This is a genomic window from Pseudoalteromonas sp. C12FD-1, from assembly GCF_037414265.1.
Taxonomy (GTDB): Bacteria; Pseudomonadota; Gammaproteobacteria; order Enterobacterales; family Alteromonadaceae; genus Pseudoalteromonas.
The window spans coordinates 113,887-171,557 of record NZ_JBBEVD010000072.1; the positions used below are offsets into that span (position 1 = coordinate 113,887).

Consider the following 57,671-nt stretch of genomic DNA (forward strand, 5'->3'; position numbering starts at 1 on the left):
TTAAAGCCCTGTCCTGCAATGGGGTGAATAGCATGAGCAGCGTTACCAATTACTACCGTGCGATGCGCCGTTAATGATTCTGCTTGGCCATAAACAAGCGGGTAGCTTGTGCGTGTGCCCACTTTTGTAAATTGCCCTGCTCGGTAACCAAATGCACTTTGTAGTGCGTTTAAAAAATCGCTTTCATTTAGGGCGGTATACTGCTCAACTTGCTGCTGTGTCATGCACCACACCAATGAGTAACGACTATTGCTCATTGGTAAAAGCGCCATAGGCCCGTGCTCAGTAAAACGCTCATAAGCATGATTGTTATGCCCGCCTGCTACTTCAACATTGGCAATTATAGCGCCTTGCTCGTAGGGCTGAGTATTAAAACCTAAACCAAGTAAGTTACGGGTTGGAGATTGTGCGCCATCGGCAATAACAAGTAGCTTAGTATTTAATTGCTCGCCGCTTTGTAAAGTAAGCTCATTACTGTTTAGGCTTTGCTTAATAGCGCTTACGCTATCGGGGCAATAAAGTCTGATGCTTACTTGCGTTAAGCGCTGGTAAAGCGCTCGGCCAAATGGGTTTACCTCAACGACGTAACCTAATGAGGGCTTAGCAAAGTCGTCGCAATTAATATGCGCTTTACCAAAGTGACCCCGATCTGACACGCTGACTTTTTTTATAGCTGCTGTGTATGGCGCACTTTGCTCAAATAAGTGTAACTGCTGTAAATACTCAACCGATTGCTGTGCAAGGGCAATACTTCTGTCGTCAAAACTTGGGTGGTAATCGTCTGTTACTTGGTTTGCTTCTACTACCGCAATAGTCAGTGATGGATTTGTTTTAGCAATGCTTAGCGCGCAACTCGCCCCTGCAAGCCCGCCTCCAATAACTACAACGTCAAACTGCTTAGCCACTTTACTCTCCAAGCTTATGCGTTTTTTGCACTTTGCATAAGTGCTTCTATATCGTTTATGGTTTTAGGCACACTAAGAGTGAGATTTTCATGCCCTGACTCAGTAATAAGTAAATTATCTTCGATACGAATACCAATGCCTTTATATTGCTGTGGTGCGTTTGAGTCTTCACTAATGTAAAGCCCTGGCTCTATGGTTAAAACCATGCCTGGCTCAAATGCACGCTCAACGTTATTTTGTTTGTAATCACCTACATCGTGAACATCAAGGCCTAACCAGTGGCCAAGGCCATGCATGTAGTATTCTTTACAAGCACCTTTTGCCATTAGCTCATCAAAGTCGCCAGTTAAAATACCTAAATCAAGTAACCCTTGGGTCATCACTTGCATTGCACGCTTATTGGCGTGCGACATAAACCCGCCGGGTTTAATTTCTTCAAAAGCCACTTCTTGTGCTTTAAGTACAATGTTATAAAGCGCGGCTTGCGCCTCGTTAAACTTGCCATTTACCGGAAAAGTGCGAGTTATATCGGCAGCGTAACCTTGTAACTCACAACCTGAATCAATTAATACTAGGTCGCCATCTTTTAACACATCGCTATTTTGCGTGTAATGCAAAATATTAGCGTTATCGCCACTGCCAACAATAGTACCGTATGCTGGGTGGCGGGCACCATGCATTGCATAATGATGATGCAGCTCTGCCTCTAGCTGAAACTCAGTAGCACCGGGGTGGGAATAACGCATTGCGCGCATGTGCCCGCGAGCACTTAGCTCGCAACCTTCACGCATAATGTTTACTTCGCTTGGCGATTTAAACAAACGCACTTCATGAATCAAGCCACGTATCTCTTTTATGGTACTTGGTGCTTTTAGGCCTTTTCTCGAGCCACTTCTAAGTGTACTTAACAAGGTAAATACTTTGCTATCAAAGCTTGGGTAAGCGCCTTGTGCATAAAATAAAATCTGCTGACCGTTAACCAAATCTAATAATTGTTCAGTTAGCTCACTTAATGCGTAAGTTTCGTCGAATAAGTACTCACTTTTAGCTTTTTCGAAGCCAATTCTACGGCCATGCCAAATTTCGGCTTGCTTATCTTTATCAAGGCAAAATAAGGTACTGGGTGTATCACTGTTATTACACAACACTAAAACAGCATCGGGTTCGTTAAAGCCGGTTAAGTAAAAAAAGTCGCTGTCTTGTCTAAAGGCATATTCGGTGTCGCGGCTGCGAGTAACTTCACTGGCAGCAGGAATGATGGCCACACTGTTTGCATCCATTTGTGCAAGTAAGCGCTCACGGCGAGCTTTAAATTCTGACTTTTGTATTTCAACCATGCTTTAACAACCCGTTATATTTTAAATTAATGTAGTGTTTTTTTAGGTGCTTTTTCTTTGCCAAGTTCGGCAAAACAAAGCAATGCCGACACACGTACATATTCAATTACTTCATGAAGGGCTTGGCTGTCTTCTTCGGTTTCGTCAAACATGGTATCTAGGCGTGTAATTTCGCTAAAATCGCTAATAACTTCTTTTACATCTGCCGATAACTTACCGTAATCTTTTTGTTTTAAACCAAAACCAAGCATAAAACCTGCAACCCATGATACGAGGCCATTAGCTTGATCGATGAGTGTTTCATCATCGCTTGGTAAAAATAAGTCGAACGCAAAAGCTTCATCGTTAAAGCTTGCCACTACTTGCTTGTAAATGGTGCCAAAAAACTGCTTTAGGTCATTGCTAAACGCTTGGCCGTCATTAAATACATCGCTTAATAGGCCTAAGTATTCTTTGTCATCAATACTTAAACCACACGCCAGTAATCCACTAATTACGCCGTGCGCTTCTGCCGGTGATACAAAAATTTCGTTTTTTTCTAAAAGCAGCTGGGCTTTTTGGTAGTCAGGTAAGTCGCTCATGTTTATATCTTCGCTTTGCTAGTTAAGGCAATGCTACCACTCGATAAAAAGCAACTCCAATTAATTGTATGATCCTGCTCAAAAAGTAGCATGATAAGTAAATAGTGAGTTACCAGCGGGCAAAAACTGCTCGAACAGTTCAATTTTTTGCGTTTAGGGTTTAAGGAATGGATTATGTCTTATATACTGAACTTGTTCCCTGGGGTGCCGGAGTTTGGTTAAGTCCCTGAGCCGATAAATTTTATACCAGGATTTCTGTTCGTCTACTATTGTGCAAGCTCGGCATGTACCGAGAAGCCTACGGTAGACCGCAGCTTTCCGCCCTGAAACCTTCTGGTTTCAGGACTGACGCCGGACACCGCACGCTTGGGGAACACTTTTCTTATTTTTCTGTTTTGCATTTTTGGCTACCTCCTTGTTTTAAAATATCCTTTATTACTTTTATAAATTTTTAGCAAAAAAAAGCTGCAATTGATATTAATCAACCACAGCTAGTCCTAGAACACATTTCGGTATTTATCTAAACCAACTTTGAAAGCGCTCCATCAGCATATAGTTTACTGGCACCAATATAAGTGTAATAAACGTTGCAAACACAATACCAAACCCTAGGCTTACCGCCATTGGAATTAAAAACTGTGCCTGAGTGGCTTTTTCAAATAATAACGGCATTAAACCAATAAAGGTGGTTAAACTTGTGAGCATTACTGGGCGAAAACGTGCAGCCCCTGCAAGTTTTACAGCATCAATAATCTTGCCGCCTTCGCTGCGTTTTTTATTAATAAAGTCGACCAACACAAGTGAATCGTTAACCACTACACCAATAAGTGCCAACATACCAAGCAAGCTCATAATGGTTAAATCCATACCCATAACCCAGTGCCCTACTACGGCGCCTATCATGCCAAACGGTATTACGCTCATTACAATTAATGGCTGCATGTACGATTTAAGCGGTATAGCTAATAGTGAATAAATAATAAAAAATACAAATAATAATGCCCAAGCCAGTGAGCCAAACGACTCCCTTTGCTCTTTAGCTTCACCTTCTAGCTTGTAGTCAACACCTGGGTATTGTTGTATTAGCTCATCTAAATACGCAGTTAAATCGCCTTGCAGCGCGGTCATGTTAGTATTGCTTTTTTCAATATCGGCGGTCACGTTAAGTGTGCGGTAACGGTCGATGCGGTTTATGGTCGAAGGGCTTTGCCCTGCTATTAACGTAGCAACATGCGATAGCGGTACTGAGCCACCTGTCGGCGTAGTGATGAGTATGTTTTGTAAGTCGGCTACAGAGCGACGTTCCTCAATTGGTAAGCGCACCATTACACGTACATCGTCACGCCCACGTTGAATACGCTGAACTTGCGAGCCAAAAAATGAGTTACGTACTTGGTTAGCTACATCAACACGGTTTAAGCCTAAAGCAAAGCCTTGTTCTGTAAGCTCTATTTGCAACTCTTCTTTACCATCCGACATGCTATCGGCAATATCAAATACAGTTGGGTACGTACTTAAACGTGTTTTAACGCTCTGCGCTACTTTTTGTAAGGTACTTAATGAAGTACCACTTAATTGCACATCTATAGGATCTGAACTGCGTCCAATTTCAGCTCTAAAAGTTAAGCTTTCGGCCCCTGGAATAATACCGATTAAATCACGCCACTCACTCACCAACTCGCGCGAACCAATGTCTGAATCGCGGCTCTCTGCAGGGGTAATCTCAAAGCGAACGCTGCCAGAATTAGACACGCCGCCGCGCCCACCTGTGGAGGCGAGTATATTTAATATTACGCTTTCACCGGTGTCTTCATCGCGGTATTTGTCTTGCAATAGCTGCGCTTTTTGCGACATGTCCATGACATACTTATTAGTCACTTCAAATGGTGTACCTGTTGGCAAGGTTAAAGTAACCCGTACAGTTTCGCTTGGAATACGCGGAAAAAACACAAACTTAGTCCAACCACTAGTGATTAAAGTTAAAATTATAAAAAATACACCTACAAACAAACTTACGGTGGCTAATTTATAACGTAAACCAATTGATAAAATAGGTTGGTAGTACTTTAAAATAGCGTTTTCAAATCCGTCTGCAAAACGCTGTTGGAGCACTTCAAGCTTTGATGATTTTGTTTTTTGGTTTCGTAACTTTATATATTTTAAATGAGCTGGTAGTACAAACTTAGACTCAATTAACGAGAACAGTAATACCGGAATAACCACCACCGGAATTTGTGCAAACAAGGCACCCCGTGCGCCTTCAATAAACGCTAAAGGTAAAAAGGCGGCTACGGTTGTTAGTACGCCAAAGGTAACCGGCGTTGCTACTTCTTGCGTGCCTAAAATGGCAGCTTGTTCGCCCGATTCAGCAGTTTTTAAATGAGTATAAACGTTTTCCCCCGTTACTATGGCGTCGTCCACTACAATACCTAACACTAAAATAAAGCCAAATAAGCTCATTATATTTAGAGTTACACCAAAAATAGGCATCGCAATAAATGCGCCCATAAACGAAACCGGAATACCAATAAACACCCAAAATGCGATGGCTGGGCGTAAAAATAAAGTAAGTAGTGCTAACACTAAAATGCCCCCTTGTAACGCACTACTGGTTAAGGTGGCTATACGGCTTTTTACTACTTGTGAGTCGTCATCCCAGTAACTTAGTGCAAAACCTTGCGGGAGCGAGCTTTGGTGCTCCTCTATGTAATTTTTAACATCGTCTGCTACGTCAATCGCGCTTTGTGGGCCTATGCGGTATACATCAATAAAGGCGGCTTGTTTACCGTTAAAACGTGTGCGAACAGGGGTTTCTTCAAAGTCATCATTAATGCTTGCTATATCACCTAAGCGTATTACTGTACCGTCGCTTTGGTTTTTAACCACAATATTGGCAAATTCATCTTTGCGGTAAGCTTGGCCTTTTGAGCTGATAAGAACATCGCCACCTTCGGTTTTTAAATTACCGGCCGATATATCAGAGCTCGACTTAGCAACAGCAGTGGATATTTGCGCTAGGGTTAAATTATATTGGCGTAAGGTGTCTTGGCTTACTTCTATGGCAAGTTCGTAATCGCGTACACCACTTAGTTCAACCTGCGTTACATTAGGTAGGCGTAAAATATCATCGCGTACTTGCTCAGCATACTCTAACGTTTCTTTTTCACCGTAATCGCTCGATACGGTAACGGCTATTACTTCGCGTTTTCGCTCGGCAAGTGCCACTATGGGCTTTTCAGCATCGGCTGGGAAAGTGTTTATAGCATCTACACGGCTTTTTATATCGGCTAGTAATTCGCGCGGGTCGTAACCACTTTCAACTTCTATGGTCACCGACGCAGAGCCTTCAGATGAGCGGCTAGATATTTGCTCTATCCCCTCAAGGTCTTGCACAGCTTCCTCTATTCGAATGGTTACCCCTTGCTCTACATCCTCTGGGGTTGAGCCACGCAAAGTAACGCTTACACTTATGCGGTCAGTTTCAAACGATGGAAACACCTCAAGCGGTATTTGAGTCGATAAACTAAATAAACCCGATAACAGTAAAGTGACGAGTAATAAGTTTGCCGCTACGTGGTTTTTTGTAAACCAAGCGATCATGACTTATCTCCTTTTGCAGCGCGGCGTTTTTGTATTAGCTCTTCAACACTAATCCCCATTTCTTGTGCTTTTTTCTCAAGTTGCTCACGCGATGGGCGCTTACCTTTACCTGCGCCATTTGGGCCTTTTGCTCGCGTATTTTGCGTATCGGTTTCGCCTAAAATACTTACTGCTGTGCCTGAGCTTACTTGCCCAAGCGGTGTAATAACTAGCTTATCGCCTGCATTAAGGCCTGTTTTGATCATAGCTTGAGTGGCATTTTGCCAAGCAAGTGTAATGTTTTTGCGTTTTAATAACCCCTCTTCAACCACATACACGTAACTGCCTTGGTAAATAGTACTATTAGGGATTATTAGCGCATTTGGCACTGTTTTACCGCTAATTTGCGCAGTAATGTATTGGCCAATTTTAATTGGGTATTGGTTATTTGCTGTGGCTTTGTAAGGGTCATTTATTTGCGCAACAATATACAATTGCTGTGCACCTTCATCAATGGCGCCTTCAGTGCGTATTATTTGCCCCTGCCATGTTTGCTCGCCAACCAGGTCAGATTTAAACTTAACGAGTGAGCCAGCTTGGTTTTTACTGCCATCTCTGTATTGCTCTGGCAAATTAATATATGAAAGGTCTTTATTTTTAATTGGTAAGCGCACTTCCACGCTGTCTATGGCATAAATAGTTGCAAGTTCTGTGTTTTCGCTTACCACTTGGCCAAGGTCTACATTACGGCTAAGTACACGCCCCGCGTAAGGTGCGGTAATTTTTGTGCGCTCTAAATCAAGCTGTGCTTTTTCAAGTGCGGCTTGTGCTGAAAGTACTTGTGCTTGTGCAGCCGCTAGTTGGGGCTCGCGAAGTACTAAGCTGCTCGCTTGCGATGAGCCGCCTAAACGCTTCCAATCAGTAATTGCTTGTTGGCCGCGGGCTTTTTCTTCTAACAAACTTTGCTCTGCAGTCAGTAATGCTGCTTGCGCCGATTTAACCTCAGCTTGATGATCTCTATCATCTAGCTGTAGCAGTACATCGCCTTTTTCAAAAAAACCACCCTCTCTAAAGTCATCACTCACTTTATTAATTTGCCCAGATGCTTGAGCAACTAACAAACTTTGAGTACGCGGCTTTACCGTGCCATAGCTATCAATAAAAATTAAGTAATCTTGTGGCTCAATCTTTTTTACCGACACGCTCACCGTGGCTTTAGGCGGTGAGCCAAAACGTTTTGCTTCAGGCGGGTTACCCTTAATAAACATAACAATTAAAATGGTGGCCACCACCACTACGGCTGGGATTAAAAGTTTTGCTGATTTAGTTTTCATCGTTATTGCTCTTAGGTTCGCTTGTTGGGGCGTTAAAATCGCCGCCAAGGGCAACGTATAGGTTTATTCGGTTAGCAATTAGCTGGTTTTTTGTTTCAATGAGTGAGCTTTGCGCATCAAAAGAGCGCGACTGGGCATCCAGCACTGTAGTGTATGTTACTAAGCCGCTTTGGTATTGCTCAAACGACAGTTGCTCCGCTGCAAGGGCGTTTTCTTGCGCCTCTAATGTGCTTTTATAACTGGCTTGCAAAGATTGCTGCTGAGTAATTGCGTTTTCAACATCGCTAAATGCATCGTATAAGGTATCTAAATATGCTTGCTCTTGTTTTTGTGCATTTAAGCGTGCTATTTCTTCATTTGCTTTTAGCTGGCCACCATTAAATATTGGCGCAGAAATATTGCCTAATAAGGACCACGCTAAGCTTGATGGCGAAAATAAATCGCTCACTCTATCGGTGCTATCACTCACGCTTGCTGATAAATTTAAACTAGGGAAACGCTGTTTATGCGCATAGGCTAGGCCTGCATCGCTCGCTAATAACTGATACCAGCTTGCACGCAGTTGAGGCTTGCGGGTTATAAGCTCTGAGGGAATACCAGTATTAATTGGCGCAAGAAAAACAGGCAGTTCAACCTCTGCTGATATATCGCCCTTGGGGTAGCCGCCTAATAAGCGCTCTAAAGAACGCGATGCGCTTACAAGCGTGGCTTGTTGATTGGCAATACGCGTACGCTCGTTATTAAGCTCATTACGGGCTAAATATACATCGAGTGCTTCATTAATACCTTGGCGGTAGCCCGATTCAATAATATCTAAGTTTTGCTGCGCGTTTTCTTCTCGGCGTTTATATAAATCAAGTAGCTGCTGGGCGGTTACTAAGTCAAACCAGCCGGTGACAACATCGGCCACCAATTGCTGCTTAGCTTGCTCAAAACTAGCTTGTTGCGCTAAGTAGTTTAGGTTGGCTTGGCGTTTAGCATCAGATAACTTGCCCCACACATCTACTTCATAGCTTAGCTCTAGAGTGACAGAGCTGGCATTATCATAACTTACAGGTCGATTGTCTTTGCTGCGCCTAGTCTGCGCAGATAAATCAAGATCAGGCCAAAGCGCAGAGCCTGAGACTATTAATTGCTGCTTTTGTATTTGTACATCGTAGGCACTTTGCAACAAAGCCTGATTATTATTAAGTGCCTTATTAACAAGGTTTTCAATGTAAGGGTTTTCTAACGTTTGCAGCCATTGCTGATCTACTGCAAGTGTGTTTTGTGCTAAACCATGTTGCCATGTCGTTGCAATGTCGCTGGGTGCTTGCTCGCGCTGCTGAGGGTTTAGCGTACCCGCACAGCCGCCCAATAATACAAAGCTAAGAGCCAATACAGTTGGCTTAGTTTGCCAAATCATAGTTAACCTAAATTACTGCCATTTATGAATGTAATTCAAGCACTTTGGCAAATTTTGCTCAACTTACTTTACATAACATTACATACGTTGCGATGAATTAACATAATAGTCAGTTATTATAAAAACCGGCAGGGAGTTTGGAGAGGGTTTATACAAAAAAGCAAATAGCGTGTAATACACTATTTGCTAAACGAGATAAGCTATATTGTTAAACACAAACCTTTAAATTTCTTTAACGAAGCTCATGTATTGCTGCATATCGCCAACAACTGCTTGTGCTAGTAATTCGCTTGTTTCGACTGCGTACGGCTGCTTAAAGTGAATATCCCACAACGCAGATTCACTGCGCCAATGTTCATAAACAACTAATGTATCGTCGTTATTTTCAATACTATATAAATCAAACACTAAGTTACCCGGCTCTTGGCTGCGCGTTTGCTCTACATGCGTTGCAAAACGTTCTATTACTTTATTTTTAAAGCTTGGCTTAATCTTAAAAATAAAAAACACAATACATATATCGTCTTCAGGGTTAATAACTTTTGTATTACGCTCATGCAGCGGAGCTGGCACTGTATTTTCAAGCAGCATGACCTCTGGCGCCGATTGACTAATTTCAGGCAGCGCATTTAATAACGTTTGTGTGTAATCTTGTGCGCCATGGTAATCAACCGCATTTTGATCTTCAAAACGCTCATAAGCAAAAAAGACGCCTGGCTCGTTTTTATCTTGATATAAACGCATCTCTAACAACCCAGACTCAGATTTAGCGCCTTGCTTATCTACTTCTAGAAGGGCTTTAAATTGTGCGATGTGCTCGTCTTTAATATCAAACTTAACAATTTGCGTGATCATAATTAGCTCCAGCTTTAAATTACTTATACCAATACGCTTAATTAAGTGATCTATTTTGCGGATTAGTATTATTTAGGCTAAAAGTGCCCTGCATTTTATTACTAAAATCAATCATATTGATGAGTAAATAAATGGAGTGAGTAATAACAGCACCCAACCTTTTGATGAGGTAATTATGCGCATGCAATCAAGGGAGAAAAAGAGAGGATATACCCAATTAATATGGACTTTTTTGTCCATAATAAATTTTAAGCAAAAAAAAAGCCCTGCATGTGTATGCAGGGCTTTAATATAAATGGTGCCTCGACCCGGAATCGAACCAGGGACACGAGGATTTTCAATCCTCTGCTCTACCAACTGAGCTATCGAGGCACTTAAGCAGTGCCAGCTAAAGGCTATATATTCAAACCTTTAACTAAAATAAATGGTGCCGACTAACCGAGTCGAACGGTTGACCTACTGATTACAAGTCAGTTGCTCTACCAGCTGAGCTAAGTCGGCACACTAAAGCGTGTGCTAAGGCACGTTCAATTTTAAAGATTGAGAACTTAAAGTAAATGGTGCCTCGACCCGGAATCGAACCAGGGACACGAGGATTTTCAATCCTCTGCTCTACCAACTGAGCTATCGAGGCACTTAAACTGTGCGATTAAATGTTTAAAACATTTAATTTAAATAAATGGTGCCGACTAACCGAGTCGACGGGTAACTTGAACAGACTACTGATTACAGTTCCCTTTTCAAATTACTAAAATAAATGGTGCCGACTAACCGAGTCGAACGGTTGACCTACTGATTACAAGTCAGTTGCTCTACCAGCTGAGCTAAGTCGGCACACTAAACTGTGTGCTAAGGCACGCGTAATAACGTTTAAACTATTAATTAAACACTACTACTTTAATAAATGGTGCCTCGACCCGGAATCGAACCAGGGACACGAGGATTTTCAATCCTCTGCTCTACCAACTGAGCTATCGAGGCACTTAAACAGTGCTAATTAAAAGTCTTTAAAGACTTTTAATGCAATTCCCACTCATCCGTTTGGGCTGAGCTATCTGGGCGTGCGGCGTATTAAACGAGTTTTGCCCTTACAAGTCAACTTTTTTTTTACTCTTTATAACTGTTTGAACGGTTTTCAAACAACAAAGCGTACTTTTATATATTAATGTTTATTTATCCAACAAAATTTTACGAAAAAACTTAATTTAATCAATTAAACCAGACTAAAAACGTAGTGAATTATTTTACGTAAATGGTACGATTACTATGAAAATACGGTAAGGGCTTATCGTAATAACAAATACCAACGGGAACAATCAATGCAGAGTAAATTCTCTTCGCCGGTAAAAGGCTTACTGCCGCTTTTTTTAATTATTAATATTGCAGTAACAGCGCTTGCTATTGTTGCCTTCGCGTTTTATTCGCAAAATACACAACCTGCACCAGCAGCCAAACAAAAAGTAAGTATTACACAGCTTGCCCAACAGCTTGATTTACCAATGGTAGATGCACTTACTATGTATGGGCAAGGTAAAGTTCGCCAACTACTTGAGTTAACCTCAGTGTTAGATGATGAGTTTGAATATACGCTCTATCGCTTTAATGCTACCTCAGAAACCCAACTTGTATATAGCAGCACTAAACCCGCTATTGAGTCTAAAAAAATAAATGAGCATTTAACTGAGCAAGGCGTATTACACCATATATTGCTATTAAACGATCAACCTATTGGCGAACTAATCATAAAACAGCAATTACCAGCACCGCCATTAACGCAGCAAGACTCACAAGTAATAGCCTATATTATTGCAATTGTAAGCGTATTTGCCTTGTTTGCATTAGCCCTACTATTTAATACCTATATTAATACTCGCTTGCGTAAAAGTAGCCATTTATTAAATGAAGAACTTCAAGCGATTACCGAAAATGGTAATTACGAGAGTAAAGTAAGTGAAAAACTGGACTTAGGTTTATCGGGCGTGGCTAAAAACATTAATCTGCTGCTTAATAAAGTTAACTCAGTAATGTCTGAAAAAGAGTCTGCGCAAAAAGAACTTCAAAAATTACAAACAGGCCTTGAAAATGAAGTACAACAAAGAACTGTTGCATTAGAGCAAGCTACGTTAAAAGCGCAGCGCGCTAGCGAAACTAAAACGACCTTTTTAGCCACCATGAGCCATGAGATCCGCACGCCTATGAACGGCGTTATTGGCACTATAGATTTACTAAGACAAACCGAGCTTGATGGGGCTCAGCACCGCTTAAGTACCATTATCCGTGAGTCAGCGTTTTCATTATTGAGTATTTTGGATGATATTTTAGACTTTTCAAAAATTGAAGCGGGTAAGCTAAATATTGACCCGACACCTTTTTCGGTCACAGATACGATTGAAGAGGTCGCTCGCGTGCTTTCATCTGTTGCTAAAAAGCGCCAATTAGACTTAGAGCTTTCTATTGCACCCGATATTCCAACTAATCTAACCGGTGACACAATACGAGTTCGCCAAGTACTGTATAACCTTTGCAGTAATGCAATTAAGTTCACTAGTACTGATGACAAACGCCAAGGACACGTAAAAATATCGGTAGAAGTAGCCCATAATACGGCGGATCATTTTACCTTACGTTTTTGCGTAACCGATAACGGCAAGGGTATGACCCAAGCGCAACTGCGAGAAATATTTAACCCGTTTGTACAAGCCGAAAACTCAATTACCCGTGAATACGGCGGTACTGGTTTAGGGCTTTCTATTTGTAAAAGTTTAACAGAGCTGATGCTTGGTACGATTAATGTAACTAGCCATGCAGGCATTGGAAGTGAGTTTACCGTTGAGCTGCCATTTGGGACCTCAGGAAAAATTAAATACGCACATAAAAATGCGCTCAATGGCAAACATGTAGTGGTAGTGAGCAATCATTTAGAGCGCGAAAAAGCAATGTACCGCTATTTATCGTTTATGGGCGCTAAAATTACCTACGTGCACAACCAGCAAGAAATAGAAGCTCAACAAGAGCAGCACGACATTATATGGGTTGTCGATGGCATAGATGATATGGAAAAAGTTAACTCTTTACTACGTCGTCTAATTTACTCACTTGAAGATAATAATCAACAAGTCGTGGTACTAAGTAAGCTTGATGAAGCCGCAATAAACCATAAAAATGTGTTTTATATTAATGCCTCACCGCTTTGTAAATCTAACTTTATGATGTCGATATTGGTAGCTGCAGGTTTGCATCAACCTAAGCAAATTAAAAAAACTAAAACATTAAACAATTATTTAAATGTTGAACAAGCTCGCGATGCGAATAAACTGATTTTATTAGTAGAAGATAACCTACTCAACCAGCAAGTTTTAACTGATCAGCTGCATATATTAGGTTATGGCGTTGAAGTAGCCAATAATGGTGAGGAAGGGTTAGATATGTGGCGTAAAAACAATTACTCGCTAATATTAACCGACTTGCACATGCCTAAAATGTCAGGCTACGACATGGTTGAAAAAATTCGTGATGAAGCCGAATTATTAGATTCTATAGACGCACAACCTTATATTATTGCGGTTACAGCCAATGCGCTCAAAGGTGAAAAAGAGCGTTGCTTGGCTGTAGGTATTAACGACTTTATCACTAAGCCTATAGAACTAAATGCATTAGAAGATACCTTAAAGCGTTGGTACAACAAGCACAATAAAGACCAAGCCGTTGTCATTCATCAAAAGCCTGCCATGCCCATTAATATGGATGCGGTATCAACTTATGTAAACGGCGATGAAGCCAAGCAAATACGCTTTTTCAAAATGTTTTTAGAGCAAAGCCAAAGCCTTATAAAAAGTATCAATTCCGGCGTTATGGTTAATGACAGAGATGAGATCAGTGATGCCTGCCATCAGCTTAAGTCAATTTCTAAAACAATTGGTGCAGAAGCCGTTGCGCAATGTGCAGAAGAGTTTGAGGAAAAGTGTAAAAACGCAGAGCTCGATACTGATGAGTTAATCGCACAAAGAGATGCGCTTGAAATTGAATACTCTAAAGCCGCACAGTTTTTAAAAGAGCAAGTGCGCTCAGCAAGCACTGATGAAGAAACGCTATAAAATATAGCTATAAAAAAAGGGCTATACAGCCCTTTTTTTATATTTGCAGTTTTATTTTTCTGGAGGTCGATAACCTTCAATTTCTACGTCTTTGCCTTCAAACAAAAAACCAACCATCTGCTCTTCTAAAAACGTACGGTGCTCTGGGTCCATCATGTTTAAATGCTTTTCGTTAATTAGCATAGTTTGCTTATGCTGCCACAGGCCCCATGCTTCTTTAGAAATATTATTAAAAATTTTCTCGCCTAGTTCACCAGGGTATAACTGAAATCCAAGCCCTTCGGCTTCTTTTTGTAACTTTTGACAAAATACTGTACGTGCCATAATTGACTCTCTTAAGCGCTAAATGCTAATAGTTTAACCTATTGGGCTCATTTGTTTAACCAACTTTTTAGTCGGTGCGGCTAAACCCACCTCTATAGATTGATCAAGTGGGTACCAGATAAGTTGTTTATCATTTACTACATCCGGTATGGCGTTAATATTAAGCACATGTGGATTTATTGTTAGCTCAAAATGCGAAAACACATGAGTAAAAGGCGTTAACTCTTCCAGCTCGGCTTTTAGACCTTGCTGATTTAAAAATAACACCATTTCGCTGTATTCGTTAAACTCAAAAAAGCCAAACAGACCGCCCCAAATACCGCTACTTGGGCGTTTTTCCATTAACACTTTCTCGTCATGTTGAATAATCAACTGATGACAACTTTTTTTAGGCACCGATTTTTTAGGTTTCGAATGTGGAAACTCTTTTACCTTTCCAGCATTAAACGCACCGCAATCGCTATTAAGTGGGCACGCTTGGCAGTCAAAGCGACTGCGCGAGCAAACGCTGGCTCCCAAATCCATCATGGCTTGGTTAAATTCAGTCACATTGTTTTTAGGGGTTAACTGGGTAGATAAATGCCAAAGTTGGTTTTCTACTTTTTTTACCCCATACCACCCTTCAACCATAAAATAACGAGCAAGCACTCGCTTAACATTACCATCTAAAATAGGGTGGTGCTGACCAAGCGACAGTGATAATACAGCACCTGCTGTAGAGCGCCCTATGCCGGGTAAACCCATGACTTCTTCAAGTGTCGTGGGAAATTCGCCTTGGTACTTATCTCGCACTATTTTAGCTGTTTTATGTAAGTTACGTGCTCGAGCGTAATAACCTAAGCCGGTCCAATGGTGCAGTACTAAATCTTCATCTGCATTTGCTAAAGCAATAATATCTGGGAAACTTGCCATAAACTTTTCAAAGTATGGAATAACCGTAACAACTTGCGTTTGTTGTAACATTACTTCCGACACCCACACTTTATAAGGTGTTTTAGCTAACTGCCAAGGAAGGGTTTTACGCCCATGCAGGTGATACCAGTCAACTACTTGGTTAGCAAATTTGTCTGACTGGGGTTTATTTAAATCCAACATATACTACTTTTACTCATGCTCAATAGCGGCTCAGTCTATTGCAGTTAATAAAAAGATCAAGCGATGAAGGCGCTATAACACGCTAATACTTGTGATTAGCTGCCTGGTCAGGGATAATACGCAACCATTTTTAAACACATTGTTTTTGTCAGGCCAATAATATGAGTGAATCAAGTAACAACAACCTTGAGCAAGCTAAGCAAGAAGGTAAGTATATCCGCACAATTCGCAGTTTTGTAAAACGCGAAGGCCGCTTAACTAAAGGCCAAGCTGCCGCTATCGAAAAATGCTGGCCAACTATGGGGCTTGAGCATAAAAACGGCCTGCTCGACTTAGCCCAAGTATTTGGCAATAACAATGATGTAGTATTAGAAATTGGTTTTGGTATGGGCAAGTCATTAGTTGAAATGGCAAAAAATGCACCGCACCTAAACTTTATTGGTATTGAAGTACATCGCCCAGGCGTTGGCGCATGTTTAATGGATGCAGATGAAGCTGGTGTGACTAACTTACGTGTATTTGAACACGATGCAGTAGAAGTACTCGCTGACTGCCTTGCTGATGAAAGCTTAACTACGCTGCAATTGTTCTTCCCTGATCCGTGGCATAAAAAGCGCCATCATAAACGCCGTATAGTGCAAACAGAATTTGCTGAGAAACTGCGTAGTAAATTAAAAATTGGCGGTGTTTTTCATATGGCCACTGATTGGGAAAACTACGCCGAGCACATGCTAGAAGTTATGCAAGCAGCGCCTGGCTATAAAAACCAGTCATCTACTAACGACTATGTACCTCGCCCTGATTCGCGCCCGCTAACTAAGTTTGAACAGCGCGGCCACCGTTTAGGCCACGGTGTGTGGGACTTAATGTTTGAGCGCACAAAATAATTACACCAATTTACTAATCAATAATTTGTAAGGCAAAGCCATTTATGAGCGTATTAACCAACCCAAGTTTACTGTTACTTCGTAATAGCGAAGAACTAGTGGGAAAATCTATCTTGGTGGTCAACTTTGTTCAAGATGGCTTTTTAGCAGAGCTAAAGCAGCTAAATCCTCAAAGTGCCATCACCGCATTTAGTTATAACCATGCTAATGGGGAGTTTGCTAAAAAAATAAATGGCATAAACGTGTGTGTTAACCATGAAATGGCCGCCAACGATTACGATTTAGTTATTCTATACTACCCAAAATCAAAGCCTGAAGTATTAATGGCACTTGATAATATTCGCGCCGTTATTAACAAAAAAGCACAGCTACTTGTCGTGGGCGAAAATAAAAGTGGTGTTAAATCGATAGAAAAACAGCTAGCAGGCAAAGCACAATACAGTAATAAAATTGACTCTGCTAAGCATTGTATTTTGTTCTCATTTGAGCAGCTAGAGTCCAACCCAACCTTTGATATTAGCCGTTACCATAAAACGTTTACCGTAAGTGTAGCTGGGATAGAGTTTGATGCTATCAGTGTTCCGGGAGTCTTTAACCACGGCGCTTTAGATGCTGGTACAAAAATGTTATTAGAAAATGCCCCTACGACTAAACAAGGTAATGTACTGGATTTTGGCTGTGGTGCAGGCTTAATAGCCACTTTTTTAGGTCTTAAAAACCCAGCACTGACTTTTACTTGCAGCGATGTGAGCGCACTTGCAACTTATGCTACTGAGCAAACATTAAAGCTTAATAATATTAAAGGCAGCACTATTTTAAGTGATGGCTTAAAAAATATTAGCGGCAAGTTTGATTTAATAGTTAGTAACCCGCCCTTTCATACTGGCATAGCAACCGACTACACAATTGCAGAAGCATTTTTATCAAATGCTAAGCAACACTTAACTAAGTTAGGTAAGCTCAGCATAGTGGCTAATAGCTTTTTAAAATACCCGCCAATTTTAGAAGCGCAGTTTGGTAGCTTCCATACTGTGTACAAAAATAATAAATTTGCTGTTTACAGTAGCTAACTAATTACACTTATTAGGCTAAGTGTAATTAATACTTAGCCTAACTTTCGAATAAATATCAGAATTAATTTCACTATTTCCCTTCACTTTCTATGGTTTTTGCTAAACTAAAGGTCTAAATATAAATATTCATACTTAGGCGACGCAGCAATAATGCCAAAAAAAGTACATCAAAAAAGTATTCGAAAAGCGCTGATCAACACCATCATGATTATCACCGCTATTTGTTTAACTTTATCGGTTTCAATTTCTACCTATATGAGTGTAAATGAACAAAAGAAACTGATCATAAACAAACTCGTGATCCTCTCTGATATTGTTGCGTTTGATGCATCAGGCTCATTGGTTAAAGACGACAGAAAAACAGAAGAAAAGCGCCTAAAGTCATTTGATAAAATCCCTCTTGTTAAAAATATTCATATTTACGCCATAGAAAAATCATCGAGCAAACCTGTATTTTTTATTAGCTTTAATGCTAAAAAAACCCCGCCAGTTCCTTTGCGCGTAGACAGTATTAAAGAGCTTAGCGAGCCAAGAGTTACCAATAACTACATTGAACTAATAACACCTGTGCTTAATAACGAACAAGTGGTTGGCTACGTTTATATGCGTGGCAGCTTAGAAAGCCTAGATGAATTTATAAAACAAAAAATAATTATAGATATTTTCCTTACCCTATTTATTTTGTTTTTTGTGTACTTTATAGCGATAAAAACCCAAAAGAGTATCGCTAACCCTATTGAGCACTTAAGTGTATTACTGCAAGACGTATCAAAAAACCATAACTATGACGTACGCGCTCCAAGCACAAGTGTAAAAGAGGTTACAGCCTTATCAAATAGCTTAAATATCATGCTTGCTCGTACCCGTAAGCAAATAGAACGTCATGAAAAAGATAAACTTGAAATAAAACAACTTAACCAAAGCTTAGAAGAAAAGGTAAACCAAAGAACAATAGCCCTGCGAGAAGCAAACCAAGAGCTACTTTCTACTCTTGAGCGAATGCACCAATACCAAGAGCAAATAGTAGAAAACGAAAAAATGGCATCATTAGGACAAATGGTAGCCGGCGTAGCCCATGAGGTTAACACCCCAATTGGCCTGGGTATTACAGGCTCAACCTTGCTGCGCGACAAACTTGCCGATATTCAGCTTAGTTTTGATAATAAGTCTCTCACTTCTAACCAATTAAAACGCTTTATTGATGAAGGTATCGAAAACCTTGATTTAATTTATAGAAACCTAAATCGAGCAGCCGACCTGATCTCTAACTTTAAAAAGGTAGCTGTAATTCAAGATGACGGGGTTAAAACCCATGTAAATATCCATAAATTAATATCTGACGTGTTAATGTCGATTCAATCAGAGTTAATAACTTCCAAACCTAACGTGATGATTAACTGCCCGAGTGATTTAACAATTGAGAGTAAATCAGAGCCACTACAACAAATATTCCAACAGCTCATTTTAAACTCAGCCATACATGGTTTTACCAACAGCGAAAATAACGATATTCAGTTTGATATAGAAATAACAGGCCCACAAATAAAAATAATCTACACAGATAACGGACAAGGCGTTGATAAAAATGTCAAAAATAGGATATTTGACCCATTTGTAACCTCTAAGCGAGGCCAAGGGGCCAGTGGTTTAGGCATGCATTTAGTCTACAACTTGGTAACCCAAGCGCTCGGCGGGCATATACTGTATGACCAAGATGCTAAACCCGGTGTGCGCTTTGTTATTACAATCCCATAAAAAATGTTTAAAAAAGAATATTTATTTACGCTTTTTACTTGAATTACCATTTAATGACCTTATAGAGAGAGCATGTGATATTTCATGTTTAATTATTAAACTTGATATAATAATTAGGCGATACAATTTCTGAACTTTATTGCTTTTGCAGTATCACATACATTGATGAAAGGTTATAAAATGATATAATTCTGTTTTGAATTTGCGCGATTATTTTTTAGTACCTTTAAGCAATTGGTGGATGTATCAATTATTAAAGGAAATGGCTTCGTTTTCATAATTCAAAAAGCTGCATCCGTTATATATCATTAAACAGTAGTTTTTGCACAATGCCTTTTGGTTAGTTTGGAACACCCCTACTGTTTTATTTTTATCCAACTTGTTTTTTCTTGTTAACATTTGGGTATAATCCTATAATCTCTAGTAATCGAATTATTTAGTTAATATTCGATTTTTTGTAAATAAAATATTCCAAAAAGGTTAATTAATAATGCAAACGCCAGTCATTCTAATCGTAGAGGATGAAGACGTAACTCGACTAAACCTCGTTAGTTTATTTGAAGCTGAAGGTTACAAAGTTATTGAAGCCATTGATGGCGATGATATGCATGACAAGCTTACAAATAATGATGACGTCAATCTTGTAGTTATGGACATCAACCTACCGGGTAAAAACGGGCTGATTTTAGCACGTGAATTACGCCAAAAACGTAAAGTCGGTTTAATCTTTTTAACCGGCCGTGATAACGATGTTGACCGTATTTTAGGTTTAGAAATTGGTGCTGATGATTACATCACTAAACCTTTTAATCCTCGTGAATTGACTATACGCGCTCGCAACTTAATTACTCGTACAGCGCTAGGTGGCGAAGAGTCAGTGCTAGAAACCAACGGCGTAATTACATTTAACGGTTGGGAACTTGATGAAAACAGCCGTTGTTTAACGTCACCAAATGGTGATGCTAAGCGCCTACCTAAAGGTGAATACCGCGCGCTGCGTTTAATGCTTGATTCTCCTGGCCGTATTTTTAGCCGTGAGCAACTTATTAAGCATATGACTGGCCGTGAGCTTCGTGCTAATGACCGTACAGTAGATGTAACGATTCGTCGTATTCGTAAGCACTTTGAAAGTGATAATTCTACTTCTGAGCTAATCAGCACCATCCATGGTGAAGGTTACCGCTTTATTGGTAAAATCGACGCTTAATTAGAGTAAATCGCTTACTCTAATAATTGTAAAAAAGAATGAAGGGCACTTTGTCCTTCATTTATTTTATCTGCCAATATATCTAACCATTCTTTTAGTACCTCATCTGATTCATCAAGCGCACCGTGCTCCATCTTTTTAGCATGTAACTGTACGTCGTTTAACCCTACAGATCCCGCCGCACCTTTAAGCTTATGTGCCACCGATTTGTACTCTTCCCTATCGTTTTCGTTTAACGCGCTTTGTAGCTCTTGCTGATATTGCGGGTTTAGCTTTTCAAACAAACCACTGCTGCGCTTAAATACTTCAAGCCCCATAGAGTTTACAAAGTCTTCAATAGTTTCAACATCAAGCACACTTGCATTAATGCTCTCAAGCGCTTCTTTACTTACCGTTAGCAGTGGCTTGTCTGATTCACTTTGTTGAATATCAAACAAATCAGCGAGCATCTTATCAAGCTTTATTGTATTAATGGGTTTAGCAAGCGCCCCTTGCACCGAAATACCTTCTAGGTCTTCTTCGGCGCTACGTACATTCGCTGTAAGCGCAACAATAGGTAATTTATCAAAGTGGCTATCGGCACGTATTTGTCTTGCCACTTCATCACCATTTATATCGGGCAGTTGCATATCAAGTAGTACTAAATCAAGCTCGTCTTCGGTTTCTACAAACGAAAGTGCATCTTCACCGGTTTCGGCCCAAATCACCTCATGGCCACGCTGCTCTAACAAATTAGTCGCAATTTCGGCATTTAATGGCACATCCTCTACAAGTAAAATATATAAACCTCTACCTGCATAGCTTTGTTCAGTAGGCGCTACACATAAGCTAAGCGGTATATTTACTGTAAAGCAACTGCCTTCACCTTCTGTGCTGGTTACAGAAATAGTACCTTTCATTGCATTGACTAACGCTTTGGTAACGGCTAAACCAATGCCTGAGCCAATCGCATTTTTACCGCTTAGATCTGGAGCTTTATAATACATATCAAAAATACGCGAGAGTTGATCCTCTGGGATCCCCTGCCCGGTATCTGATATTTTAAGTTCAAGCCAAGGGCCATCGCTTCGCTCTTCACGGCTACAGGTGAGTTTTACCTCTCCTTGCTGGGTAAACTTAACGGCATTATTAATTAAATTCCATACCACTTGGCGTAGACGCGTTGGGTCTAGTAACGCATAAACGTCTAATATGCCATTTCGCTCAATTGAAAACTCAAGCTCTTTTTGCTCAGCAATTAAACCGGCAAAGTTAACTACATCATTAATAAAGTCGGAAACGTTAATAGAGTCGGTTGCTATATCTAACTGCTCTCGGTCTATTTTGTCTAAGTCTATAATATCGTTAAAAATATTACCTAAGGTTTCAGCGCTCGAAAACACCGTATTACACCAACTGCGTTGCTGCTTATTAAGCTCTGTATCAAGTAGCATTCGGGTTAAACCTACAATGCCATTTAATGGCGTGCGCAGCTCATGGCTAAGCGTTGCTATAAACTTACCTTTATCTTTATAGGCTGTTTCAAGCGCTTGTGCTGCTTCTTTACGGCTGGTTATATCACGGCCAAATGCAAGCAATCCTATGTAGTCACCTTGATCGTTTATAAACGGTAATTTACGCAGCTCAAACCAACGGTTTTCACCATTTACCATGTATTCAACATCAATTGTCAGCGCTTGATGCGTTTGCTCTACTTGTTTATCGGTTCTGAGTACCTCTGCTAAAAAGTAGCTTGGGAAAATCTGCTCCACTGTTTTACCAATTAGTTCAGCGCTGGTTTTACCCATAACCTCTTCAAACATTTTATTACAGCCGGCAAACACGCCGTTGTTATCTCGGTAATAAAATAAATCGGGGGAAGAGTCGACAATAGAGCGAAGGAGCATGCCTTGCTGAGCAAGTTCTTGTTGTGTTTTTTTACGCTCTGCTATTTCGCGGCGCAGCTCTTCAATGGCGCGATGCTTGGCATGAAACGCCATTTTTCGCTCATCTATTTCAATGTTGAGGCGGTTGATATTATCTTTTAATGTTTGGTTTAAAAGCTTTTCTTGTTTTGTTGCACTGTCTAAATAAGCATATGAGGCATCTAATTGTCTAATCGAGTTGAGTAAAATACTGATCATAAACGGAGATACAACCGCAGTAAAAAATACCACTGCTAAAATATCAACTAAATTAACCTCACCGAGTGCCACATAATAAAACATACTCGACAATATAAGCGACACGCCTAATAAAAGCGCGTAGCACATTGCCGCGGTTTTTAACTCACCAAAGCGAGTTATTAAACTAGAAAGTACTCGAGCCCAAGGGCTCAAAGAAGAATCGGTCATAGGTCAGTGTATCTCGTTACTAGGCATAAATAAAAAGTGCCTATTAATAGTCAAACGCATTTTGCAGCAGATCTTAGCATTTTTCTATTAGCTATATTCATCTTGTGCGACAAAAACAGAAAATTTTCATGTTTACTTTTGCCTACTTGTTAAACTCATCATTTCAGCAATAAATTATTTAGTGTAAAATGCTGCGCTTTATTATGACCAATAACGAGTAGCGCACATGCAAACCAATATGCCCGATATAGCTGATACGGCTCCCGCCTTACAAACAGGTAAGTTAGACTGGGTTGGTATGGGCGAAATAGAACTGCCATTTATTTTTGAATCGAAAGATTTAGCTCCCGTTACCGTTAATGCAAAAGCGCGTGCCTTTGTTAATTTGCATAAAGAAGACGCTAAAGGCATTCATATGTCGCGTCTATTTTTGGCGCTTGATTTACTCTCAACAGAGCAACAAGTTAACCCACACACTTTAGCTCAAGCACTCGATACTTTTATTACCAGCCATAAAGGGTTAAGTGACAAAGCCCAAATAGAATTTAAATTTGAGTTACCACTGCGTCGTAAGTCGTTATTAAGTGGTAAAGCAGGTTGGAAAAGCTACCCAATTACCCTAACCAGCACAATTGAAAATAGCGTAATTAGCTACGAGCTAAGTGTTGATGTAACTTATTCATCTACTTGCCCGTGCTCTGCAGCACTTGCTCGCCAACTCATTCAAAATGCGTTTAGCGAAAAATTTACCCAAGAAACACTTAATCAAAAAGACGTTTTAGCATGGCTAGGGACAACGCAGGGTATAGTGGCAACGCCTCACTCACAGCGTTCAATTGCCAACGTTAAAGTAAAGCTAGATAACACGATTAGTGAATTTGATGTAGTCAATTTAATTGATACATTAGAAGCTGAGCTAAAAACACCAGTACAAGCGGCAGTAAAACGTGAAGATGAGCAAGAATTTGCCCGCCTTAACGGTCAAAATTTGATGTTTTGTGAAGATGCAGCACGTAAAATTAAAGCAGTTCTTGAAAACGATAACTTTAGTGATTACTGGCTACAAATCAATCATTACGAGTCATTGCATGCTCACGATGCTGTTGCTATTGCCGTCAAAGGTATTGAGGGTGGCTACAAAGCCTAACAGCCGCATTACATTAATACTAAACATATACGGTAATTAACGCATAACACAAACCTTTTAGGCACGTAAATTGCTTTACATGAGCAGTGTCAATTTGTTGTTATGGAGTTACCGTATGGAATTCGCTTTATTATCAATTTTAGTATTAGTGGTTGGGGCCTCTGTGGTTGCGTCAAAATTTAGTGATAATGGCGGCAATCCCTATCCTTTTACCCGCAAACAAACCGTATTTACACAGGTTGAGGGTGCATTTTTAAATCTTTTAGAGCGTGCGGTAGGCGATCAATATAAAATTGTGAGCCGCGTCAAACTCATCGATGTAATCGACTGTAAGCAAGGGCTCTCTGCTAAATCAAAACGTGCTGCTTTAGCTAAAGCTAAAAATAAGCAACTCGATTTTGTGCTGGTTGATAAAGAAAGAATGACGATAGTGGCTGCAGTCGATTTAGTTAACAACGCAAATAAAGATGGTCACAAAGCGCAGCGCGACTGGTTTGTAAACGGTGCTTTAGAGTCAGCTGGCATTCCACATATTCGTATGAAAGTAAAATCAGGCTACCGCCCTTCTGAGGTACGCGATGCAATTATGTTTAAAATAGGCAAGCCTGCCGTGCAGTCTCCTCGCCCTACTCGTAATCGCGTAAGTAAACCTGCGGTATTGTCACCTTCTCAAGCTAAAGCACAAACCACTGCGTTAGCCGAAATTTAAAATAGAATTAAATACTCTCCTAAAAGTATTTAAAGCGAGCCGTAAAACAGCTCGCTTTTTTGTTTTTTATTGCTAACTTCACGTATAATCTACGTATTCAAACTCAGGAATCAAACACTATGAATGTTGGTATTATTGGCGCAATGGAGCCAGAAGTTAAAATTTTACGTGAAGCAATGCAAAACCCACAAGTGCTAACTAAAGCAGGGTTTACTTTTTACACCGGCGAATTAGCAGGTAATACTGTAACGCTTGTACAATCGGGTATTGGTAAAGTGGCATCAACTATTGCAACTACGTTATTAATTGATAACTTTAATCCTGATTGCGTTATTAACACAGGCTCTGCCGGTGGTTTTGATCCCTCATTGAGTGTTGGCGATGTGGTTATTTCTTCAGAAGTACGTCATCACGATGTAGATGTAACTGCTTTTGGTTACGAAATTGGCCAAGTTCCACAAATGCCTGCAGGCTTTGCCGCACACCCAAAACTTGTTGAAGCTGCCGAGCAAACTATTGCCCAAATCAGCGAAGTAAAAACCTTAGTCGGTTTAATTTGTACGGGTGATTCATTTATGTGTGACCCAGTACGTATAGATAAAGCACGCAGTGACTTCCCTACAATGCTTGCGGTAGAGATGGAAGGCGCATCTATTGCACAAACGTGTTATGCACTAAATACCCCATTTGTGGTTATTCGTTCTATGTCTGATATTGCCGGTAAAGAGTCACCGCAATCATTTGAAGAATACCTAGAAACGGCATCAATCAACTCATCAAAGATGGTTGTAGCATTATTGGAAAAACTAACAAAAGTTACGCTGTAAATGCTAAGCAATATTGTTCAAAACCATTTGGACTTTATTGCCTTTTTTGTAGCGCTCATTGCTGAGCGCTTTTTTCCGTTAAAAAACTGGTATCACCCAAATACAGTATTAACCGCTGTTTTTAGTGCGATAGGAAAACGGGTTTATAAACCAAGTGAACCTAAAAGCTACCTTTATTTAGCCGCCACTCTTGCCAGTTCGCTAGTTTTAAGCGTTATTCTTATTATTATTGTGTTACTGCTTGAATTTGCCTTTTATCCTGAGCTGCTCGCAGGTCTTATTTTATATTTGTGCCTTGAAAGCACAGCAATTGAAAAAAAAGCACTACGTGTTGCAAAGTTAGTAAAACAAAACCAAAAATCTACCGCGCGAGAGCTCGTAAAGCCATTGCTTGCCAGAGAAGTAAACAAGCTCTCAGCGCCAGGTATAATTAAAGCCTTAATTGAAAGCTTAATTTTACGAACTGCTCGCAATTACTTTACCGTTATATTTATATTTTTATTACTTGGGCCAATTGCCGCCTTAGCGTATCGGCTACTCACTTTAATGCAGCAAGCGTGGCGCGCCGATATCTCACCTAATAGCCACTTTTTGAAACCGCTGAAAATACTTTTATTTGTAATCGAATTTATCCCCGTACGCTTACTTGCATTAACCATTGCCGCAAGTAAAGCCAGTAAACAAAGCATGCATTACATAAAGCACTATGGCAGACACTTTTATCAAACAAATACCGGGTGGGTTTTAAGTACGTGCTCGGCATCTCTTGGCGTACAACTGGGCGGCCCTGCAGTTTATTTTGGTAAGCGTTTTAATAAAATGCGTATTGGGGCCGAGAGACTGCCCAAACCCGAAGACCTCCCTGTGATCATAAATAGATTAAATCAAGCACGTGCATTTTGGCTATTAGTTATTATCAGTATTGAGATATTAAAGCTGATTTAGCAGCCAAAATACAGGCACAAAAAAACCAGCCTAAGCTGGTTTTTGTCGTTTTAACTGCGCTTACGCTACAGTAATGTTGGCAAACTTACGTTTACCTACTTGGTAAATAGCCGTTGTGCCTTTTGCTACTTCAAGTTTTGTATCAGTGATTTTATCTTCACCGTTAAGTTTTACTGCACCTTGCTTAATCATGCGCATTGCTTCAGAGGTACTGGCTACTAAATTAGCTTCTTTAAGTAAGTTAGCAATTAAAATACCCTCATCTGCAATGGTGATTGTCAGCTCAGGGATTTCATCTGGCAGCGCTTTTTTCTGAAAACGTTTGATAAAATCGTCATGTGCAGCTTGTGCATCTTCTTCACTGTGAAAACGTGCAATTAACTCTTTCGCCAGTTCAATTTTAATATCACGCGGGTTAGTGCCCTGCTCTACCCGTTGCTTTTGCGCTGCAATTTCTTCGATTGATAAGCTGCTTAGTAAATCGTAGTAGCGCCACATAAGTACATCGCTAATCGACATTACTTTACCAAACATATCGTTTGGCGCATCAGTAATACCAATGTAATTACCTAGCGACTTAGACATTTTTTGAACGCCGTCAGTGCCTTCAAGTAATGGCATCATGAGTACTGTTTGCGGTTTTTGGCCTTCTACTTTTTGAAGCTCGCGACCCATTAACAGGTTAAAACGTTGATCGGTTCCACCAAGCTCTACGTCTGACTCAAGTGCTACCGAATCCCAACCTTGTACTAGTGGGTATAAAAATTCGTGAATGGCAATTGGCTGACCACTGCCGTAACGCTTTTTAAAGTCGTCACGCTCTAGCATACGCGCTACAGTTTGATTAGCTGCAAGTTTGATCATACCTGCGGCGCCGAGGTTTTCCATCCACTGAGAGTTAAAGGCAACCGTTGTTTTAGCTGGGTCTAAAATCTTAAAAACTTGCTCTTTATAAGTCTCAGCATTAGCAAGTACATCTTCACGAGTCAGTGGTTTACGCGTTACATTTTTGCCTGTTGGGTCACCAATCATGCCGGTAAAGTCACCAATTAAGAAAATTACCTCATGACCTAAATCTTGAAAGGTTTTCATTTTGTTAATTAGTACAGTGTGGCCTAAATGTAAATCTGGCGCGGTAGGATCGAAACCCGCTTTAATTTTTAGCTTTTTGCCCGACTTTAGTTTTTCAACTAATTCATCTTCAATTAATATCTCTTCTGCACCGCGTTTTATCTCTGCTAGAGCGGTTTGTAAATCCACTGTGTATTACTCCAAAATTCTGCCAACGAAGGGGCAACTAGATGACTTGCTACATAAGGGTTTAAAACAGATTTAAACCAAAAGCACTTATGTTGCTAACATAACAAATTTCTACCTAATTAAAACAATTTTTTATGCGAATAATGCAACTAAACTCAATAAGTTTAGTCTCACTGTGTTAGGCAATTAGAAATGGTGTTTAAAAGCCGATTTTAGCGCACTTTAAAAGCAGTTTAAATCGATAAACTGAAACGACTATAAATTGCCATTTTACTAACATTTGCGGGGCTTTTAGCTTTATTTACTAGTATTCGTACCTTATTACGTATATCCTGCATTAATATCCATTTTATTTTCACGACAGCAGAAAAGGCACGTTATGGTTCACGTGGTTAACACGCTTCCCAAAAAACACAAATTGCTTATTCTAGGTTTGGTTTCTGCTATTGTTGGCTTAGCCTTTCTTCCTTCAGAAAAAGCGACTGCATCCAAAGACAATAGTGCAAATGCACTAGAAATTGGTAAGCGTTACGAGTTACAAGTTAAAGTTGAAGACAACGAAAAATTAACTGAATTAAATTCACCAGAAGCAGCAGAAAAGCTGCCAGAATACGACTTAGTCGATCATCAAGTTAAAAACGGTGATAATTTAGCAATTATCTTCAAGCGTGCTGGTTTTTCAGCGCAAACACTTCACAAGCTAATAAACACCAATGCTGAAACACGCAAACTAACTAAAATTCACCCAGGTGAAATACTCAGTTTTGCAACAGCAGAGAACGGTGACTTAGCGCAGCTTCGTTATGTTATTTCAAAAACAGATACTTTGTTTGTTACCTTAAATGACGAAGGTAATTACGACACCTCAATAGATAGCAAAGAAATTGAAACATTGAGCAAAACAGCCGGTGGTGAAATTTCTAGCAGCTTTTGGACCTCAGCAATTGCTGCAGGTTTAAGCGAGCGTCAAATAATGAACTTTGCTGATATATTTGGTTGGGATGTAGATTTTGCCAATGATATTCGCAAGGGCGATCAATTTGGACTAATTTATGAGTCGCATTATGTTGATGGCGAATTTATTGGCACAGGTAAAATTATTGCTGCAGAATTTATAAACCAAGGCCAGCGTTATGCAGCTATTCGCCATACCGACGGAAATTTTTATACGCCTGAAGGGCGCAGCATGAAAAAAGCATTTTTACGTGCGCCGGTAAACTTTAAATATATTAGTTCTAGCTTTAACCCTCGTCGCTTACACCCAGTTACAGGGCAAGTAAAAGCGCACCGAGGTATTGATTACGCAGCACGTACAGGCACACCTGTTGTAGCCTCGGGTAACGGTAAAGTAATTAAAGCAGGTTACAGTAAGTACAATGGTAACTACGTATTTATTAGCCATGGCACGCAGTATGTAACTAAGTACTTACACCTTAACAAGAAGCTGGTTAAAACAGGCCAAAAAGTTAAACAAGGTGACAAAATTGGTACCGTGGGCTCTACTGGTCGTGTAACAGGCGCACATTTACACTACGAATTTTTAGTAAATGGTGTACACCGTAATCCTAAAACCGTTAAGTTACCTAAGTCTGAGCCATTACCACGCTCTGAACTTGCTAAGTTTAAACCTATAGCTGAAAACTTTATTGCACAGCTTGAACGCAATCGCGAACTACAGCTAGCACTTAAGTAATGTATAAGTTATAGATAATATAAAAGCCTTTGCAGGTTTACCCTGCAAAGGCTTTTTTGTATACGCTATAAACCATTAATACATCAGTACATAAATAAGCTGTACGACTAAAGAAACCATAACCAGCGGCCAAATATATTTGCTGTATTTAGTTGCGCCATCCAACCCCATTTTACCTTGGTATTTTTCAAGCAAGGGTATAAGCACCGCTAGAGCGATAAACAAGCTAATTAAAATAACAAATATATTCATTCCTAAACCTTATTTATGGTAACTCATGGCCTTTGGCACTTACATACAATGCATACCAATGCTCGCGACTCAACTGCACGTTTAGGGCATCGCATGAGGCTGTAATACGCTCAACGTTCGTTGTGCCAATAATAGGCTGTATCATTGCAGGGTGGCGTAGTAACCAAGCTAAAACAATTGCCTCTGGCGTGGTATCGTAAAGTGCAGCAAGCTTATTGACTAGTATGCTGGTGTTAATATCAGCTTGCGATGCATTTGTTAAATTGCCACCTGTATATAGCCCTTGGCATAAACTTCCCCAGCTTTGTATTTGAATATCAAAGTGGCGGCAATACTCAATACTACCCGGTGTAAAGTTAAGGTCTTTTCCGTCTGCATTACCGGCATACACGCCTTCATCAACAAATTGGTGTTTTTGTAAACTTGCTTCAATTTGGTTAGCCACAATAGGCATATCTAGGGCATGTTGTAAAAAGTTCATTTGATGCTGCTGCATGTTTGATACCGCAAAATTACGTACTTTGCCGCTTTCTTGTAGGCAGCTAAACACTTGTGCTATTTCTTCTACTTCCATTAGCGGATCAGGGCGATGTAGCATAAGCACATCGAGGTAATCGGTGTTTAAACGCTTAAGTGAGCCTTCAACTGACTCTTCAATCCATTTAGCCGAAAAGTCATAACGCTTAGGGCCTTTATCATCTTCGAAGCGTATACCGCATTTAGATTGAATATACATGTGCTCACGCAGCTCTGGTCGCTCACCAAGTGCTTGGCCAAATACCTGCTCGGCTTTGCCAAAGGTATAAATATCGGCGTGATCAAAAAAATTAATACCGCCGGCTATGGCTGCATCAATACACTCGTGAGTTTGTTTTAAATGCTCTTTAGTTATGGCGTCTTTATTCCAACCGCCGCCTAGGCCCATACAGCCAAAAACGAGTCTACTAACATGAGGTAAATATTTTGCCAAAGGGGTGTTAAGCATGGTGACTATCCTTATTAGTGTGCATAGCCCTCACTGTAAACAAAAACACGGTTGCAAACAAACTTTAATATGCACTGTTTTATAGGCATAAAAAAAGCGCAGTAAACTGCGCTAATCGGTTGGATTAAATCCTAAATACTAGCCAACAAGCGCCAGTAATATACCCGCGGCTACGGCACTCCCTAGTACCCCAGCTACGTTTGGCCCCATAGCATGCATAAGTAAAAAGTTATGTGGGTTATTCTCAAGCCCAACTTTGTTAACTACACGCGCCGCCATCGGTACTGCCGATACACCCGCAGCACCAATTAAAGGGTTAATAGGTGTTTTAGAAAGCTTGTTAAGGCCTTTTGCCATAAACACACCCGATGCTGTACCAATAGCAAAAGCCAGCGCGCCCAGTACTAAAATACCAATAGTTTCTACTGTTAAAAAGTCATCTGCAGCAAGCTTAGAGCCAACCGCCAACCCTAAAAATATAGTCGTTATATTAATAATTTCGTTTTGAGCACTGTTACTCAGCCTATCTACAACACCCGACTCACGCATTAAATTACCCAAACAAAACATACCTACTAGCGGTATTGCTGCGGGTAAAAACATTGCTGTTGCAGTAAGCACCATAAGTGGAAAAATAATTTTTTCCTTTTTAGACACTTTACGCAGCTCTGGCATTTTAATTTGGCGCTCTTCTGGCGTTGTGAGAGCACGCATAATTGGCGGCTGAATAATTGGCACAAGTGCCATATATGAATATGCAGCCACGGCTATTGCACCTAGCAAATCAGGGGCAAGCTTTGATGCTAAAAATATCGCCGTTGGACCATCAGCACCACCAATAATCGCAATAGCCGATGCATCTTGAAGCGTAAACTCAAAACCCGGAATAAAGTTAAGTAAAATTGCGCCAAATAAGGTCGCAAAAATACCAAACTGAGCTGCCGCCCCTAGTAACAACATGCGAGGATTTGCTATTAGCGCACTAAAGTCAGTCAGCGCGCCAACCCCCATAAATATTAATAGCGGAAAAATACCGGTATCAATACCCACATAGTAAACTGAGTACAAAAGCCCACCAGGCTCTGAGAGCCCTGCAACAGGAATATTAGTTAATATCGCGCCAAAGCCAATTGGCAATAAAAGCAGTGGCTCAAAGTTTTTAGATATTGCTAAAAACAATAATAAACAGCCTACAGCAATCATTATCAAGCCAGGAAACGTAAAGTTAGCAATGCCGGTAGCATGCCAAAGGTTTAAAAGACCTTCCATTAAAGCTACTCCTACGCCATCGCTATAATTGCGTCGCCCGTTGTCACAGCATCACCTTCAGATACTAAAACTTCGGCAACAGTGCCTGAGTGCATTGCACGAACTTCGGTCTCCATTTTCATCGCTTCCATAATCACAACCACATCGCCTTCATTTACGGCTTGGCCTGCTTTTACTTTGACTTTAAAAATATTACCTGCCAGTGGTGCATTTAGTGTTTCACCTGAGGCAACCGATGCTGATTGCGGTAAATGCTCAGAATCTTTAAGCACAACCTCTTTAAGCTCACCACCTTGCGCAACCACAACATCGTAAACTTTTCCGTCAACTTTAACGCTGTATTGCTCAGCGCTAACCCCTTTGTTACTTGCAGGTTTGGCAGCTGGCTTGGCGTTTGAGTCATCAGCGCTTGGCACGGCTTCAAAGGCATCGGGGTTGTTACGGTTTTTAATAAATTTAAGGCCAACTTGTGGGAATAACGCATAAGTAAGCACGTCATCTATTTGTTCATCAGCAAGTGTTAAACCTTGCTCTTGCGCTTCTTTTTGTAGCTCAGCTTCAAGCGACGCAAGCTCTGGGGCTATCTTATCTGCAGGGCGACACGTAATTACATCCTGACCATCAAGCACTCGCTCTTGCAGCTCTTTGTTCATAGGTGCGGGTGTTAAACCATACTCGCCTTTTAAAACACCGGCGGTTTCTTTGGTAATTGTTTTATAACGCTCACCCGTAAGCACATTTAATACCGCTTGTGTGCCTACAATTTGCGATGTTGGAGTAACTAGCGGGATAAAACCTAAATCTTCACGCACGCGCGGAATTTCAAGTAATACTTCATTTAGCTTATCTGCTGCGCCTTGCTCTTTAAGTTGGTTTTCCATGTTGGTTAACATGCCACCTGGCACCTGCGCGAGTAAAATACGACCATCAACACCTTTAAGGCTCCCCTCAAAGGCAGCGTACTTTTTACGTACATCTCTAAAATAAGCGGCTATTTCTTCTAGCTGATTTAAATCAAGTTCGGTATCGCGAGCCGTGCCTTCAACAATCGCTACAATGGTTTCTGTAGCTGAATGACCGTAAGTCATACTCATTGAAGAGATAGCTGTATCAAGCATATCAATACCTGCATCTATGGCTTTTTGATATGTCGCTGTACTTAAGCCAGTGGTTGCATGACACTGCATAGCAATAGGGATAGAGACGGTTTCTTTTAGGCCTTTAATAAGTTGCTCTGCATCGTATGGTTTTAATAAGCCTGCCATATCTTTAATACAAATTGAGTGACAACCTAAATCTTCAAGCTGTTTAGCAAGAGTTAACCACATCTCAAGGGTGTGCACGGGGCTTACCGTATAAGAAATAGTGCCTTGCGCGTGGGCACCTACTTTTACAGCCGCTTTAATTGCAGTTTCTAAATTACGTACATCATTCATGGCATCAAAAATACGAAATACATCTACACCATTTTTATGGGCACGCTCTACAAACTTTTCTACCACGTCATCGGCATAGTGACGGTAACCCAATAAATTTTGCCCGCGTAATAGCATTTGCTGTTTAGTATTGGGCATTGCTTTTTTAAGGGCACGAATACGCTCCCAAGGGTCTTCACCTAAATAACGAATACACGAGTCAAACGTAGCGCCGCCCCACGACTCAATAGACCAATAACCGGCATCATCAAGTTTGCTAGCAATAGGTAGCATGTCATCTAAGCGCATACGGGTTGCAAGTAGTGACTGATGAGCATCGCGTAAAACAAGTTCTGTTAATTTTAATTTAGCCATGTGTGCCTCTTATTTATTATTTGATTTGTACTGAGCAATGGCAGCACTAATAGCAGCGATGTGCTCGTTAGGCACACCTTGAGATTTTAAAGATGGTGATTTAACCGGTATTGCAACTTCAGCCTCGTCAAAACGAGCAACCAAGTTAGACATGAGTGACACAGCACCAATCAATATTGAAAGAAATACAAACACGCCCACCATGCCCGTAAGCATCAAGCTACCTGCGGTTGTGAGTACAGCTCCTATATCCATTTTTCTCCCCCTGCACTATATAGCGGTATAAAAAACCGCTTTATTTAAATAATTATTCACCGAATGATAACAAAACTTTTAACTTTGTCTACCATCTGTCAATTGGTAAAACCAATTAAAATTAAACTAACATACAGTCACAATAGTTAACATAGCTAATACAGGGTTAAATTGGCTTAGATATAGATGATAAAAATAACCGTTATAGGCAAAGGTTATATGGTTAAACTCAAAAAAACTTAAAAACCATAAAAAATAGTAAGTTAAACGGCAGGTAAAAAATCAGTTTGGGCTAAAATGTAAATTGGTCTTACCAAGACTGGTAAAGAAGTGCACAAAAAATATTTATTTTTTTACTGTGTTTACAAGAGTGTGAATAAGTTACATCGTTAAACGTAAAACTTACCAATTCTAAATTTACAACTTCCGCTCAAAAAACCATAACATATTGAAAATTAATAAAATTAAACTCTGGCACGCAACTAGCATTATTACTTTCGAACGAATTTAATAACCAAGGAGAAAACAATGTTACGCTGGACAATTACATTTTTAGTTATTGCTTTAATCGCTGCAGTGTTAGGTTTTGGTGGTATCGCAGGTGCCGCAGCTGGTATAGCAAAAATTATATTCTTTATCTTTTTAGTACTTTTAGTGATTTCTTTAGTTTCAGGTGCGCTGCGCGGTAAATCGCCTAGGTAGCTACTAACATACTTAAAACACTAAACAATCAACATATACAAGGAATTACATTATGAACTCAACAACTTTAAAAGCAGCACTAATCGCCGTATTTGCAGGTTTCTTTATGATGGGTTGTGAAGACAACCATGCAGAAGAAGCAGGTGAGCGTATTGATGAAGCAGTAACTGACGTGCAAAACTCTGTTGAAGATGCATGTGAAAACGTAAAAGAAGGCGTTAACGCAGAAGAAACTAACTGTTAATCTGTTTGGTAACGTAAAAACGGCTTTTAATAAGCCGTTTTTTTGTGTGCTAATAAAAAAGTGGCCTCTAACGCTTATAATGCATAGCCTACATTTACGGGTGTGATTTTTACGCTAGCTTGTTAAAATAACGAAAACCATTACTTATTAGCAATTATGGCACTCACCACCACTTACACACTTGATAAACCCTACTACTACGAATGCTTTGACGAGTCCCACTCTTACAGTAAAGCAGCAAAGCCAAAATACTTTTTGCTGGCATTACTGGTGTGCTTAGGTTTAATTAGTATTTACGCTATTGACGATCATTACCTAGGTACATTTTTAATAATGCTGGGTGTATTAGAATGCGTTGCCTTTTATTACCGCAGGCCTTGGTGGGTTACGCGCCAAATGCTTAGCCGTGCTTCGGGATCAACGGTTACTCTTTCGTTTACCGATGACGCTATTAGCACCGAGAACCACTATAAAAGCCATACATTTAAGTGGGCAGAAATAACCCATATTATAAAAACCAACCGTGGCTACTTAGTGCACCATAATAAAGGTATGCAATATATTTCTAGCAGTGTATTAACCGAAGAGATGCGCAACTTTATAAACAAAAAAGCCACTCTGTGAGTGGCTTTTGGTATAGCTAAGTGCATTACTCAGCTAAGTATACGTGTTGATTAAGCATTGCCCGGATTAGGGTTAGACTTTTCAGCTTGTATACGCATGTAAATCTCTTCACGATGCACTGAAACGTCTTTAGGTGCGTTAACACCAATTCGAACTTGATTTCCTTTAACACCTAATACAGTAACAGTTACTTCGTCACCAATCATTAGGGTTTCACCTACTCTACGAGTTAGTATTAGCATTCTCTTGCTCCCATGTTCCAATAAATTATAAGATTCCGCTTGACCATTTTAATGAAAAATTGATTGAAAAGTAAGTAAAAACTCCCAAACTATCCATTTTCTGTTAAAAATTCTGAGTGTAACGCTCTTACTGCTAGTTCTAAATACTTCTCGTCTATTAAAACCGATACCTTGATTTCAGACGTCGATACTAAAACTATGTGTATGCCTTCTTGCGCCAATGCATCAAAAAATTGATGCGCTACACCGCTGTGAGACTTCATTCCTATACCAACAGCCGACACTTTTGCAACGGTTGTATCACTAGAAATGCTATCAGCCTGCAGATTTACCTGTTGTTGAGTGAGTAAATCGTGTGCTTGCAAATAGTCATTTGAATGCACAGTAAAAGCATAGTCTATTTTTTCAAAGTTATGATTAACTTGACTAATCATATCTATTTCGATGCCATTTTCTGCAAAAAGTTTCAAAATTTTTGTAATAGAATGAACACAGTATGGTACGCCATGTACCTTTATCAAGCATTCGTCACGATTAAACGCAATCCCCGACACAACCTTAGTTGGCATATCGCTCTCCTCAAAACTTATTAGCGTTCCTTCATCGGGCTTAAAACTCGAAAGCACCCTTAGCGGCATTTTATGCCTGCCTGCCGACTCAACAGCACGAATATGCAATACTTTTGCGCCTAAGCTTGCCAGCTCTAGCATTTCGCAAAACGTTACATGGCGCATTCGCTGTGCGTTTGGTTCTACACGAGGATCAGTAGTGTATACGCCATCAACGTCGGTATAGATCTGACATTCGTCGGCTTTTATCGCCGCGGCAATTTCTACCGCAGAGGTATCGGTGCCACCGCGTCCAAGGGTTGTAATATTGCCCTCTACATCGCGCCCCTGAAAACCGGCAATAATCGCAATCCGATTATGCTCAAGCTCATGCTTTAAACGCGTCGCAGCAACCTCTTCAATACGGGCTTTACCAAACATGTTATCGGTTTGAATATTAACCTGATCGGCTAGTAGGCTTACAGCTGAATGGCCACGCTTTATAATAGCCATAGCAAGGAGCGAAACAGAAACCTGTTCTCCTGTGCTAATAAGTACGTCTAATTCTCGGCTACTCGGGCGAGTATCTATTTGTTTCGCGAGGTTAATTAAGCGGTTGGTTTCTCCCGACATGGCCGAAAGAACCACAACCACTTGATGCCCTTGCTGCTTAGTTTTAACAACAAGGTCGGCGACCGCTTCTATTCGCTCAATAGAGCCAACCGAAGTGCCGCCAAACTTTTGGACAATAAGTGCCACGTAAGCTTAAACTTTCTCTGTTACCCAAGCTGTTACGCTATCAAGCGCGGCGTTTAAGTTTTCAGGCTGTGAACCACCCGCTTGCGCCATATCAGGACGACCGCCCCCTTTACCGCCTACTTGAGAAGCCATGTGGTTCACAAGCTCACCGGCTTTAACTTTACCGGTTAAATCTTTCGTTACACCGGCAATTAAGCTCACTTTCTCTCCACTGGCAACGCCAAGTGCAATAACACCTGAGCCAATCTTGTTTTTAAGGTCATCAACCATGCCACGAAGCGCTTTAGATTCAGTTCCTTCAACGTTTGCCACTAATAGCTTAACGCCATTAATTTCAACAATCGAATCAAGTAAAGACGCACCCGCTGCACTGGCTAGTTTATCGTTAAGCTGTGCAATTTGCTTTTCCAGACCTTTAGACTTTTCAAGAAGCGCTGTTACTTTTTCAAGTACCGATGCGCTATCACCTTTTACCAGCGCCGCTACATCGTTAAGTTGTTTTTCTTGCTCGCTCACATAAGCTACTGCATCTGCCCCGGTTACCGCTTCAATACGGCGAACGCCTGCAGCAATACCGCTTTCAGATACAATTTTGAATAAACCAATATCGCCTGCGCGCTCTACGTGCGTACCACCACACAGCTCAATTGAGTAATCGCCAATGGTTACTACGCGTACTTCATCGTCGTACTTTTCGCCAAACAGCGCCATAGCCCCTTTTGCCTTAGCATCATCAATCGCCATAAGCTCAGTGTTCAGGGCAAAGTTACGACGAATTTCATCGTTAACTACACGCTCAATTTCACGTAGCTCATCTTTAGTAACAGCTTCAAAGTGCGAGAAGTCAAAACGTAAACGTTCAGGTTCAACCAGCGAGCCTTTTTGGCTTACGTGTTCACCTAATAATTGGCGCAGTGCTTCGTGTAAAATATGCGTAGCTGTGTGATTTTTCTTAATGCGTTCACGGCGTGCATCATCAATAGTTGCATCTACTTTATCGTTAACTGCAATGCGCCCTTGTACAGTACCGTGGTGTGCAAACGCATTACCCAGTTTAGTAGTGTTAGTCACACTAAACTCGCCACCTGCAACAGTAATGGTACCAGTATCGCCTGTTTGACCGCCCGATTCAGCGTAAAATGGCGTATGGTTAAGTACAACAATGCCTTGTTGGCCGTCTTCTAAAATAGAAACCGACTCACCATTTGTAAACACTTCTACCACTGTCGCGCTGTGATGTGTGCTGTCGTAGCCTTTAAACTCAGTGTGTTTTTCTGATTTTAATTGCTCGTTGTAATCTGCACCAAACTTACCCGCTTTTTGCGCTGTTTTACGCTGTACAGCCATGCACTCTTCAAAGCCTGCATGGTCTATTGTCATTTGGCGCTCACGGGCTACATCGGCTGTTAAGTCAGCCGGGAAACCATAGGTGTCGTATAGCTTAAATACTAAGTCACCAGGAATAACATCGCCTTTAAGCTCGCTTAGGCTTTCTTCTAAAATAGCTAAGCCACGCTCAAGTGTTTTACCAAATTGCTCTTCTTCGATGCGTAGTACTTTTTCGATAATCTCTTGCTGCTTTGCAAGCTCTGGATAGGCTTGGCCCATTTGTTCAATAAGCGCAGCTACTAATTTGTAGAAAAATGCGCCTTGTGCACCAAGCTTGTTACCATGGCGAACAGCACGGCGAATAATACGACGAAGTACATAACCACGGCCTTCGTTTGATGGCATAACACCATCAGAAATTAAAAACGCACACGAACGAATATGATCAGCCACTACGCGAAGTGACTTATCGTTCATGTCTTGTGCGTTAGTTACGCTTGCCGCAGCTGCAATTAAGCCTTGGAACAAGTCGATTTCGTAGTTTGAATGCACACCTTGTAAAATGGCAGCAATACGCTCAAGGCCCATACCTGTATCAACAGATTGTTTAGGCAGTGGCTCCATAGTACCGTCGCTTTGACGGTTGTACTGCATAAATACTAGGTTCCAAATTTCGATAAAGCGGTCGCCATCTTCTTCAGGCGAGCCCGGAGGACCACCCCAAATGTGCTCACCGTGATCGTAAAATATTTCAGAACATGGGCCACACGGGCCAGTATCACCCATTGACCAAAAGTTATCTGAGGTAGCAATACGAATAATACGATCTTCGCTTAGGCCAATATCGTTGTGCCAAAAGCCAAATGCATCTTCATCGTCGTGGTAAATAGTAACAAGTAGTTTTTCTTGTGGTAATTTAACAACCTCAGTTAAAAACTCCCACGCAAACTTAATAGCGTCTTGTTTAAAGTAATCGCCAAAACTAAAGTTACCTAGCATTTCAAAAAATGTATGGTGACGCGCTGTGTAACCTACGTTTTCTAAATCGTTATGTTTACCACCAGCACGCACACAACGCTGTGCACTTGTAGCACGCGTGTAAGGGCGAGTCTCTGCGCCTAAAAACACATCCTTAAAAGGAACCATACCCGCATTGTTAAATAACAAGGTGGCATCGTTACCCGGAATAAGTGAAGCCGATTGGACAATTTGGTGCTGTTTGCTGGCAAAAAAGTCTAAAAACTGTTGCCTAAGTTGTGCCGTAGTCATGTGCTGCATGTGAAAATCTCACCTGTATTTACTGTGCTTGCATTGCAAAATCAATTTCATCGTAGCTAAATCCTCGGTACATTAAGTAGCGCACGCGCTTGGCTTTATCTTTGTACTCGAGGTTTGCCGGTGTAGTGGAATACTTTTTGTTGTACGCTTCCTGCGCAAGCTCAAACCAGTCTATTTCAAGCTCTTCAACCACTCTTTCAAGTAGTGAACGGTCAATCCCTTTGCCTATGGCTTCGCTTTGAATGCGCTTTAAGCCATGGCCTTTAAAGATGTGTTTTCTGACAAACCCTTCGCAATAGCGTTGCTCGTTAATAAAATTGTGCTCTTCGCACCAATTAAGCAGGGTTTCTATAAACTCATCGCTGGCTTCTTTTTGTTGAAGCTTAAAGGTTAACTCGCGGCGCGAATACTCTTGGCGCCCAAGTAACCACAGTACATAGTTTTTAAGTTTTTGTTTTAACTTATCATCCATTAAGCGTCAAAGCGCCCGCTTTGTTCACTGCTAAGAGGTTTAACATTACTATCGTCACTTGGCGGTACAACTGGCATAAAAATAGCCTGATAAGATACAAAGAAACTAATGTAGCAAATTGGCATTAAAATCAACAGCGGTAAGAACGATAAGAACATAGAAAGCGCCATAAATAACGCACAAATAATACCAAAAACACTCAATGCGAACAGGTTATGATAAAAAACCAGTAACGAATTTTTAAGCGCCGTTAAAATGCGTTTTTCTTTACTAAAATAAATCAGCGGTACCGCGTAAGCAAACGCCATTAAATACACCGCCATTGCCACTAAAAATAGCACTACACTTGCGCTCGAAATACTATTTAAGGTTTGCTCAAGCGCAATGTTAGGATCAAGCCCCTCTTGGCTCATAATAGCCACGGCATCAGCAAATAAGCTATTGGCTAACAAGGCCATTAAAATACCCGCTCCCATTTGGTAAAGCGCTAAACGTAGCAGCCCTAAACGGTTACCTTTTGCGCTAAAAGGTTTAAGTATGTCGGCCAGCATAATTTTACCGCCTTGCTGTTTGCTAAGTACCGCTTGATAAAAACCAGCGGTTAAAAAAGGCGTAGCAAGAGCTGCAACAACTTGCAGTAAAGGTAAAAATAACGACAGTAAGCCCACTATGCCTATTAATAAATGCATCACTACAAAGGTAAATGGCTGGGTTTTAAAAATATGCCAACCGGCTTTAAACCACTTTAGCCCGGCATCGGCTTTAAAAATTCGTAACTCGTTAGACATACTGGCTCTTAGATTAAACAAAACACGCCAAGTATAACTTGGCGTGAGGGGGGATTAACAGACACTACATGATTAAATAGTTAAGGTTTTTTAATTTTTTTAATATCTAACATATGCGCGCCATGTTTTATTTTGGTCTCTAGGTACGCTTTGTTACCTGTAAGCCCTGCTTTAATGTGCGCATGGGTGCCAATAACCGTGTCTACTTCAATGCCCGCATCTTTTAATGCATTAAGCTTTTTAGGGTTATTGGTCATTAATTTAACGTGGTTTAAATTAAGAGCGTTAAGCATTAATACCGCATCCGAAAAATCACGTAAGTCATCAGCAAAGCCTAAGTGATTGTTAGCCTCGTAGGTGTTCATACCTTGTGATTGCAGCACGTAAGCGTCAATTTTATTATATAAACCAATGCCACGGCCTTCTTGGCGTAAATACAATAACACGCCGCCTTGTTCGTGCATCATTTCAATACATTCGTTTAGCTGCTCGCCGCAATCGCAACGCGATGAATGAAACACATCACCGGTTAAACACTCAGAGTGCATGCGAATAAGCGGCACATTTTGATTTACATCAGCATTATTAAATACAAACGCAACGTGTTCTTGGCCGTCTTTTAAGCCACTAAAAGACACTATCTCTGCGGGAATATCACTATTTTTGCCAACATTTAGCTGGGCTCTTGCTCTTACTTGCGCCACGACAAATCCAAATAATTAAATAACTACGACACCATGAGGTGATAATATCACAAACGTTTAAATTTAGATCGTAGTACAACATAGTTTATGGCAAATATATGGCGACGGCAGCCACTGTTTTCAATATTTACTCGTAATAAAAATACCGCTTTGAACAGCCACTGCACTTACCTAAAAAGGTGACAACCACACTCTGCTTTGCTATTTTAAATTTACTTCACAATTGTGTTTTGAGCTTATTAATGTAAAAGCAAAGCGCATAAACAATAATGACTACTATTCTCACTTGTGGTATTTTGTTTCTAGATTGAACACTAATAGGGATTATTATGAAAGCACAACACCTCGCCTTAGTAATAGGATTAACCTTTACGGCTTTTGTAAGCCAGACCAAAGCAAGCCAAGTAAACGATGAAAAAGCTGCCTTTTCTGATGCATACCAAAGTTATTTAACGGCTGTAAAAAAAGATGAAAACATAGAGCAAGCTGCCAAACTAGCCTACACTACGGGGCTTTCTTTTTATGGTGACAAAAGTGATAACACCGCAAGCCTTGCTATTAATTATGCCAAAGCAATTACAGCGCCACGCACAATAAGCAGCAAAAAAAATGTAACCGAAATGCGTTACGAGCTGTACTCGCAAGCCTATTCAATACTGGCAAGCAACCACGGTGAAAATGCAATAGAAACAATCGATGCGCTAATTGGCAAAGCAGAAAACACTGACTCAGCCTATCAAGCCGATAACGACTACGACCGTGTAATTAAAATAGCTAAAACACAAAACAACCCTAAATTTGTTGCCGACATGCAGTTTGAAGCAGCCTCATTGCTAGCCAAAAAATTTGCCCATAAAAAATACCATAAAGCTAAAACACTGCTTAACCAAGCCGATGACTACTACCGTAATAACCTAGACGACAACACCGTAGAGCGCATTAAAGCCGACTTTTTAATGGCATCATTTGCTCAAGGTAAGAAAAAATACAATGAAGCCATTGAACGACTAAACCATGTTGTATCGGTATTTGATAACAACTTAAGCTTTGATCACAACGCTGAGCTTACTGCGCACTCAAAGCTAGTTAACCTTTACGAAAAAACAGGCCAAAGCGAGCAAGCCACTAAGCATTGTTTAGCAATTGCTAAAATGGTGCCGTGGAAAGAAACACAAGAGCAAACACCTATATACCGTGAAAACCCTGAGTACCCACAAAACAAAGCGCGCCAAATGCGAGACGGCATAGTGGTTGTTGAATTTGATGTAGATACCGCAGGCTTTGTTAAAAACCCAGAGGTAGTTAGCTCACAAGGTGGTAAAGAGTTTGAAAGGTCAGCACTTACAGCACTTAAAAAATGGCGTTATGCACCAAAATTTGAAAACGGCCAGCCCGTTGTTGCAAGTACGCAAGTACAGCTCGACTTTAAAATAGCCAGATAACACGCAAGGTGTTAAATCGCGTCTTTTTTGTTTAGGTAACTTTATTCAAAGCTTTGCGAGTATTTTATCGCTAGCGGCTTCTATTAAATCAAGCACATTTTCAAAGCCGTCATCGCCGCCGTAGTATGGGTCGGGTATGGCGCTTTGGCTTTGCTCGCCGTATTCTAAAAATAGCGCCAGCTTGTAATGTAAATGGGTGGGGCACTTTGCTTTTAAGTCAGCTAAGTTTTGTGTGTCGGCCGCTAAAATTAAATCAAACTCAGTAAAATCGCTGCTGCGCACTGGGCGCGAAAAAATTCCTTTAAAGCTATAACCGCGTTTTTCTCCAGCAGCCATTGAACGGCTATCTGGTGTTTTACCTTCGTGGTAGCCAATAGTCCCTGCCGAGTCTACTTTTACCTCTACACCTAATTTTTTAGCGCGCGCTTTTAATACCGCCTCTGCTGTTGGCGAGCGGCAAATATTACCTAAACACACTATAAGTACTTTTTTCATTAAGGCTCCTTTAGCTAATTTAACACCCTAGGCTTAAAACTGTTTTAATATAGACTCGTTATAGTCATCAGCATTTAAAGTCAGGTTATACTTACTCGCCACACTATCAAGCTCCGCTTGTTTTATAGCTAACTCGTCCATGGTAATGGTGTTATCGTCAAGCTGCCATAAAAGCCGCGAGCCCGCATAACTATAATGAATCGCTAACAGTGCATCGGCATTGCCCTCGCGCCCTGCCGCTTTTAGCTTTGGCATTTTGCGGGTTATTTTATTAAGCGCTTGTTTTAGCTCCCACACGTACACTACTTCGGTCATAAAACTATGGGTACGGTATTTATTTAACAGCCAGCCAATGGCTAAACTGGTTATAACAACACCGGTTAAATTCCAATGAAAATGGCTCCCGCTTTCATCAGGAAATAGCGCAATTAATGTTTGCGATATCGCCAAGCTGCCAACAGCCAAACCCGCTGCACAACCTGCAATTACCCGATTTAAATGCTTGCGGTAACGTGCTTTATCTATTTGTATGAGTTGCATAACAGCCTAAAAATTTATAAGTAAAAGAATACAAAACGCTATTGTAACTAAACCCCGCAATTTTTATAAAATTATTTAACCCCTTTTTGATTTGCCCCCCGTTATAGCTTTTAAATAACCCAAATAAGTTTACTCGGAGCGGCTTATGCACACACTTGAAGTACCCAATAATTCAGCATTCATTAAAACATCAACCGCCGTTATTGGCGGCGCAGTAATGACCTTTGCCGCTTTTGCGTTTATGCAATATTTAATATCTGGCGAGCAGCGCGCACCTATTAAACCTGGCGGCGATATTATTGTGGAGATTTTTCAAGTCCCAGAGGATTCACAAGTAAATCAAAAACCAAAAATACAGCCGCCACCGCCGGTGCCAAAAACACCGCCTAAGGCACCACCAATAGATACCGCAAACGACCCTGTAATTGCTATAAACGAAGTAATGCCGGTCACTATTGACGACTTTGGTGATGATATAAATAGCACCATTAGCCGCCCTACTGGGGATGCAACGCCCATAGTGCGCATAAACCCTAAATACCCAACATCTGCTGCTCGCGATGGCATTGAAGGCTGGGTACAACTTAGCTTTAGCATTTCGCCCACCGGCGAAGTAATAAACCCAGTAGTGATTAACGCAGAGCCAAAACGCACCTTTGACCGCGAAGCAATAAGAGCCATTAAACGCTGGAAATATCGCCCCAAAGTAATTGAAGGTGTGGCACAATTACAAACAGGTCAAACCGTACAGCTCGATTTTAAATTACAACAATAAAAGCGATGAGCCTATGCTACTAAGTATTAAGTCATGGTTATTTGAAACGCCAAGCAAGGATTGCATGGCAAGTTACGTAAAAAGTGGCGACAACCGCCACTTAGAGCAGCTTATTGCCTTATACAGTAACGACTTGTACCATTATCTCGTAACGCAATCTAATACACATTTAGCATACGACGTAAGCCAACAAACGTGGCTAAAGGTAATCGAAAAACGCCACCTTTACCAAGCGCAAACCACGCCAAAAGCCTGGTTATTTAAACTCGCGCGCAACACACTCATAGACGAATACCGCAAACAGCAGCGCTTTGTAGAGCTTGACGAAAACACCCATCTACCCGCGCAGCAAAATGAGCAGAGCAATATAAGTTATCAAGCATTCGATAGTGCACTTAAACAGCTAAGCTTTGTACAGCGCGAAGCCATTACCTTACAACAAGAAGGCTTTAGCCTTGCCGACATAGTGCTTATAACCCAAAGCAACCATGAGAGCGTAAAAACGCGGTTGCGCTATGCCAAACAAAACCTTAAACGTTTATTAGGAGCAAACAATGAACAAGCCTGATGAGCAGTTTGACCAAAAGCTCACTCAACATTACAAAGAGCGAAAAGCGCGCACTACGCTCACTGCTTCGCAGCAAAAAGCGTTACTTAATAAAGCCACGCACACAAAGCCTAAAAAGTTCGGCTTTACTCTACAACTTGCTAGCCTCGCCTGTGCACTGGGCGTGTTCGCATTTATTGTGTTTGATAGCAGTAATGGCGTTATTCACGCGCCAAAAACCGTGCTTAACAGCTCATTTAAGACTATAGACATTCACGACTACTCAATTATAAAAACTCACGAAATAACCCCATCAGGCAGTTACACAAGCGCTATTACCGAGCAAAAACATGCACTCGACACTCAACACGCCAATAACTTACGCTTACACCAACAACGCCACATAGAATACGGCACGCTCGTAAAGGTCGATAACGACTGGTACATAGCCAGCTGTAATGACGAAGTACTAGTGCAAATTAAACAGTCGCTCTTAAGTGATTTAAAGGGAAGGCATGCAGTAGAAAGTAATATAAATACGGGTGATATGCTGGCTATGGCACATAATGGCAAAGGGCAGATTATAGCGCTTAAACATGCGGGTGCTGGAGTTAGGCAGTGTGGGGCTTAGGTGGTTTAGCTCAGTTAATGTTTATTACCACCGAGAACACAGAGGCGCTTCGCGCTGCACTGAGGTAGTTAACTATCGCCCATATAATCTAATGGTGAGGAAAGCTCTATAAAATCACGATATTGCTCTTTAGTAATTTTGTTGTATTCATTTTTGATATAGATATAATTAAGCCATAATAAAGTAACTTCTGGAGAAGCTTCTATTTTATGCTGTGCTAACGCCTTTTCTGCGTTTTGCAGTTCCGTTAAATCCTCACCACTAGAATAAATAACGTTGAAATCAACTACATGTAAATCAAAGGTTTTACAGAAGGTATTCTCAATAAATTTAGATAGTGAAATAGGATAATTTCCCTCAAAGTACTTATTATCTTTAGGAACGAAGCGGCCGTTATAGAATTGAGAGGTGTATAACAGTGGATCAATAAAATAGATTAACTCGGCTGATAAATACTCTTCTGATATATCCTTTTGTAAGAAGTCAGCTAGGCTAATATCTATGATCTTACTTTCATTACCTCGTTTTGTTCTTTTGAACCTACCATTTATAATTTCTTCATAAAGCGGATGATCTTTTTCATAGATACAAAACAAAACAGCGAGTACGAGTACATCTACTTTTTTACCATTTGGTAAATTTACAATAATGGCAGTAATGCGTTCAGTAATTTGAATAGCTGTTCTTGGAGGTACTTGGAATGCATCTAATACAACTGAGATATTAGCTAAGGCAGTTTCTGGGGTTTCAGTACGAGGGAGTATTTCAATATTTTTACTTTCTAAATACGCAGATTCAAATTTAGTTGTATCGCTATGTACTAATAAAAAATCCTTTAAAACAGGTCGTTTTAAACTGTAACGACTGTTAAAAAAACGGCCTAAATAAACCTTGGCGTCAAACCCTTCACCGTATATCGATTTGATTGTATGTTGGAGTTGCCCTGTATCTGTTGCCACAACAAATACAATACCTTTAACATCAAAAATATGTTTAATCGTCTCTAACATTTCTACTGCATAACTTGGGCGACAACGGTCTAATTCATCAATAAAAATAAATATAGGTAACGACTTACCTTCCTGCTTTTCAAACTTACTGACCCAATCATCTAACTTAGACTTTATTACTTCAATGCTTTTGTTTTTAGCTTCATGATCTTTAATTAAGTTTTGCGCAAGCGCCTTTACAGCAGGCGAAAAGTCGCTAACAGCTAGCTTATTGGAATTTTGATTTTGTTCACTATCTATTTCATCATCAGAAAATAGTAATGTGTGTAGCTCATCTAAATCGATACCTGATATTTTTTTAGTTAAGCCTTGTGCAATTGCAGGTGCGACAGCCTTAAACATCGAAACGGCACTTTTAGGTATTGTTATATTAAACTTAGCCTGAAGTTTAAGCTGCTTAATGATACCTGCAATTACAGTTAAAAATGGATCGTCCGAATAATCTTGCTGCCATGCATCAATATAAACTACAGGGTAATCTACTATTAATTCTCGTGACCAACGCTTAAGAAAATAGGTTTTACCTGCCCCCCATTCAGCATTGAGATTTAATACATAATTTTTCTTTTGCTCTTCATCAGGTCTGGTTTCGTCAAAACCTTCTTGAGCCAATAATCTTGATAAGAACGTGGCGTAGCGAGCACGGTCTAATTTATCAGCAGGAAAATATTCTTCTACCTTACGGTTAGTTTCAGTTTTCCAGTAGAAGTCTTTAATATCGTGCATTTAATTCCCTTTACAATAATCATTTTTCACATAGTGCCACATATCAATAGGTAAACGTGAGGCCTGTGAAATTTTTTAATTATTTTAATATATTTAGTTCAAGCTCACACCCAATGCGCTAACAAGCTAAGCGCCAAAAAAAGTGTATATACTCGGCTTTAAAGCAGTGAAATAAATTGGCGAACCGTTGGGTTTCGTGTCACTCAACCCAACCTACGTGTAAACAAAAAAGCCTGCGATTAAGCAGGCTTTTGAGTGTTTGAAATTGTCTTATTTTAAAATGTGTTTATAACACAATTATGCTTGTTACTAAGTACGCTATAAACGTGAGTGCGCCGCCAAATAATGCGTACGGTAGCTGTGTTTTAACGTGGGTGAGTAAGTCACAACCCGAGGCGAGTGCCGATACGGCGCTGGTGTCGGATATAGGCGAGCAGTGATCGCCAAATATGCCGCCACCCAAAATAGCACCCACTACAAGTGATGGCGGTAGGCCAAGCTCTTGAATAAGTGGTACGCCAATAGGAATGAGTATGGCAAATGTGCCCCACGATGTACCCGTAGTAAACGACATAACCGCGCCGGTGACAAACAGCACAGGTACAATTAAATAAATTGGTAAATAGTCGCCTACTAGCGATGCGACAAATACGCCGGTGCCTAGCTCTTTTAAGCTTGCGCCTAATGTAAGTGAAAGCAATACAATGCTCACCAATGGTAATAGCTCGCCCATGCCTTTAAAGCCGGTGTCTACTAATTGATGGTGAGTAAATTGGCGTGAGCTGATCATTAAAATGTAGGCAACAATAATGGCAAGCACCGTTGCGTATAATACCGATTTAGAGCCGCTACCTTCTGCTAATACACCGTTACCAGTGTAAAACATAAAGCCTACCATGCTTACAATTAAGGTAAGCAGTGGCACTAGCATAAAGCGCGCTTTAGAGCCTTTTACTTCTTCTTTTAGGTCGGTTTTTTGCAGCTCTAGCTTTTGCTCGGCTTCTTTCATTGGGCCGTGCACTTTATCGAACGCGATGGTGTAAAACACAATAACTAGCGTGATAATGGCGTAAAAGTTATACCCTACGCTACCCCATAAAATAGAAACTGCCGATTCGCTTAGCTCATAATTGCCAAGTAACCCCAGCACAAATGCGCCCCAGCCGTTAAGCAGTATTAAAATACATACTGGTGCACTGGTGCTATCAATAATGTAAGCAAGGCGCGCTCGACTCATTTTAAATTTGTCGAACAAGCCGCGCGATACAATACCTGAGGTTAATACACTTAGGTTTGATTCTATAAACACCGCGATGCCGGTAAACATGGTTAAAAAGCCAACTTGGCGCTTACTTTTTGCAATGCCTTTGTTCATTAGCATATTAACGGTGGCTGCTACGCCGCCCGATTCGCGAATGTAGGCAAGCAAGGCACCAATCATAATACTAAATATTAAAATGCGGGTGTTACCTGGCGAGCTGGCTACCGATATTATGCGCTCAATGGTATTTAAAAATGTAGCAAATAAGGTATTACCCTCGCCTTGTATTGCGAGTAAAAGTTCTGATGAAGCCACGGCCACCAAAAGTGCCATTATTACTTCTTTGCGCCAAAACACGATGGCGATAGCAATGAGCGGCGGTAATATAGAATACCAAGACATAAGTTAACCTTTATTAATAGCGAAGTGCGTTCGCTTATTCACGTTGAAACGCTTATTTTGCAAGCCGTTTTAAAAATATGGCCTGAATTTGTAAACCGCTTAGCTTAATGGATTGGCTTAGTTAAGTCACCTGCAAATAAATCACTTAAGGTACTGCACTTAGGCCATTTTAACCTAAACGATAATTTATTGATTTAGTAGTGCTTCGTAAATAAGCGATACCACCGAGCCATATTGCGCGGTCTCGTATTGTTTGCCCAAAAATTGGTAATGTTTTTGGGTACCTTTTATTGGTGTATGGCGCGCATTGGTCAATAAAATAATGGCAAAATCGTAGGTTGGATCTATTACAGTAACTGTGCCCGTCCAACCGGTGTGGCCATACGCTTGTGCACTTGCGTAAGGGCCAAAGTGCCAACGCCTAGCTTGATTGTTACCTGCAAGCCTGAAACCAAGGCCGTAGGTTTCGTTGTTTAATTGTGGCGTTAAAAACTGCGCTAAGGTTGATGCGCTAAACAACTGGGTATTGCCAAAACCACCTTGGTTTAATAGCACTTGGCAAAGCACCGCTAAATCGGGCGCATTACTAAATAAACCCGCATGCCCTGCTACGCCATCAAACGAGTAAAATGCCCGCTCGTCGTGCACTTCGCCTTGCAAAACATTAGTGCGAATATTATCAAACTCAATACGCCCATCGCGGGTATTACCGCTAAGCTCGGTAGCTGCAAATTCAGCGCGTTCAAAGCCCTTTTTAAGTGGGTTAAATACCGTATTGGTTAGTTTAAGTGGGGCGTAAATGTGTTGCTCTAGGTAGTCATCGAGTGGTTGCTTGGTTATGCGCTCGACCAGTACGCCTAAAATCATGTAATCAATATCTGAGTAAACTGCTTGTGCGGGGTATTTATTACTTAGCGGTACTTGTGTAAGTAACAACTGCTTAGTGGTTTGGCTGTTTTGCGAAAAATACGCATCGCCGTTTTTAGCACTTTTACGATGAAAGTCGAACACCGGCGGGTAACCCGCTGTATGCGTGAGTAAATCTTTTACTGTGCGCAGCTCGCGCCCATCGCCTTTGTATTCGGGCAAATAACTTTGCACGGGCTTGTTTATATTTAAAAGCCCTTCGCTTACTAGTTTCATAAGGGCAAAGTTAGTGGCGAATATTTTAGTGTTCGACGCTAAATCAAACAAAGTGTGTGTTTGCATTGGCTCTGGGCGTAGTAGCATTAAATCACTTTGTTGGTACTGCTTGGCATCGCCATAGGCGCTAAGCTTTATGAGTTCGCCACTTTTTACAACGGCCAATACCGCCCCTGGAAAACCTGCTTTTACGTCTTTTTCTATCAAGGCATCTACTTGGCTAAAGTCTATATTACTTTGCGCAGCGGTATTTAACGTGGGAAACTCAAAGCGTAAAGTAAGGCTTGCGCCTTTAGGCTTAATATTTTCAACTTTAAATGTGTTTACCCCGTTATGAGTGCGCCTTGCGAGCGAATACTCGTATAAAGTATTCTCGGCTAGTTGGTTGGTAATATTAAGCTTTTGGTTGTTTATAAAAATATCGGCGCTTATCGCGTTATTATTTTGAATTAATAACTGCCCTCGCCCTTTGTACGCTTTAAAAGTACCCCGGTTATTTACGTATTCACGGCTACTTGGGTTCGCTTCAGGAAAAGTAACCACGACTTGTGCGTTTGGAAGCGTTACTAATTTACTTTGCTTAAGCTCACTCGCTGTAAAGTCATTAGCCTTGTTGCTGCTACACGCTGCAAGTGTAAGGCCTATAAGTGCGACTAAAGCGGCTTTAAAATAAGTGCTTATTTTTGTATTTATTACTAACGCCATTTATAACCCTTAGTTGTACAGTAAATATGGCGCTCGTTGCTTTTTAAATGCCTTAAGCCCTTGCTGCCAACTTTGTTTTATTTGTGCCTCTGATTGCCCTGCTTCAATAGCTAAACGTAACTTATTAGTGCCAGCTAGTTTATCCATAAAATCAGCGCGTTCAAAAAAGGTAATATTATTTTTAGATAATTGATTATAAGCCGTTATTAAGTAACTTAAATTAAGCCCATGCGCATTTTCCGTGCGTAAATCGAGCCCTTTTACAGGGGTATTTTTAAATTTAGGGTTTGCTGCCGCGCCTTTAATAGATCGTGGTGTAAAACTAAAATCTCCAAGCGCAACGGGCGAGTAGCCAATTGCCTGAAACGCAAAGTCGGTGCCTCTGCCAATACTTATAGGTGTTGCCTCAAAAAAGCACAGCGACGGGTAAAGCGCAATTGATTGATCGTTCGGTAAATTAGGGCTGGGTTTTACAGGTAAACTGTAGGATGTTGAGCGCGTGTAATGATCAACCGGGATCACAGCAAGCTTTAAATCAGCCGCTTTATTGATCCAGCTTTCGCCTTTGATCATTTTTGCAAGCTCACCTACCGTCATACCGTGCAGCACAGGTATTGGGTGCATACCTACAAACGATTTAAATTCGCGCTCAAGTATTGGCCCATCAACGTAGGCAATATTGGGGTTTGGCCTATCAAGCACAATAAACTCAGTACCTTGCTCGGCTGCGGCTTCCATCATGTAATGCATAGAGCTTATGTAGGTATAAAAGCGTACACCCACATCTTGTATATCAAAAATAATAACATCTACATTGCTAAGCGCTTCGGCGCTTGGTTTTTTGTTTTTGCCATAAATAGAAATAAGCGGGATACCGGTTTTGCTATCAACTGCATTTTTAACATGGGCACCGGCATCGTGATCGCCTCTAAAGCCATGCTCAGGTGCAAAAATTTTGGTTATGTTTATATTTTTAGTGAGTAAGGCATCGACTAAATGCGTGTTTGCAACAAGTGATGTTTGGTTTACCACAAGGCCAACACGTTTGTTTTTTAATTGCGGTAAATAATGTGCGAACTGCGCAGCGCCAACCACGGGGGTATTTTGCGCTTCGCTTTGCTTTGCGCTCACATTAAATAAGCTGCTAAATAGAAATACAAAGGTGATAAATACGGCTTTAAACATACAGCAAGATCCTTTTAAACAAGGTGTTTAAAATACCACAGCTTAAGTTAAAGAGCAGTGAATGGTTTTTGAGTAGATACGTAAGTAATTAGAAACTGCGCTTCTCACGCGAACAAGTTCTGCGTCTACAATAATTTAACTCAGAGTTTAAGGTTCACCCGTAGGCGCTCAGCTTGCTGGCGCGACGAGCATCGCTCGTAAATGGTTTTGGGTATTTGTAATAAGTAATTAGAAGCTGCGCTTCTCACGCGAGCAAGCTCTGCGTCTACGCTGAAATTTTTAACAGGGGTGTTTCTTTGGCTTAACTGAAAACTGAAAACTGAAAACTTTCTCAAATTTCAGGCACAAAAAAACCGACTTAATGTCGGCTTATCTATGAAAGTGATGGGCGCAGGACGTCTCTTCTAAGAGTGAACCTCAGACTGCTTGATTCGCAGTTAAGGTACTTTATCTAAATACATGCTTTACTTTATTTCAGGCACAAAAAAACCGACGCTTATGTCGGCTTATATATGAAAGTGGTGGGCGTAGGACGTAACTTCTAAGAATGAACCTCCGACCGATTGGCTTTAGCCAACACTTTCTACTTATTTATACTCTAAGCAGAGTTTATGAAAGTGGTGGGCGCAGGAGGATTCGAACCTCCGACCGCCTGGTTCGTAGCCAGGTACTCTATCCAGCTGAGCTATGCGCCCACTTTCATTTTTAACTTATTTATACTCTAAGCAGAGTGATGTAAAAGTGATGTGCGTAGGACGTAACTTCTAAGAATGAACCTCCGACCGCTTGGCTTTAGCCAACACTTTATACTTATTTATACTCTAAGCAGAGTGATGTAAAAGTGGTGGGCGCAGGAGGATTCGAACCTCCGACCGCCTGGTTCGTAGCCAGGTACTCTATCCAGCTGAGCTATGCGCCCACTTTTACTGTTGCTTATTTATACTCTAAGCAGAGTGTGTAAAAAGTGTTGGAAGCAGGACGTATCTTGTAAGAATGAACCTCCGACCGATTTGGTTACAAACCAAACACTTTAACTTATTTATACTCTAAGCAGAGTGTGTAAAGAGTGGTGGGCGCAGGAGGATTCGAACCTCCGACCGCCTGGTTCGTAGCCAGGTACTCTATCCAGCTGAGCTATGCGCCCAATCTTTACTTTACAAGACTTGCCATTAAAAGAAATGGTGGAGAAGGAGGGATTCGAACCCTCGATAGAGCTACAAACTCTATACTCCCTTAGCAGGGGAGCTCCTTCGGCCACTCGGACACCTCTCCGTCTTGTGGGGCGTATAATAAAGATTTCAGAAAATATGTCAAACACTTTTATGTCAAAAATGACTATCTGGTTACAGAACGCGCATAAGTAGGCATTAATTATATAATTGGTTTGAAAAGTATACGATTTAAATGTTTTTGTCTTGCGGGTTAACGCCCATTAAAGGCACTAAATCATCTTTTAGCTGCGCTAAATATTGCTCTTGGTAACCTAATTGCTGAAACTCTGCAATACAGGCTCGGTAATATGCTTGTCGCTTTTGCTCTGTTGTATCGGTTTCTGGCGATTCTTCAACTCGGTTGTCTTTCATATTATATTCTAAGTCCATTTGAGAATTCATATTTAGCGTGCTATTTTAACCCAGCTCAAAATTTTGGCGTATTCTAGCTAAGTTTTTTACATAAATACAACATTATGTTTAAAAAACAGTCATAAAATTACGTTATAGCACTGTCATTAAGGTTATTTAAAACAAAGCTACATTAAATAACCTAATCTGAATTAACTATTAATAAGTACTAATAACTAGCTTTAAAATTTAGTTTAGTACTAATTAATTAAAAAGAGAACAATCTTATCCTCTCTTTCGTCTGTTTTATAAAGCAGTTTACTCTCCAACTTTTACTGCATTGGCGCTTATTTTTATACTCATACAAAAACGCCGCTAAAATTTAGCGGCGTTTTTAGTGTTTATTTTTTTAATTTAAACTTAGTCAGCTTGTGGGCGCATATGCGGGAACAAAATAACATCTTTAATGGTTGGTGAATCAGTAAATAACATGACTAAGCGGTCAATACCAATACCTTCACCGGCAGTAGGCGGTAAGCCGTACTCTAGTGCGCGTATGTAGTCTTCATCGTAGTGCATTGCTTCATCATCGCCGGCGTCTTTTTCTTCAACTTGGCGAGTAAAGCGCTCTGCTTGATCTTGTGCATCGTTAAGCTCCGAGAAGCCATTTGCAAGCTCACGCCCACCAACAAAAAACTCAAAACGGTCGGTAACAAATGGGTTTTCGTCGTTACGGCGAGCTAGTGGCGATACTTCCCACGGGTAGCCTGTAATAAATGTAGGTTGGATAAGCATGTGCTCAGCCGTCTCTTCAAATATTTCACATAAAAACTTACCTGGGCCCCATACACAATTATCAGGAATTTTAACGTGCACTTGTTTAGCGTACGCTTTTAATTCTTCAAAGTGGTTTTCTGGGTCATTAAATACCGCAGCATCAAACTCAGGGTTATATTTTAAGATAGCATCAGCCATACTTAGGCGCTCAAACGGTTTGCCAAAGTCGTACTCTACTGAGTCGATAACTTCGCCGTTTTCGTCTTTAGTTGTATTAACAACAATTGGGCTACCTAAAACGTTAGTTGCAACTGTACGTAGCATGTCTTCGGTAATGTTCATTAAATCGATGTAATCAGCGTACGCTTGGTAGAACTCAATCATAGTGAATTCTGGGTTGTGACGCGTTGATAACCCTTCGTTACGGAAGTTACGGTTAATTTCAAATACGCGGTCAAAACCACCTACCACTAAACGCTTAAGGTAAAGCTCAGGCGCTATACGTAAGTACATGTCTATATCAAGTGCGTTATGGTGGGTCACAAACGGACGCGCAGATGCACCGCCAGGAATAACCTGTAGCATTGGCGTTTCTACTTCCATAAAGTCGCGCTCTGCTAAAAAGCGACGAATGCCTTCAACTACTTGTGAGCGAATACGGAATGTTTCGCGCGTTGCTTCGTTAGTAATTAAATCAACATAACGTTGGCGGTACTTAGTTTCCTGATCTGATAAGCCATGAAACTTCTCTGGTAATGGGCGTAGTGACTTAGTAAGTAGTTCGTACTCAGTCATTTCTACGTATAAATCGCCTTTACCTGATTTATTAAGTGCGCCTTTAACACCAATAATATCGCCAATATCTAGTTGGCCATATTTTGCTTTTAAATCTTTTTGCACATCTTTAGATGCGTAAGCTTGAACGCGGCCTTTCATATCTTGAATGGCCATAAAAGGACCACGCTTAGCTAAAATACGGCCAGCAATTGATACAACGTGCGCAAGCTCTACCAGCTCTTCTTTACTCTTATCACCAAACTCAGCCTGTAAATCAGCCGTGTAATGTTCACGACGGAACTGATTAGGATGACCGTTGGCTGGGCAATTTTCGCGAATAGCGTCTAATTTGCCGCGACGCTCAGCGATTAACTTATTTTCGTCTTGGATTTGATCAGTCATTTTTTAGCTCTTTTTTAGCTTGGTGGTTATAAGCCAGATTTTAGGCTGGCTTCAATAAATTTGTCTAGGTTCCCGTCAAGTACCGATTGCGTATTACGGTTTTCAACGCCAGTTCGTAAATCTTTAATGCGCGCATCATCAAGTACGTAAGAACGAATTTGGCTTCCCCAGCCAATATCCGATTTTGCGTCTTCTTGCGATTGCTTTTCAGCATTTTGCTGCTGAAGTTCAAGCTCAAATAATTTTGCTTTTAACTGCTTCATTGCTTGGGCTTTATTTTTGTGTTGCGAGCGCTCATTTTGACACTGTACAACCGTGTTGGTCGGTACGTGAGTAATACGTACTGCCGACTCGGTGGTATTAACGTGCTGACCACCCGCGCCCGATGCACGGTAAACGTCTATACGCAAGTCAGCCGGATTAATATCAATTTCAATATTGTCATCTACTTCTGGGTAAACAAACGCAGAAGCAAACGAAGTATGACGACGACCACTTGAGTCAAATGGGCTTTTACGTACTAAACGGTGTACCCCTGTTTCTGTGCGCAGCCAACCGTATGCGTATTCGCCCACAAAGCGTACTGTTGCACCTTTAATGCCGGCTACATCGCCGTCAGTTGCTTCTACTAGCTCAACTTTAAAGCCTTTAGCTTCACCCCAGCGTAAATACATGCGTAATAACATGTTACACCAGTCTTGCGCTTCAGTACCGCCCGACCCCGACTGTAAATCAAGGTAAGCGTCGTTTGCATCGTGAGAGCCCGAAAACATACGACGAAACTCTAAACCCTCAAGCTGTTTATTTAAGCCTTCTAGTTCGGTTTGCGCTTCAACAAACGTGTCTTCGTCTTCTGCTTCTACTGCAAGCTCTAATAAACCTTCTACGTCGTCAGCACCCGCTACCAAGTTGTCGATTGTCTCAACAACGGCCTCTAAGGCTGATTTTTCACGGCCAAGTGCTTGTGCGCGCTCAGGTTCATTCCATACGGCTGAATCTTCAAGTTCGGCGTTTACTTCTTCTAGGCGCTCTTGTTTGTGAGCGTAGTCAAAGGTACCCCCGAAGCAGTTCAGTACGTTCGCGAATTTCCTTGATTTGATTAATCACAGGATTCACTTCAAACATGTACATTACTCCAAAATGGCTAGATTATTGCGCGCTAAAATTAGCACTAAACGCAATAAATTATCGTCAAATGATAAAAACGCCCGATTTTAACAAAAAACCGCGCGCTTTATTAGCCTTTTATGCATGCATTGTGCATATTTTTTAATGCACTTTTTCAAGCTCTCTTACTATTAATTGCAGGCTAAACTTGCCTCTAAATTCGTTTATGTCGAGCTGATACGCCACTTTAACAAAACGAGCTTCGGTGTCGGGCCATGCTTTTACATCAATGCCAAAGGCAATAGCGTCAACTAATCGCCCAGATTGATGTTTAAGCACCAGCTTTAAGTGTTTTTCGCCTACTATACGCTGTTGAATAACTTCAAAGGTGTGCTCAAATACCGGCTCAGGAAATTGCTGCCCCCACGGGCCTGATTGCTTTAATAGTTGGGCAAAGTCCATTGTAAAGCACTCGTTTGGCAGCTCGCCGTCGGTAAATACAATACAGCGTTTACTTTCTTCGCTTAACTGCGCGCTTACAGCGGCATCAAACGCATTTTTAAAGTCATTAAAATTTTGCTCATTAATACTCAAGCCT

At 40.8% G+C, this 57,671-nt stretch carries 49 protein-coding genes, 9 tRNA genes and 1 other RNA gene (2 of these 59 only partly in view); 18 read left to right on the forward strand and 41 right to left on the reverse strand.

Features of this window, described 5'->3' with window-relative positions:
* The 3 genes in view from ubiH to WDB87_RS14920 are tightly spaced (at most 26 nt apart) and all read right to left on the reverse strand, a layout consistent with a single transcriptional unit that may run on beyond the window.
* Positions 1–905: the 5' portion of a 2-octaprenyl-6-methoxyphenyl hydroxylase gene (ubiH, locus tag WDB87_RS14910; RefSeq protein WP_337850293.1), read on the reverse strand. It extends 283 nt beyond the left edge of the window; the window shows 905 of its 1,188 coding nt (coding positions 1–905); the start codon lies at positions 903–905; its stop codon lies beyond the left edge, outside the window.
* Between the two features lie 14 nt (positions 906–919).
* Positions 920–2,242 (reverse strand): Xaa-Pro aminopeptidase, encoded by a 1,323-nt coding sequence (pepP, locus tag WDB87_RS14915; protein WP_337850294.1) that lies wholly within the window; start codon positions 2,240–2,242, stop codon positions 920–922.
* A 26-nt stretch (positions 2,243–2,268) separates the two neighbouring features.
* Positions 2,269–2,823, reverse strand: a complete 555-nt coding sequence (locus WDB87_RS14920) for a UPF0149 family protein (protein ID WP_004589599.1) — start codon at positions 2,821–2,823, stop codon at positions 2,269–2,271.
* A gap of 193 nt (positions 2,824–3,016) precedes the next feature.
* On the opposite strand from WDB87_RS14920, the gene ssrS reads away from it, so the two are divergent.
* Positions 3,017–3,200: non-coding RNA, 6S RNA (gene ssrS, locus WDB87_RS14925), on the forward strand.
* 139 nt (positions 3,201–3,339) lie between these two features.
* Here the strand turns inward: ssrS and WDB87_RS14930 are convergent.
* From WDB87_RS14930 to WDB87_RS14970, 9 genes are all read right to left on the reverse strand, one after another.
* Positions 3,340–6,423, reverse strand: a complete 3,084-nt coding sequence (locus WDB87_RS14930) for an efflux RND transporter permease subunit (RefSeq protein WP_337850295.1) — start codon at positions 6,421–6,423, stop codon at positions 3,340–3,342.
* Positions 6,420–7,736, reverse strand: coding sequence for an efflux RND transporter periplasmic adaptor subunit (locus WDB87_RS14935; RefSeq protein WP_337850296.1), 1,317 nt, complete (start codon positions 7,734–7,736; stop codon positions 6,420–6,422). The genes WDB87_RS14930 and WDB87_RS14935 overlap by 4 nt, the downstream gene beginning before the upstream one ends.
* Complete coding sequence (locus WDB87_RS14940; protein ID WP_337850297.1) at positions 7,726–9,141, reverse strand: TolC family protein; 1,416 nt, start codon at positions 9,139–9,141, stop codon at positions 7,726–7,728. The genes WDB87_RS14935 and WDB87_RS14940 overlap by 11 nt, the downstream gene beginning before the upstream one ends.
* A 222-nt stretch (positions 9,142–9,363) precedes the next feature.
* The gene (locus WDB87_RS14945; RefSeq protein ID WP_286246214.1) at positions 9,364–9,996 is read right to left on the reverse strand and encodes a putative quinol monooxygenase; all 633 of its coding nucleotides are present in this window, start codon (positions 9,994–9,996) and stop codon (positions 9,364–9,366) included.
* Positions 9,997–10,292: 296 nt separating this feature from the next.
* Positions 10,293–10,368 (reverse strand) — tRNA-Phe (locus WDB87_RS14950).
* 53 nt (positions 10,369–10,421) lie between these two features.
* Positions 10,422–10,497 (reverse strand) — tRNA-Thr (locus WDB87_RS14955).
* 57 nt (positions 10,498–10,554) lie between these two features.
* A tRNA-Phe gene (locus WDB87_RS14960) sits at positions 10,555–10,630 on the reverse strand.
* A gap of 124 nt (positions 10,631–10,754) precedes the next feature.
* A tRNA-Thr gene (locus tag WDB87_RS14965) sits at positions 10,755–10,830 on the reverse strand.
* A gap of 71 nt (positions 10,831–10,901) precedes the next feature.
* Positions 10,902–10,977: transfer RNA gene (locus WDB87_RS14970), tRNA-Phe, on the reverse strand.
* Between the two features lie 338 nt (positions 10,978–11,315).
* Here WDB87_RS14970 and WDB87_RS14975 point away from each other — a divergent pair.
* Positions 11,316–14,090: a hybrid sensor histidine kinase/response regulator gene (locus WDB87_RS14975; RefSeq protein ID WP_337850298.1), complete on the forward strand. Its 2,775-nt coding sequence runs from the start codon at positions 11,316–11,318 to the stop codon at positions 14,088–14,090.
* A 51-nt stretch (positions 14,091–14,141) separates the two neighbouring features.
* On the opposite strand, the gene WDB87_RS14980 is transcribed toward WDB87_RS14975, so the two are convergent.
* Together WDB87_RS14980 and mutY are read right to left on the reverse strand one after the other, a co-directional pair.
* A complete protein-coding gene (locus tag WDB87_RS14980) occupies positions 14,142–14,414 on the reverse strand; it encodes an oxidative damage protection protein (protein ID WP_337850299.1) in 273 nt (90 codons plus the stop codon).
* Between the two features lie 33 nt (positions 14,415–14,447).
* Positions 14,448–15,509 carry an A/G-specific adenine glycosylase gene (mutY, locus tag WDB87_RS14985; RefSeq protein WP_337850300.1) on the reverse strand — a complete coding sequence of 354 codons (1,062 nt, stop codon included), beginning with the start codon at positions 15,507–15,509 and terminating at the stop codon, positions 14,448–14,450.
* Between the two features lie 161 nt (positions 15,510–15,670).
* On the opposite strand from mutY, the gene trmB reads away from it, so the two are divergent.
* From trmB to arcA, 4 genes are all read left to right on the forward strand, one after another.
* A complete protein-coding gene (trmB, locus tag WDB87_RS14990) occupies positions 15,671–16,396 on the forward strand; it encodes a tRNA (guanosine(46)-N7)-methyltransferase TrmB (RefSeq protein WP_096042234.1) in 726 nt (241 codons plus the stop codon).
* Positions 16,397–16,440: 44 nt separating this feature from the next.
* Positions 16,441–17,466, forward strand: a complete 1,026-nt coding sequence (locus WDB87_RS14995) for a methyltransferase (protein WP_337850301.1) — start codon at positions 16,441–16,443, stop codon at positions 17,464–17,466.
* A gap of 153 nt (positions 17,467–17,619) precedes the next feature.
* Entirely contained in the window at positions 17,620–19,224 is a 1,605-nt protein-coding gene (locus tag WDB87_RS15000) for a HAMP domain-containing sensor histidine kinase (protein ID WP_286246209.1), read from the forward strand.
* Between the two features lie 490 nt (positions 19,225–19,714).
* The gene (gene arcA, locus WDB87_RS15005; protein ID WP_004587530.1) at positions 19,715–20,431 is read left to right on the forward strand and encodes a two-component system response regulator ArcA; all 717 of its coding nucleotides are present in this window, start codon (positions 19,715–19,717) and stop codon (positions 20,429–20,431) included.
* Between the two features lie 14 nt (positions 20,432–20,445).
* On the opposite strand, the gene arcB is transcribed toward arcA, so the two are convergent.
* Positions 20,446–22,764 carry an aerobic respiration two-component sensor histidine kinase ArcB gene (gene arcB, locus WDB87_RS15010; RefSeq protein ID WP_286246208.1) on the reverse strand — a complete coding sequence of 773 codons (2,319 nt, stop codon included), beginning with the start codon at positions 22,762–22,764 and terminating at the stop codon, positions 20,446–20,448.
* Between the two features lie 226 nt (positions 22,765–22,990).
* On the opposite strand from arcB, the gene folE2 reads away from it, so the two are divergent.
* From folE2 to WDB87_RS15030, 4 genes are all read left to right on the forward strand, one after another.
* Entirely contained in the window at positions 22,991–23,911 is a 921-nt protein-coding gene (folE2, locus tag WDB87_RS15015; protein WP_337850302.1) for a GTP cyclohydrolase FolE2, read from the forward strand.
* 115 nt (positions 23,912–24,026) lie between these two features.
* Positions 24,027–24,620, forward strand: coding sequence for a DUF2726 domain-containing protein (locus WDB87_RS15020; protein ID WP_337850303.1), 594 nt, complete (start codon positions 24,027–24,029; stop codon positions 24,618–24,620).
* A 119-nt stretch (positions 24,621–24,739) separates the two neighbouring features.
* Positions 24,740–25,447, forward strand: coding sequence for a 5'-methylthioadenosine/S-adenosylhomocysteine nucleosidase (gene mtnN / locus WDB87_RS15025; RefSeq protein WP_286246205.1), 708 nt, complete (start codon positions 24,740–24,742; stop codon positions 25,445–25,447).
* The gene (locus WDB87_RS15030; RefSeq protein WP_337850304.1) at positions 25,448–26,392 is read left to right on the forward strand and encodes a cobalamin biosynthesis protein CobD/CbiB; all 945 of its coding nucleotides are present in this window, start codon (positions 25,448–25,450) and stop codon (positions 26,390–26,392) included.
* A gap of 60 nt (positions 26,393–26,452) precedes the next feature.
* Here the strand turns inward: WDB87_RS15030 and tyrS are convergent, their stop codons facing one another.
* Positions 26,453–27,652 carry a tyrosine--tRNA ligase gene (gene tyrS / locus WDB87_RS15035; RefSeq protein WP_286246203.1) on the reverse strand — a complete coding sequence of 400 codons (1,200 nt, stop codon included), beginning with the start codon at positions 27,650–27,652 and terminating at the stop codon, positions 26,453–26,455.
* A gap of 379 nt (positions 27,653–28,031) precedes the next feature.
* On the opposite strand from tyrS, the gene WDB87_RS15040 reads away from it, so the two are divergent.
* Positions 28,032–29,345 (forward strand): peptidoglycan DD-metalloendopeptidase family protein, encoded by a 1,314-nt coding sequence (locus WDB87_RS15040; RefSeq protein WP_286246202.1) that lies wholly within the window; start codon positions 28,032–28,034, stop codon positions 29,343–29,345.
* A gap of 75 nt (positions 29,346–29,420) precedes the next feature.
* Here WDB87_RS15040 and WDB87_RS15045 read toward each other — a convergent pair whose 3' ends face one another.
* The 5 genes from WDB87_RS15045 to WDB87_RS15065 form a co-directional block, all read right to left on the reverse strand.
* Complete coding sequence (locus tag WDB87_RS15045; protein WP_286246201.1) at positions 29,421–29,597, reverse strand: hypothetical protein; 177 nt, start codon at positions 29,595–29,597, stop codon at positions 29,421–29,423.
* 13 nt (positions 29,598–29,610) lie between these two features.
* Positions 29,611–30,582, reverse strand: coding sequence for an aldo/keto reductase (locus WDB87_RS15050; protein ID WP_286246200.1), 972 nt, complete (start codon positions 30,580–30,582; stop codon positions 29,611–29,613).
* Positions 30,583–30,720: 138 nt separating this feature from the next.
* On the reverse strand, positions 30,721–31,851 hold the full coding sequence (locus tag WDB87_RS15055; RefSeq protein ID WP_286246199.1) for a sodium ion-translocating decarboxylase subunit beta: 1,131 nt from the start codon (positions 31,849–31,851) through the stop codon (positions 30,721–30,723).
* A gap of 11 nt (positions 31,852–31,862) precedes the next feature.
* Positions 31,863–33,641 (reverse strand): sodium-extruding oxaloacetate decarboxylase subunit alpha, encoded by a 1,779-nt coding sequence (gene oadA / locus WDB87_RS15060; RefSeq protein ID WP_337850305.1) that lies wholly within the window; start codon positions 33,639–33,641, stop codon positions 31,863–31,865.
* A 9-nt stretch (positions 33,642–33,650) separates the two neighbouring features.
* Complete coding sequence (locus WDB87_RS15065; protein WP_024031602.1) at positions 33,651–33,896, reverse strand: OadG family protein; 246 nt, start codon at positions 33,894–33,896, stop codon at positions 33,651–33,653.
* Positions 33,897–34,424: 528 nt separating this feature from the next.
* Here WDB87_RS15065 and WDB87_RS15070 point away from each other — a divergent pair.
* The 3 genes from WDB87_RS15070 to WDB87_RS15080 all read left to right on the forward strand — a co-directional run bounded on the left by WDB87_RS15070 (position 34,425) and on the right by WDB87_RS15080 (position 35,466).
* The gene (locus tag WDB87_RS15070; protein ID WP_002961939.1) at positions 34,425–34,598 is read left to right on the forward strand and encodes a DUF1328 domain-containing protein; all 174 of its coding nucleotides are present in this window, start codon (positions 34,425–34,427) and stop codon (positions 34,596–34,598) included.
* Between the two features lie 52 nt (positions 34,599–34,650).
* Positions 34,651–34,842: a hypothetical protein gene (locus WDB87_RS15075; RefSeq protein WP_004587517.1), complete on the forward strand. Its 192-nt coding sequence runs from the start codon at positions 34,651–34,653 to the stop codon at positions 34,840–34,842.
* Between the two features lie 156 nt (positions 34,843–34,998).
* A complete protein-coding gene (locus tag WDB87_RS15080; RefSeq protein WP_337850306.1) occupies positions 34,999–35,466 on the forward strand; it encodes a YcxB family protein in 468 nt (155 codons plus the stop codon).
* 50 nt (positions 35,467–35,516) lie between these two features.
* Here WDB87_RS15080 and csrA read toward each other — a convergent pair whose 3' ends face one another.
* From csrA to WDB87_RS15110, 6 genes are all read right to left on the reverse strand, one after another.
* Entirely contained in the window at positions 35,517–35,708 is a 192-nt protein-coding gene (gene csrA, locus WDB87_RS15085) for a carbon storage regulator CsrA (RefSeq protein WP_004587515.1), read from the reverse strand.
* 89 nt (positions 35,709–35,797) lie between these two features.
* Positions 35,798–37,015, reverse strand: a complete 1,218-nt coding sequence (locus WDB87_RS15090) for an aspartate kinase (RefSeq protein WP_337850307.1) — start codon at positions 37,013–37,015, stop codon at positions 35,798–35,800.
* 6 nt (positions 37,016–37,021) lie between these two features.
* Positions 37,022–39,622 carry an alanine--tRNA ligase gene (alaS, locus tag WDB87_RS15095; protein ID WP_337850308.1) on the reverse strand — a complete coding sequence of 867 codons (2,601 nt, stop codon included), beginning with the start codon at positions 39,620–39,622 and terminating at the stop codon, positions 37,022–37,024.
* A gap of 19 nt (positions 39,623–39,641) precedes the next feature.
* The gene (locus WDB87_RS15100; RefSeq protein ID WP_055016553.1) at positions 39,642–40,094 is read right to left on the reverse strand and encodes a regulatory protein RecX; all 453 of its coding nucleotides are present in this window, start codon (positions 40,092–40,094) and stop codon (positions 39,642–39,644) included.
* Positions 40,094–40,882 (reverse strand): BPSS1780 family membrane protein, encoded by a 789-nt coding sequence (locus WDB87_RS15105; protein WP_055016554.1) that lies wholly within the window; start codon positions 40,880–40,882, stop codon positions 40,094–40,096. The genes WDB87_RS15100 and WDB87_RS15105 overlap by 1 nt, the downstream gene beginning before the upstream one ends.
* Positions 40,883–40,962: 80 nt before the next feature.
* Positions 40,963–41,586, reverse strand: coding sequence for a GTP cyclohydrolase II (locus WDB87_RS15110; RefSeq protein ID WP_286246192.1), 624 nt, complete (start codon positions 41,584–41,586; stop codon positions 40,963–40,965).
* 329 nt (positions 41,587–41,915) lie between these two features.
* On the opposite strand from WDB87_RS15110, the gene WDB87_RS15115 reads away from it, so the two are divergent.
* On the forward strand, positions 41,916–43,028 hold the full coding sequence (locus tag WDB87_RS15115; RefSeq protein WP_337850309.1) for a TonB family protein: 1,113 nt from the start codon (positions 41,916–41,918) through the stop codon (positions 43,026–43,028).
* A gap of 45 nt (positions 43,029–43,073) precedes the next feature.
* Here the strand turns inward: WDB87_RS15115 and WDB87_RS15120 are convergent, their stop codons facing one another.
* Complete coding sequence (locus WDB87_RS15120; protein ID WP_055020337.1) at positions 43,074–43,523, reverse strand: low molecular weight protein-tyrosine-phosphatase; 450 nt, start codon at positions 43,521–43,523, stop codon at positions 43,074–43,076.
* 33 nt (positions 43,524–43,556) lie between these two features.
* Positions 43,557–44,063 (reverse strand): DUF3087 domain-containing protein, encoded by a 507-nt coding sequence (locus tag WDB87_RS15125; RefSeq protein WP_337850310.1) that lies wholly within the window; start codon positions 44,061–44,063, stop codon positions 43,557–43,559.
* A gap of 145 nt (positions 44,064–44,208) precedes the next feature.
* Between WDB87_RS15125 and WDB87_RS15130 the strand changes: the two genes are divergently transcribed.
* The 3 genes from WDB87_RS15130 to WDB87_RS15140 all read left to right on the forward strand — a co-directional run bounded on the left by WDB87_RS15130 (position 44,209) and on the right by WDB87_RS15140 (position 46,016).
* Complete coding sequence (locus tag WDB87_RS15130) at positions 44,209–44,838, forward strand: energy transducer TonB (RefSeq protein WP_055020339.1); 630 nt, start codon at positions 44,209–44,211, stop codon at positions 44,836–44,838.
* A gap of 64 nt (positions 44,839–44,902) precedes the next feature.
* On the forward strand, positions 44,903–45,406 hold the full coding sequence (locus tag WDB87_RS15135; protein WP_337850311.1) for a sigma-70 family RNA polymerase sigma factor: 504 nt from the start codon (positions 44,903–44,905) through the stop codon (positions 45,404–45,406).
* Complete coding sequence (locus tag WDB87_RS15140; RefSeq protein WP_337850312.1) at positions 45,393–46,016, forward strand: hypothetical protein; 624 nt, start codon at positions 45,393–45,395, stop codon at positions 46,014–46,016. The genes WDB87_RS15135 and WDB87_RS15140 overlap by 14 nt, the downstream gene beginning before the upstream one ends.
* A gap of 68 nt (positions 46,017–46,084) precedes the next feature.
* Here the strand turns inward: WDB87_RS15140 and WDB87_RS15145 are convergent, their stop codons facing one another.
* The 12 genes from WDB87_RS15145 to recJ form a co-directional block, all read right to left on the reverse strand.
* Complete coding sequence (locus WDB87_RS15145) at positions 46,085–47,752, reverse strand: KAP family P-loop NTPase fold protein (RefSeq protein WP_337850313.1); 1,668 nt, start codon at positions 47,750–47,752, stop codon at positions 46,085–46,087.
* Between the two features lie 286 nt (positions 47,753–48,038).
* Entirely contained in the window at positions 48,039–49,415 is a 1,377-nt protein-coding gene (locus tag WDB87_RS15150) for a Na+/H+ antiporter NhaC family protein (RefSeq protein ID WP_337850314.1), read from the reverse strand.
* Between the two features lie 186 nt (positions 49,416–49,601).
* Positions 49,602–51,263, reverse strand: coding sequence for a penicillin binding protein PBP4B (gene pbp4b / locus WDB87_RS15155; protein ID WP_337850315.1), 1,662 nt, complete (start codon positions 51,261–51,263; stop codon positions 49,602–49,604).
* Between the two features lie 9 nt (positions 51,264–51,272).
* Entirely contained in the window at positions 51,273–52,448 is a 1,176-nt protein-coding gene (locus WDB87_RS15160) for an exo-beta-N-acetylmuramidase NamZ family protein (RefSeq protein WP_337850316.1), read from the reverse strand.
* A gap of 618 nt (positions 52,449–53,066) precedes the next feature.
* A tRNA-Arg gene (locus tag WDB87_RS15165) sits at positions 53,067–53,143 on the reverse strand.
* A 147-nt stretch (positions 53,144–53,290) separates the two neighbouring features.
* A tRNA-Arg gene (locus tag WDB87_RS15170) sits at positions 53,291–53,367 on the reverse strand.
* 148 nt (positions 53,368–53,515) lie between these two features.
* Positions 53,516–53,592, reverse strand: a tRNA-Arg gene (locus WDB87_RS15175).
* Positions 53,593–53,627: 35 nt separating this feature from the next.
* Positions 53,628–53,720, reverse strand: a tRNA-Ser gene (locus tag WDB87_RS15180).
* 128 nt (positions 53,721–53,848) lie between these two features.
* Positions 53,849–54,031, reverse strand: a complete 183-nt coding sequence (locus tag WDB87_RS15185; protein WP_024031585.1) for a hypothetical protein — start codon at positions 54,029–54,031, stop codon at positions 53,849–53,851.
* A gap of 399 nt (positions 54,032–54,430) precedes the next feature.
* Positions 54,431–55,966 (reverse strand): lysine--tRNA ligase, encoded by a 1,536-nt coding sequence (lysS, locus tag WDB87_RS15190; RefSeq protein WP_286246179.1) that lies wholly within the window; start codon positions 55,964–55,966, stop codon positions 54,431–54,433.
* Between the two features lie 26 nt (positions 55,967–55,992).
* Positions 55,993–57,091 (reverse strand): peptide chain release factor 2 gene (prfB, locus tag WDB87_RS15195; RefSeq protein ID WP_096041210.1). Its coding sequence is split into 2 segments (ribosomal slippage): positions 55,993–57,015 and positions 57,017–57,091, totalling 1,098 coding nucleotides; the frame shifts between segments, so codons are not numbered across the junction.
* A gap of 144 nt (positions 57,092–57,235) precedes the next feature.
* Positions 57,236–57,671 carry the 3' portion of a single-stranded-DNA-specific exonuclease RecJ gene (recJ, locus tag WDB87_RS15200; protein ID WP_337850317.1) on the reverse strand. 1,286 nt of this gene lie beyond the right edge of the window, so only the last 436 of its 1,722 coding nucleotides appear in the window; the start codon falls outside the window, past its right edge; its stop codon occupies positions 57,236–57,238.

Excerpts from the sequence above, each read along its gene's own strand:
- pepP (WP_337850294.1), bottom strand. The coding sequence starts at position 2,242 with ATGGTTGAAATACAAAAGTCAGAATTTAAAGCTCGCCGTGAGCGCTTA.
- WDB87_RS14920 (WP_004589599.1), bottom strand. The coding sequence starts at position 2,823 with ATGAGCGACTTACCTGACTACCAAAAAGCCCAGCTGCTTTTAGAAAAA.
- WDB87_RS14930 (WP_337850295.1), bottom strand. The coding sequence starts at position 6,423 with ATGATCGCTTGGTTTACAAAAAACCACGTAGCGGCAAACTTATTACTC.
- WDB87_RS14935 (WP_337850296.1), bottom strand. The coding sequence starts at position 7,736 with ATGAAAACTAAATCAGCAAAACTTTTAATCCCAGCCGTAGTGGTGGTG.
- WDB87_RS14940 (WP_337850297.1), bottom strand. The coding sequence starts at position 9,141 with ATGATTTGGCAAACTAAGCCAACTGTATTGGCTCTTAGCTTTGTATTA.
- WDB87_RS14945 (WP_286246214.1), bottom strand. The coding sequence starts at position 9,996 with ATGATCACGCAAATTGTTAAGTTTGATATTAAAGACGAGCACATCGCA.
- WDB87_RS14975 (WP_337850298.1), top strand. The coding sequence starts at position 11,316 with ATGCAGAGTAAATTCTCTTCGCCGGTAAAAGGCTTACTGCCGCTTTTT.
- WDB87_RS14980 (WP_337850299.1), bottom strand. The coding sequence starts at position 14,414 with ATGGCACGTACAGTATTTTGTCAAAAGTTACAAAAAGAAGCCGAAGGG.
- mutY (WP_337850300.1), bottom strand. The coding sequence starts at position 15,509 with ATGTTGGATTTAAATAAACCCCAGTCAGACAAATTTGCTAACCAAGTA.
- trmB (WP_096042234.1), top strand. The coding sequence starts at position 15,671 with ATGAGTGAATCAAGTAACAACAACCTTGAGCAAGCTAAGCAAGAAGGT.
- WDB87_RS14995 (WP_337850301.1), top strand. The coding sequence starts at position 16,441 with ATGAGCGTATTAACCAACCCAAGTTTACTGTTACTTCGTAATAGCGAA.
- WDB87_RS15000 (WP_286246209.1), top strand. The coding sequence starts at position 17,620 with ATGCCAAAAAAAGTACATCAAAAAAGTATTCGAAAAGCGCTGATCAAC.
- arcA (WP_004587530.1), top strand. The coding sequence starts at position 19,715 with ATGCAAACGCCAGTCATTCTAATCGTAGAGGATGAAGACGTAACTCGA.
- arcB (WP_286246208.1), bottom strand. The coding sequence starts at position 22,764 with ATGACCGATTCTTCTTTGAGCCCTTGGGCTCGAGTACTTTCTAGTTTA.
- folE2 (WP_337850302.1), top strand. The coding sequence starts at position 22,991 with ATGCAAACCAATATGCCCGATATAGCTGATACGGCTCCCGCCTTACAA.
- WDB87_RS15020 (WP_337850303.1), top strand. The coding sequence starts at position 24,027 with ATGGAATTCGCTTTATTATCAATTTTAGTATTAGTGGTTGGGGCCTCT.
- mtnN (WP_286246205.1), top strand. The coding sequence starts at position 24,740 with ATGAATGTTGGTATTATTGGCGCAATGGAGCCAGAAGTTAAAATTTTA.
- WDB87_RS15030 (WP_337850304.1), top strand. The coding sequence starts at position 25,448 with ATGCTAAGCAATATTGTTCAAAACCATTTGGACTTTATTGCCTTTTTT.
- WDB87_RS15040 (WP_286246202.1), top strand. The coding sequence starts at position 28,032 with ATGGTTCACGTGGTTAACACGCTTCCCAAAAAACACAAATTGCTTATT.
- WDB87_RS15045 (WP_286246201.1), bottom strand. The coding sequence starts at position 29,597 with ATGAATATATTTGTTATTTTAATTAGCTTGTTTATCGCTCTAGCGGTG.
- WDB87_RS15050 (WP_286246200.1), bottom strand. The coding sequence starts at position 30,582 with ATGCTTAACACCCCTTTGGCAAAATATTTACCTCATGTTAGTAGACTC.
- WDB87_RS15055 (WP_286246199.1), bottom strand. The coding sequence starts at position 31,851 with ATGGAAGGTCTTTTAAACCTTTGGCATGCTACCGGCATTGCTAACTTT.
- oadA (WP_337850305.1), bottom strand. The coding sequence starts at position 33,641 with ATGGCTAAATTAAAATTAACAGAACTTGTTTTACGCGATGCTCATCAG.
- WDB87_RS15065 (WP_024031602.1), bottom strand. The coding sequence starts at position 33,896 with ATGGATATAGGAGCTGTACTCACAACCGCAGGTAGCTTGATGCTTACG.
- WDB87_RS15070 (WP_002961939.1), top strand. The coding sequence starts at position 34,425 with ATGTTACGCTGGACAATTACATTTTTAGTTATTGCTTTAATCGCTGCA.
- WDB87_RS15075 (WP_004587517.1), top strand. The coding sequence starts at position 34,651 with ATGAACTCAACAACTTTAAAAGCAGCACTAATCGCCGTATTTGCAGGT.
- WDB87_RS15080 (WP_337850306.1), top strand. The coding sequence starts at position 34,999 with ATGGCACTCACCACCACTTACACACTTGATAAACCCTACTACTACGAA.
- csrA (WP_004587515.1), bottom strand. The coding sequence starts at position 35,708 with ATGCTAATACTAACTCGTAGAGTAGGTGAAACCCTAATGATTGGTGAC.
- alaS (WP_337850308.1), bottom strand. The coding sequence starts at position 39,622 with ATGCAGCACATGACTACGGCACAACTTAGGCAACAGTTTTTAGACTTT.
- WDB87_RS15100 (WP_055016553.1), bottom strand. The coding sequence starts at position 40,094 with ATGGATGATAAGTTAAAACAAAAACTTAAAAACTATGTACTGTGGTTA.
- WDB87_RS15105 (WP_055016554.1), bottom strand. The coding sequence starts at position 40,882 with ATGTCTAACGAGTTACGAATTTTTAAAGCCGATGCCGGGCTAAAGTGG.
- WDB87_RS15115 (WP_337850309.1), top strand. The coding sequence starts at position 41,916 with ATGAAAGCACAACACCTCGCCTTAGTAATAGGATTAACCTTTACGGCT.
- WDB87_RS15120 (WP_055020337.1), bottom strand. The coding sequence starts at position 43,523 with ATGAAAAAAGTACTTATAGTGTGTTTAGGTAATATTTGCCGCTCGCCA.
- WDB87_RS15125 (WP_337850310.1), bottom strand. The coding sequence starts at position 44,063 with ATGCAACTCATACAAATAGATAAAGCACGTTACCGCAAGCATTTAAAT.
- WDB87_RS15130 (WP_055020339.1), top strand. The coding sequence starts at position 44,209 with ATGCACACACTTGAAGTACCCAATAATTCAGCATTCATTAAAACATCA.
- WDB87_RS15135 (WP_337850311.1), top strand. The coding sequence starts at position 44,903 with ATGGCAAGTTACGTAAAAAGTGGCGACAACCGCCACTTAGAGCAGCTT.
- WDB87_RS15140 (WP_337850312.1), top strand. The coding sequence starts at position 45,393 with ATGAACAAGCCTGATGAGCAGTTTGACCAAAAGCTCACTCAACATTAC.
- WDB87_RS15145 (WP_337850313.1), bottom strand. The coding sequence starts at position 47,752 with ATGCACGATATTAAAGACTTCTACTGGAAAACTGAAACTAACCGTAAG.
- WDB87_RS15150 (WP_337850314.1), bottom strand. The coding sequence starts at position 49,415 with ATGTCTTGGTATTCTATATTACCGCCGCTCATTGCTATCGCCATCGTG.
- pbp4b (WP_337850315.1), bottom strand. The coding sequence starts at position 51,263 with ATGGCGTTAGTAATAAATACAAAAATAAGCACTTATTTTAAAGCCGCT.
- WDB87_RS15160 (WP_337850316.1), bottom strand. The coding sequence starts at position 52,448 with ATGTTTAAAGCCGTATTTATCACCTTTGTATTTCTATTTAGCAGCTTA.
- WDB87_RS15185 (WP_024031585.1), bottom strand. The coding sequence starts at position 54,031 with ATGAAAGACAACCGAGTTGAAGAATCGCCAGAAACCGATACAACAGAG.
- lysS (WP_286246179.1), bottom strand. The coding sequence starts at position 55,966 with ATGACTGATCAAATCCAAGACGAAAATAAGTTAATCGCTGAGCGTCGC.